This window comes from Vibrio sp. NC2 (assembly GCF_025195005.1).
Classification (GTDB): domain Bacteria; phylum Pseudomonadota; class Gammaproteobacteria; order Enterobacterales; family Vibrionaceae; genus Vibrio; species Vibrio splendidus.
Genome location: NZ_JANVFC010000025.1, coordinates 1 through 57,671, shown reverse-complemented (window position 1 = coordinate 57,671; position 57,671 = coordinate 1). Strand labels below are relative to the sequence as shown.

Annotated in this window: 41 protein-coding genes (1 of these 41 running past the window's edge); 20 read left to right on the top strand and 21 right to left on the bottom strand. The window is 44.4% G+C overall.

Annotation, left to right across the window (positions count from 1 at the left end; all coding sequences use genetic code 11):
• A protein-coding gene (locus NX845_RS21090; RefSeq protein WP_260257122.1) for a VCBS domain-containing protein crosses the window boundary here: on the top strand, positions 1-4,899 show its 3' end. It extends 8,991 nt beyond the left edge of the window; only the last 4,899 of its 13,890 coding nucleotides appear in the window; its start codon lies beyond the left edge, outside the window; the stop codon is at positions 4,897-4,899.
• Between the two features lie 95 nt (positions 4,900-4,994).
• Here the strand turns inward: NX845_RS21090 and NX845_RS21085 are convergent, their stop codons facing one another.
• From NX845_RS21085 to NX845_RS21060, 6 genes are all read right to left on the bottom strand, one after another.
• On the bottom strand, positions 4,995-6,308 hold the full coding sequence (locus NX845_RS21085; protein WP_017077554.1) for an HlyD family type I secretion periplasmic adaptor subunit: 1,314 nt from the start codon (positions 6,306-6,308) through the stop codon (positions 4,995-4,997).
• Positions 6,301-8,553: a peptidase domain-containing ABC transporter gene (locus NX845_RS21080; RefSeq protein ID WP_065681745.1), complete on the bottom strand. Its 2,253-nt coding sequence runs from the start codon at positions 8,551-8,553 to the stop codon at positions 6,301-6,303. Before NX845_RS21080 ends, NX845_RS21085 begins: the two co-directional genes overlap by 8 nt.
• Positions 8,550-10,196: an ABC transporter ATP-binding protein gene (locus tag NX845_RS21075; protein ID WP_065681744.1), complete on the bottom strand. Its 1,647-nt coding sequence runs from the start codon at positions 10,194-10,196 to the stop codon at positions 8,550-8,552. Before NX845_RS21075 ends, NX845_RS21080 begins: the two co-directional genes overlap by 4 nt.
• A gap of 208 nt (positions 10,197-10,404) precedes the next feature.
• Positions 10,405-11,010 (bottom strand): CatB-related O-acetyltransferase, encoded by a 606-nt coding sequence (locus tag NX845_RS21070; protein ID WP_260257121.1) that lies wholly within the window; start codon positions 11,008-11,010, stop codon positions 10,405-10,407.
• 418 nt (positions 11,011-11,428) lie between these two features.
• Positions 11,429-12,541: an NADH:flavin oxidoreductase gene (locus NX845_RS21065; RefSeq protein ID WP_260257120.1), complete on the bottom strand. Its 1,113-nt coding sequence runs from the start codon at positions 12,539-12,541 to the stop codon at positions 11,429-11,431.
• A gap of 303 nt (positions 12,542-12,844) precedes the next feature.
• Positions 12,845-13,480, bottom strand: coding sequence for an SDR family oxidoreductase (locus NX845_RS21060; RefSeq protein WP_260257119.1), 636 nt, complete (start codon positions 13,478-13,480; stop codon positions 12,845-12,847).
• 231 nt (positions 13,481-13,711) lie between these two features.
• On the opposite strand from NX845_RS21060, the gene NX845_RS21055 reads away from it, so the two are divergent.
• Positions 13,712-15,670: a winged helix-turn-helix domain-containing protein gene (locus NX845_RS21055; protein WP_260257118.1), complete on the top strand. Its 1,959-nt coding sequence runs from the start codon at positions 13,712-13,714 to the stop codon at positions 15,668-15,670.
• Between the two features lie 154 nt (positions 15,671-15,824).
• Here NX845_RS21055 and NX845_RS21050 read toward each other — a convergent pair whose 3' ends face one another.
• From NX845_RS21050 to NX845_RS21035, 4 genes are all read right to left on the bottom strand, one after another.
• The gene (locus NX845_RS21050; RefSeq protein WP_260257117.1) at positions 15,825-16,946 is read right to left on the bottom strand and encodes a phospholipase A; all 1,122 of its coding nucleotides are present in this window, start codon (positions 16,944-16,946) and stop codon (positions 15,825-15,827) included.
• 4 nt (positions 16,947-16,950) lie between these two features.
• Positions 16,951-17,631, bottom strand: a complete 681-nt coding sequence (locus NX845_RS21045) for a DUF3313 family protein (protein ID WP_260257116.1) — start codon at positions 17,629-17,631, stop codon at positions 16,951-16,953.
• Between the two features lie 126 nt (positions 17,632-17,757).
• On the bottom strand, positions 17,758-20,805 hold the full coding sequence (locus NX845_RS21040; RefSeq protein WP_260257115.1) for an efflux RND transporter permease subunit: 3,048 nt from the start codon (positions 20,803-20,805) through the stop codon (positions 17,758-17,760).
• Positions 20,806-20,814: 9 nt separating this feature from the next.
• Positions 20,815-22,038 (bottom strand): efflux RND transporter periplasmic adaptor subunit, encoded by a 1,224-nt coding sequence (locus NX845_RS21035; protein ID WP_017094760.1) that lies wholly within the window; start codon positions 22,036-22,038, stop codon positions 20,815-20,817.
• Positions 22,039-22,210: 172 nt separating this feature from the next.
• Here NX845_RS21035 and NX845_RS21030 point away from each other — a divergent pair, with 172 nt between their 5' ends.
• The 3 genes from NX845_RS21030 (at position 22,211) to NX845_RS21020 (ending at position 26,083) form a co-directional block, all read left to right on the top strand.
• On the top strand, positions 22,211-22,471 hold the full coding sequence (locus NX845_RS21030; RefSeq protein WP_017081481.1) for a hypothetical protein: 261 nt from the start codon (positions 22,211-22,213) through the stop codon (positions 22,469-22,471).
• Positions 22,472-22,617: 146 nt separating this feature from the next.
• Positions 22,618-24,336 (top strand): aspartate-alanine antiporter, encoded by a 1,719-nt coding sequence (aspT, locus tag NX845_RS21025; RefSeq protein WP_102495055.1) that lies wholly within the window; start codon positions 22,618-22,620, stop codon positions 24,334-24,336.
• 148 nt (positions 24,337-24,484) lie between these two features.
• Positions 24,485-26,083, top strand: coding sequence for a bifunctional aspartate transaminase/aspartate 4-decarboxylase (locus NX845_RS21020; protein ID WP_102495056.1), 1,599 nt, complete (start codon positions 24,485-24,487; stop codon positions 26,081-26,083).
• A 113-nt stretch (positions 26,084-26,196) separates the two neighbouring features.
• Here NX845_RS21020 and NX845_RS21015 read toward each other — a convergent pair whose 3' ends face one another.
• The 7 genes from NX845_RS21015 to NX845_RS20985 all read right to left on the bottom strand — a co-directional run bounded on the left by NX845_RS21015 (position 26,197) and on the right by NX845_RS20985 (position 35,488).
• Positions 26,197-26,886 carry a hypothetical protein gene (locus NX845_RS21015; RefSeq protein WP_260257114.1) on the bottom strand — a complete coding sequence of 230 codons (690 nt, stop codon included), beginning with the start codon at positions 26,884-26,886 and terminating at the stop codon, positions 26,197-26,199.
• Positions 26,886-28,061, bottom strand: a complete 1,176-nt coding sequence (locus NX845_RS21010; RefSeq protein WP_260257113.1) for an OmpP1/FadL family transporter — start codon at positions 28,059-28,061, stop codon at positions 26,886-26,888. Before NX845_RS21010 ends, NX845_RS21015 begins: the two co-directional genes overlap by 1 nt.
• Positions 28,062-28,154: 93 nt before the next feature.
• Entirely contained in the window at positions 28,155-28,967 is an 813-nt protein-coding gene (locus NX845_RS21005) for a crotonase/enoyl-CoA hydratase family protein (protein ID WP_017094755.1), read from the bottom strand.
• Between the two features lie 237 nt (positions 28,968-29,204).
• On the bottom strand, positions 29,205-31,199 hold the full coding sequence (fhuB, locus tag NX845_RS21000) for a Fe(3+)-hydroxamate ABC transporter permease FhuB (protein ID WP_260257112.1): 1,995 nt from the start codon (positions 31,197-31,199) through the stop codon (positions 29,205-29,207).
• Positions 31,199-32,152: an iron-siderophore ABC transporter substrate-binding protein gene (locus NX845_RS20995; RefSeq protein ID WP_260257111.1), complete on the bottom strand. Its 954-nt coding sequence runs from the start codon at positions 32,150-32,152 to the stop codon at positions 31,199-31,201. Before NX845_RS20995 ends, fhuB begins: the two co-directional genes overlap by 1 nt.
• A 91-nt stretch (positions 32,153-32,243) precedes the next feature.
• Positions 32,244-34,373 (bottom strand): TonB-dependent siderophore receptor, encoded by a 2,130-nt coding sequence (locus tag NX845_RS20990; RefSeq protein ID WP_102455603.1) that lies wholly within the window; start codon positions 34,371-34,373, stop codon positions 32,244-32,246.
• Positions 34,374-34,579: 206 nt separating this feature from the next.
• A complete protein-coding gene (locus tag NX845_RS20985; protein WP_102447562.1) occupies positions 34,580-35,488 on the bottom strand; it encodes an AraC family transcriptional regulator in 909 nt (302 codons plus the stop codon).
• 220 nt (positions 35,489-35,708) lie between these two features.
• Between NX845_RS20985 and NX845_RS20980 the strand changes: the two genes are divergently transcribed.
• Positions 35,709-36,470, top strand: coding sequence for a siderophore ferric iron reductase (locus tag NX845_RS20980; RefSeq protein ID WP_104215014.1), 762 nt, complete (start codon positions 35,709-35,711; stop codon positions 36,468-36,470).
• Between the two features lie 77 nt (positions 36,471-36,547).
• A complete protein-coding gene (locus tag NX845_RS20975) occupies positions 36,548-37,333 on the top strand; it encodes an ABC transporter ATP-binding protein (protein WP_017077534.1) in 786 nt (261 codons plus the stop codon).
• Positions 37,334-37,501: 168 nt separating this feature from the next.
• Here the strand turns inward: NX845_RS20975 and NX845_RS20970 are convergent, their stop codons facing one another.
• Positions 37,502-38,695 (bottom strand): multidrug effflux MFS transporter, encoded by a 1,194-nt coding sequence (locus NX845_RS20970; RefSeq protein WP_004731540.1) that lies wholly within the window; start codon positions 38,693-38,695, stop codon positions 37,502-37,504.
• A 270-nt stretch (positions 38,696-38,965) separates the two neighbouring features.
• On the opposite strand from NX845_RS20970, the gene NX845_RS20965 reads away from it, so the two are divergent.
• The 4 genes from NX845_RS20965 to NX845_RS20950 all read left to right on the top strand — a co-directional run bounded on the left by NX845_RS20965 (position 38,966) and on the right by NX845_RS20950 (position 41,940).
• On the top strand, positions 38,966-40,051 hold the full coding sequence (locus NX845_RS20965; RefSeq protein ID WP_065681736.1) for a PQQ-dependent sugar dehydrogenase: 1,086 nt from the start codon (positions 38,966-38,968) through the stop codon (positions 40,049-40,051).
• Between the two features lie 448 nt (positions 40,052-40,499).
• The gene (locus tag NX845_RS20960; RefSeq protein ID WP_004731543.1) at positions 40,500-40,709 is read left to right on the top strand and encodes a cold-shock protein; all 210 of its coding nucleotides are present in this window, start codon (positions 40,500-40,502) and stop codon (positions 40,707-40,709) included.
• 117 nt (positions 40,710-40,826) lie between these two features.
• Positions 40,827-41,366 carry a YaeQ family protein gene (locus tag NX845_RS20955; RefSeq protein ID WP_004731545.1) on the top strand — a complete coding sequence of 180 codons (540 nt, stop codon included), beginning with the start codon at positions 40,827-40,829 and terminating at the stop codon, positions 41,364-41,366.
• Positions 41,359-41,940 (top strand): hypothetical protein, encoded by a 582-nt coding sequence (locus NX845_RS20950; protein ID WP_017094746.1) that lies wholly within the window; start codon positions 41,359-41,361, stop codon positions 41,938-41,940. Before NX845_RS20955 ends, NX845_RS20950 begins: the two co-directional genes overlap by 8 nt.
• Positions 41,941-42,247: 307 nt before the next feature.
• Here the strand turns inward: NX845_RS20950 and folE are convergent, their stop codons facing one another.
• Positions 42,248-42,901, bottom strand: a complete 654-nt coding sequence (folE, locus tag NX845_RS20945) for a GTP cyclohydrolase I FolE (RefSeq protein WP_004731548.1) — start codon at positions 42,899-42,901, stop codon at positions 42,248-42,250.
• A 216-nt stretch (positions 42,902-43,117) separates the two neighbouring features.
• On the opposite strand from folE, the gene moeA reads away from it, so the two are divergent.
• The 7 genes from moeA to NX845_RS20910 all read left to right on the top strand — a co-directional run bounded on the left by moeA (position 43,118) and on the right by NX845_RS20910 (position 52,370).
• Positions 43,118-44,353 (top strand): molybdopterin molybdotransferase MoeA, encoded by a 1,236-nt coding sequence (gene moeA, locus NX845_RS20940; protein ID WP_017094745.1) that lies wholly within the window; start codon positions 43,118-43,120, stop codon positions 44,351-44,353.
• A gap of 12 nt (positions 44,354-44,365) precedes the next feature.
• Positions 44,366-45,115: a molybdopterin-synthase adenylyltransferase MoeB gene (moeB, locus tag NX845_RS20935; protein ID WP_029405930.1), complete on the top strand. Its 750-nt coding sequence runs from the start codon at positions 44,366-44,368 to the stop codon at positions 45,113-45,115.
• Between the two features lie 255 nt (positions 45,116-45,370).
• Positions 45,371-47,506, top strand: a complete 2,136-nt coding sequence (locus NX845_RS20930; RefSeq protein WP_065681729.1) for an LruC domain-containing protein — start codon at positions 45,371-45,373, stop codon at positions 47,504-47,506.
• Between the two features lie 11 nt (positions 47,507-47,517).
• A complete protein-coding gene (locus tag NX845_RS20925; RefSeq protein WP_260257110.1) occupies positions 47,518-48,153 on the top strand; it encodes a hypothetical protein in 636 nt (211 codons plus the stop codon).
• A gap of 224 nt (positions 48,154-48,377) precedes the next feature.
• A complete protein-coding gene (locus NX845_RS20920; protein WP_102576025.1) occupies positions 48,378-48,692 on the top strand; it encodes a hypothetical protein in 315 nt (104 codons plus the stop codon).
• Between the two features lie 140 nt (positions 48,693-48,832).
• Complete coding sequence (locus tag NX845_RS20915) at positions 48,833-49,681, top strand: sulfurtransferase (RefSeq protein ID WP_065605653.1); 849 nt, start codon at positions 48,833-48,835, stop codon at positions 49,679-49,681.
• Between the two features lie 394 nt (positions 49,682-50,075).
• Entirely contained in the window at positions 50,076-52,370 is a 2,295-nt protein-coding gene (locus NX845_RS20910) for a bifunctional diguanylate cyclase/phosphodiesterase (protein WP_017094740.1), read from the top strand.
• A gap of 90 nt (positions 52,371-52,460) precedes the next feature.
• On the opposite strand, the gene NX845_RS20905 is transcribed toward NX845_RS20910, so the two are convergent.
• Positions 52,461-53,831, bottom strand: coding sequence for a glycoside hydrolase family 18 protein (locus NX845_RS20905; protein ID WP_198594450.1), 1,371 nt, complete (start codon positions 53,829-53,831; stop codon positions 52,461-52,463).
• A 172-nt stretch (positions 53,832-54,003) separates the two neighbouring features.
• Complete coding sequence (locus NX845_RS20900; RefSeq protein WP_108111209.1) at positions 54,004-55,008, bottom strand: sugar-binding transcriptional regulator; 1,005 nt, start codon at positions 55,006-55,008, stop codon at positions 54,004-54,006.
• A 459-nt stretch (positions 55,009-55,467) separates the two neighbouring features.
• Here NX845_RS20900 and tal point away from each other — a divergent pair, with 459 nt between their 5' ends.
• Positions 55,468-56,418 carry a transaldolase gene (gene tal, locus NX845_RS20895; protein WP_065605659.1) on the top strand — a complete coding sequence of 317 codons (951 nt, stop codon included), beginning with the start codon at positions 55,468-55,470 and terminating at the stop codon, positions 56,416-56,418.
• A gap of 90 nt (positions 56,419-56,508) precedes the next feature.
• Positions 56,509-57,671 (top strand): transketolase (locus NX845_RS20890; protein WP_311319422.1); only part of this gene is annotated, 1,163 nt, incomplete at its 3' end.

Genomic DNA, 57,671 nt, shown 5'->3' with positions numbered 1-57,671 from the left:
AAAGAAGACCTCGCGCAAACCATCACGGCCACCGAACTCTTAGCAAACACTATAGACGTGGATAGCAACGACCTAGGCAAACTCACCGTTGCGAATCTTCACGCTGATCATGGTTCTATTCTAGATAATCAAGACGGAACATACACTTTTACCCCAACCAAAGACTATAACGGTCAGATTCATTTTAGCTATGATGTGACAGATGCGCATGGCGGAACGACTCATACAGGGGCGTCTACCACACTCACCGCTACCCCAGACGGCGCCATCATTTCAGAAGTGACAACTGACCACGTCACTGAAGATGGTTCACACAGCAGCCACAATGCAGGGGTTACAACTGAGCTCGCGAATGGAAGACTACAAGTTGTGGATCCAGATAGCGGGGAGAATAAATTCCAATACAGCCAGTTTGGTGAATCAGCAGTTCACGATCCGTTTGGTGGCATGTTACGTATTGATAGCATGGGCAATTGGGGGTACAGCGTTAATAATGCCAATTTGCAACACCTTGCTCAAGGGCAAACTGAAACCGTTATCTACCGTGTTCATAGTTATGATGGAACGGCATACGAGTTGCACATAGACGTTGTAGGCACCAATGATGCGCCAACCGTTACCCAAGTTGCGCTAAGTAACGGCACTGAAGACACGCATTATCAAATGCAAGCGAGTCAGTTTGGATTTACGGATGTTGATAGTGGCGATACGCTACATTCAGTTGCAATCACAGATCTACCACCAGCAACACAAGGTAAATTTGTGCTTGATGGACACGATGTTACAGCGGGGCAACACATCCCTACAGCTGACATCAGTAAACTTCAGTTCGTTCCTGCGCAAGATTTTAATGGCGATGTTCAGTTTAAATATACTGTTAACGATGGGCATGATGACTCACAAGAGGCTACTAACACTCTTCATATTGATGCGGTTGGTGACGCAGCAGTAATCACTGGAACTACAACTGGCGATGTCGATGAAGGGCATGGCACCTATCATGATCGGTCACCAAACTACGCACAGCCTGGGATGGCTAAATTAACCAATGACCCTTTATATACTGATGGCAAGTTAGAGATTATTGACCCAGACACTGGCGAAGCACAATTTGATACAAAAGGCGTAGGCTACTCCTACCATGGCACTTATGGTCAATTAATACTAAATGCCGATGGTAATTGGCATTATAAGGTTACCGTTGGTAGTAACCAACAAAACGTAGCCACAAAGATCGATCAATTAGGCGATGGGCAAGAATTAACAGATACGATTACCATTTATTCTAAAGATGGTACGGCTCAAGACATCGTTATTACCATTCATGGCGATAACGATAGACCTTACATCAGCTCAGAAGTGACACTTTCCATTGGTAGAGAAGACACAGCTCTTACCTTTACCAAGGCCGATTTACTTACTAATACTGTCGACGTTGATGCCAATGACACAGGTAAGCTCTCCATTGCTAATCTGCTAGTCGATCACGGCTCTGTTGTCGATAACAAAGATGGTACTTATACCTTTACTCCAACCAAAGACTACAACGGCCAAGTGCACTTCACTTATGACGTGACAGATGCTCATGGTGGAACGACTCATACAGGCGCAAACACGTCTCTTGCTGCTGTTAATGATGTCGCAACATTTACTGGTGATTCAGGCAGCATAAGAGAAGATACAAACATTCACCACAACGTGCATACCACGGGGTCAGCAACCATTCCAGATGCCCTTGTTTGTAATGGACACCTGGTTATTTCTGATGTTGACGGACAAGGTGAAGCAACACTAGATCTCAAAGGGCAATCGCAAATATCACAGGATGGAACCTATGGCCATTTCACGGTCACTAGTCGTGGTATTTGGGTATATACAGCAGACAACAATAGTACGCCTATTCAAGACTTAGATAATGGACAAACACTCACAGATAGCATTGAAGTCACATCAAAAGACGGTACCAAGCATTCCATTACCGTCACAATTAATGGGACCACCGATGATCCTGTTCTCCACAGCCTCAGTGATTCAGGTGTTCAACATAGTGGTCCAGTTGAAGGGAATCTACTTACTGGCTCTGGGACGGATCAAGGATTGAGTGGTGCAGCAACAGACACCGATTCCAACGCACATCTGGTGTTGCAAGATATTCAAATAAAGGACCCCGTGTCAGGTTATGTCGCGGTAAGGCCTGGGCAACCACATACTATGGCCGGTATCGGTACACTCGCGATCGAAGCGAATGGTCATTATACCTTCACCCCGGAAGCTGGCTTTACAGGTAAAGTGCCAAGTATGGTTTATCGTGTCGGTGATGATGGGGGTAACCCAATAGGAGATTCTTCTCAAAACTCTCTCTCTATTGAAGTCACCCCTCCTCTACAACATGCGCCAACGGTGACAGGGCAAACTGTTTCTACAAATGAAGACATCACCAGAACCTTTACCACCAGTGAATTTGGTTACAGTGATCAAGATGGCGATGCACTACAGTTCGTGACTATTAGCAGCTTACCGAGTCATGGATTATTACTTTTAAACGGTAACGCCGTAACCGCCAACCAGCAAATCAGCAAGGCTGACTTAGACGCAGGCCATTTAACTTTCACGCCGAGCAATAATGAAAACGGCGCCAACTATGCGCAATTTACATTTACTGCGAATGATGGCCATAAAAATTCGGCAAGCGCAACGATGGTAGTGGATGTCAATGCGGTCAATGATGCACCTATCGTTGGATCGAGTTTTATTAGTTCTTTAGAAGATAAACCTCATGCGTTCACCACTGCTGACTTTAAATATTCTGATATTGATGGCGATGCGCTAAACCATCTCACGATTACCAATGTCGCCCACGGCGTGTTAACCCTGAATGGCGTCACTGTGAATATTGGCGATGACGTCAGTGCCTCCGACGTTTCATCACTCATCTTCACCCCGACTCACAACTATTTTAGTTCTGGTGTCAGCGGATTGGGTGCGGTGCAATTTACCGCAAATGATGGACAGGCTGATTCAAAAGAAGGGTCAATATTCATTAACATTGCTAATGCCGCCGACCCAGCAACATTCGGAGGAGATTCCACAGGGGTTGCCAAAGAAGACACGACTCTTCAAGCATCAGGTACGTTAACATCTAGCGATCCTGATGGAACAATAGGGTTTACCGCGGTACAAGGTGGTGTTGGAATAGTAGGAAGTAAAGGTTATGGGCATGCACACATTGATAGTAATGGTAACTGGACTTACGACCTTTACAACAAGCACCCTATAGTGCAACAGCTTGGCGAAGGTCAGACAGACACTGAAACCATTACGGTTCAATCTGCAGATGGTACGCACCATGATATCTTGGTCACCATTACCGGAACCAACGACTTACCAACGGTTTCAGAGAAGCCACAAGCTGGTCATGTTGTCGGCCAGCACTCGGTGGATGAAGATTCAAACCTTAACCCTGCAGGCCAACTGATCATCAATGATGTCGATGGTGATACGACCACCGTAGCTCTAGATCCAGCTCACAGCGCCGCTTATGGTCATGTTGTGTTTGATTCGCATAGTGGCACTTGGATTTATCACCTAGATAACAACAACCCAGCCGTGAATGCCCTTAACGATAACGACACGCTGCAAGACAAGTTTACTTTGCTTGTTGATGACGGGCACGGCCAAAAAGTACCACAAGAAATTACGATGACCATCAATGGTCATACCGATCCTGTGCCTTATACCCCACCAACAATCAGTGTCACTGTCGATACGAGACATGCACAACATATTACTGCAGGTATTACCGCCAGTACGGTTCAAACCTACGCCAGCTCCCTAGGCCAGCACGTAACAACGTCGAGCGGCAACCATGAAGTAAAGGGTCACGGTCATAGCGATATCATCATCGTAAATGGTCGACTCAACGAAGAAGCTGAGCTAGAAGGTGGTAATGATATTCTTTATATCGGCGGAAGACTCACTGATAAGGAAATAGAAGGTGGGCATGGTAGCGATACCCTCATTTTAGGCGCTTACAATCGTAATAATGCTCCACGCTTACGTGACCATGGCGAGAAACTCAGTGATGGACATGAAGAGATGGAACTGGAAAGCATCGAAAATATCATTCTTGGTGACGGTACGGTGCTGAAAGGTCATTTGCCTGCAAACTTTCCTCTCGTCACGCATGATCACTATGAAGTACCAATTAGTGTTCATGCGCACCTATCTTCAAGTGATGAGTCAGTTTCAAGTATTCGACTTGCTAACCTAGAACACGGGGTAACCCTTCAAAGCAACAACCATGACATAAGAGCGAATGGTGATGGAAGTTACACCGTTCCGTCAGGTGGTAATATTGTATTGGTTTCTGATCACGCGATAAACAGTGCGCATCATTACTTCGAAACAGTGGTAACAACGTACAACTCGGTAACGGGGGTCACTGCGGTAACAACTGAAGATTTACAAGGGCATATTCAAAGCCATGTAAACCCACCACCTCCACCACCGCCGCCGGTTCAACACGATGAACCAGACTCACCTCTGACGTTTGAAGCATCTGTTACTATCGTAGAAGATAACAATGATCCAAGTGAGCAACATGCTAGTGCTACTGACTCTCAACATCACGATGTCAGCCACCATGGTGCAGCCGCTTATCTGGATGCATTGGGCATTAAACCCGATGCAACATCGACAACGGTTCACGATCAACCTGCGGATATGGATATCATACTTGCACAAGTCGACCAACCAGATGCAGCAACACATGACCAAGCGCACTTGGATATGTCAGATGCGCTGGAACACCATGATGCAAACATCAACCATAACCAAGATGATGAACACCATCATCACAACGACGTAGACGGGCTGCCGGACATTGATCCTAATAGTTAACCGATAACGAGACCAAACAGAAGGGAGCACATAATGTGCTCCCTTTTTATTATTTGCTGTGGTTATTCGTTTACTCTCAACACTCTATATAACGATTACCTTTCACCAAATGCGACACTGACATTGGTGTAGATCGGTTTCCATAAATACTGGAAAACGGACTTCTCACCGGTTGTAATATCTACCTCGCCCGTCATACCTGGCAAGATAGAAAAGCTCTCCGGATTATCACGGAAATAAGGAACATCCACCGAGACGACGACTTCATAATAGATCTCGCCACGTTCGCTTTGACTTGTGGTCGGTGAAATACTCTCAACCGCCCCTTTTAATGCCCCAAAGCGGCTGTAATCAAACGCATCAATCTTGATACGAGTCGGCTGCCCTACACTCACAAAACCAATATCTCTTGGTGACAAACGCGCTTTAAAGTCTGCTTTCCCACCAACAGGAACAATTTCAACCACTGTCCCACCCGGCTGAATAACACCTCCGTTCTGTGTACTTGGCAGGCTTTGCACCAAACCTTGTAGCGGCGACACTAACATAGTGTTGGTCAGTTTCGCTTGGCTTGAACGTACTCTGGCGTTCAGGGCTGACAAGTCAGAGACGGCTTTAGAACGATCATCGCTCACTTTAGCTTTCGCTTCCGCCAGAAGCTGTATGATTTTTTGGTCATTACTGTCAGCTTGTCTAATCAATACCGACTTCTTACCACGAGCTTCTTCGATTTTCTGTTCGATACTGGCCAATTTTTGTCGCATTTCAAGCACACGTAAACGTGAAATGTTACCCGCTTTATAACCCTTCTCCAGTATGTTCAACTCTTGCTTAGTCGCATTTAACTCTTTCTCATAACTCGGCAAGGCCTTTTCTACGCTACGAAGCTGTTCTGCAATTTGCTCGCTCTCTTTCTCAAGCACCACACGCTTTTGGAAGTAGAGGGCTTTTTGCGCGTTCAGCTGCGCTTTTTGTTGGCTGACGATCTCTGGGTAATCGACCTCAAACTCAGCAAGGTTAGGCTCACGCTGCTCAAGCAGCGCATTCATACGTTCCACACTGGCTAGAAGCGTCACTTGTTGGGACTTTAGCTCTTCAAGGGCGGTACGCTGGAAAGTGGCATCAAACTCAACAAGCGGCTGGCCTTTCTCAACCAACTGCCCTTCTTTAACGAGAATTTGCTTTAACTTACCGCCAATCGCACTTTGTAATACTTGCTTCTCGCCTTCTGGAATCACAGCACCTTTGGCTTTGGCGATTTCATCAACTTGAGTGACTACAGACCAAGTGGCAAAAGCAATAACACATAAGGCAACCGACCATGTGGCCAGTGCCAATGTACGAGCCGTATTTTGTGATTCAACAAGTTCACCGTAGCGCTTGCCCTTCTCGATAGATTGTTTAGTCATTAGCGACTCCTTGCTTAGACTCTGATTGTTCTTGTTGGGCTGTATTTTGTTGAGCAGACGCCTCTTGAGTTGACGGCTGTAGCTCTTGAGATAACGGTTGCTCAGATAACTGCGGTTCTTGAGAAGCTTGAGGCTCTGAAGGCTGTTCCTGCTTCGAAGACTGCTCCGACTCTAATGGACCGGCATAAACCACTGCACCTTCATTTAATACCACCACTTTATCGGCAAGCTTGATTAAATCCGGATCGTGGGACGTGTAAATCACCGTTGCTTTTCCTTTTTTCGATTGCACAAACTCACCAAATATACGTTTAGCATTTGGGTGAGCATCAGGCACAGGATTATCCATTAAGAACATTGGGTAGTCATAAACCAGCGCTTTCGCGTCAATGAGAATCTGCGCGACGCTCCCAGACAACATGTCAAAAAGGCTGTCCGGCTGAATACTGCTGATGGAAGTATCGAGCCCACCTGATAATGTCTCGAACCAACGCTTTCCACCGACCATTTCAATTGCAGAGATCATTTTCTGATCTTCGACTTTGTGACCGTCGTTTAGCCACTCTCGAATACTCAGCGTAAGCAAATCAGGATATGCGGCTCGAATGAAACACCAGTGGCGATAAAGCTGCGGATCGTATTGAACGAGGTTAACGCCTTCAAGCTCAACCATGCCGTTTTGGATAGGCTGCAAGCCAGACAGCACTTCAATTAATGTTGATTTACCGCTCCCAGAAGGGCCGGTAATCGCGACAATTTCACCGGCTTCAATATCAAAACTCACACCATTCAAGGCAGGGCGACTCTGTTTGGGATAGCGCAGTGTCACTTGGTCTAATTTCAAGTTAGGCGCTACCACAGGTAACGGGTGATGCTGGTAACTGAATTCACGCTCAGACGGCTGAGACAAAATACGGTTCACTTGCAGCTTGGATTGATTAAAGCTATTAAAACGCATCGCGCTGTTTGCCAACACCTGAGCTGGGCCAGTCACCTTAGATATCAACATCATTGAAGCAATCAAACCTCCGGGCGTCATCACTTGTTCAAAAATAAGTCCTATTCCTAACCCCATCACGGCGAGTGTCGACCCCACACCAATGAAATAGTAAATCGAGGTGTACCGGCTCTGGAGAACCGATTGATTAAAGGTCACTGTTGAAGCAAGAAGATTGGCCTTTTTGAAACGTTGAATCCAGTGCTCTGAGAATCCAGCACTGCGAATAAAGGCAAGCTTGGATGACAGCTCATTAGTCATGTTTTGACGATTCGTGCCTGCCACTGTCGATTGCATAGAGCGCTTGCTGCTAGAGCGTATCGAGCGTTTTGCTAGCAAGTAATAAAGGATTAAAGAGACGACTGGAACCAGTACCAACCATCCGCCTAAAACACCTATCGCAAGTACAAAAATAAGAATGAATGGTAGGTCAAACAGCGCATTTCCTAATGGCCCCGATAGCACACCTGAAATACGCTCCGACAGCATCACTTGGTTTTGCTGACTAGAAGAAGCTGTTTGCTGATTTTGAGCATAGCTATTACGAAGCAGACGCTGCACGAGGGATTGAGAAATCTCACGACTTACTCGGTTGGAAACTGAAGCAAACACTCGGCTACGTAATGTTCTCAACCAACCCATCATCACAAACAACAACGCCGCGCCAATAGCGATGCCTTGCAACTCATGCCCTGCATCACCGCCAATCACATGGTCATAAATCGACATCGTGATGAAGGGAACAGCAAGCGCAAATAAGTTAGTGATAAAGCTGACCAACAACAATTTAGGAATGATGGGACGAAACGCATGTAACCTTTCGCCAACCCAATCAGGAGAGGCCTTCTCTAATGGTGGCCCTTCGATAACGATGCAAAACTGTGGGATCTGGGTAATGTCGTCATTGGCATTAAAGGCAACAAATTGCTTGGATTCTAAATGACCAGAGACCAGCTCATGTTCACCAAGTACCAGTAAGACCAATTTATGTTCACCAACTTCATCTAGGTTGGCAACCAAGCGATAAGGCAGTGCAAGCCTGTCGAACAAGGCAAACATATCGTCGATTGATTCAATGCCATTTTCATCGACCCATTGATGTGCGAACAACTGGATATTAGCATTAACTTCCAACTGCTTAAGAACGGAAAGGCTCTCGGTTTCTAAATGATTCATCACCTCTTGTCGACCGCTGGTATCTGCACGGTTGTTCGTACCTGAAGGGTTACCAATATCTAAACGATTCATACGACGGCCTCCTGATTGCTCTCGCTGTCGACCGTAATAGCTCGACTTTCCACTGTAATGATTCGATTAGCCAATTCGCGAAGCTTCGAATGGTAGCTCACCATCAGTATCGTGCGTCCTGCCGTTACTTCTTCCTCCAACACCTTAGCTAGATTCCCAAGGGCGTCTAAATCAAGTGAAGAATCCGGCCTTTCCAACATGATTATGGGTTTATCACTTGCCAATTGAGCCGCTATATTGAGCATTTTCACGTTACCCATACTCAACAAAGAAGCACTCGTATGGCCAATTTGTGTCTCGAGCCCATCGGGTAATCGAGTAATCTCTTTGGTTAAACCCAAACGCTTTGCATAGTCACTGGCGCTTTGCGTTTTCTCAGGGTCAAAGCCACACAAGTTGTCGAGAATAGTACCCGACACCAACTGCCCTTTAACGCCACAGTAGGCCACAATATTGGTTACGGATGCGATTGAAACTGCAGCTCCGTTAATGAAGCACTCACCCGCTTTTAGATCATCAATACCTGCAATCGACGACAATAAATGACTGTTGGTGTGGCGATCCTCACTCTCTAACAATATCAACTCACCTTTATTCAGTGTGACATCTGCATGAGAGAGTTCACCGTATCTTTCAACGGTCGCTTGCTTGATTTCCAACGTCTCAAAGTCAGATAAGTGGTTCTCAACTTGCTCAGATCCTGAAAAATCAGATAGTGACAAGTCACTCAATTTTTCTATTGCCTGATTAGCACTGTGTATTGAATTAAGCTTAATTCGAACTCCCACCAAAGCACTTAAAGGTGCGACGGCTCTGCCCGATAAGATAGAACATGCCGCCAAGCCACCAGTAGTTAACTGACCATCCAACACCCATAAGCTCCCCGTAATCACGAGTAAAACTGACGTGGCTAATGCAGCAAGCTGAATACATTCTTGGGCGAAGGCGTTCTGTTCTTCTTCTCTCGCTTTAGACTGAGAGCGAACGTTATTGAGGGATTTAAACTGATTGAAGATTCGAGACTCAACAGCCTGGCGTTTGATTCCCTGAATGGTTTGGCTAAGTAGAATCAAGAAGGCTTTTCGCTCCTGCTCATCTTGGGAAGCTTCTTCACTTAAGCTTTTAACGCGAATAGAAGATAACCAAACAATTCCGAGAGTAATCAGCCAAACTGCCAAAGGTATCGCCACCAGCTCACCGCCGATGTAAGCCACCAAGCCCAAGAAGATCAAGGCAAAAGGCAAATCAATAAAGCCTGCAATCACACCACCGGAATACCAATCTTTGACTTTGGATACAGAACCAAGCCCCTCTTCCACGCCGCCAACACCAATGTGGCGGAGATGGCCTGATGAAGCCGTTGTTACTCTTTCAACCAAGGTTTGATAGGTCGCTTTCTCGGTATTGCTGGCCGCGGCTGACAAAAGCCAAGTACGCACAAACCGGATCAATGCTTCCATGGCAACAGCCAACGCTGCACCCGCCAACAACAAAGTGGCAGTACCGTAACTTTGGTTAGGTAAAATACGATCGTAAATTTGTAAAACCGTTAACGGAACGGCGAGAGAGAGAAGATTTATGAGTAAAGAAGGCAGTAGGACTTTCCCCACCACCCCTTTGTTTTTCATTGAACTTGCGGGCATACACAATCCTTATCCATGCTTATGAAATAAGATTGGTACACCATGTTGAGTATTGCAAGGTAACGGACTGATTTAACGTGTTTTTCAATATAAATATGACACAGATCTTTCTACACAAATCTATGGCTATACCCGTACCTTAAAAACGCTCCTTACAAACGCTCGTTACAAGCGCTCCTTACAAACAATTGTCGTAATCCGTTATCGCCTACTTTAACTTTGAAAAGTCTGAGTTACATAAATACGGTTTCAGCGCTTCAAATTTATCTGAGGGCCACTCGTATATTTTGAATGACATGAGTTCGTCAATAACGGACTCATCAAAGCGGTATTTGACGACTTTAGCTGGAGAACCACCGACAATGCTGTATGGAGCGACGTCTTTAGTCACCACACTATTCGCTGCAACCACAGCGCCTTCGCCAATCGTCACACCGGACATCACCATCGCTCGCATGCCTAACCACACCCCATCTTCAATGTGAGTGCCACCTTTGCCAATGTAGGCATCGTCGATGACATCCATAAATGGGTACAGCGAAAACCAATCAACTCTGTGGGTATGGTTGCCACCCATCAAAATCACGACCTCTGCGCCAATACAGACATAATCACCGATATAGAGTTCGTCGATTTCCCATCGAGGCTCCCACTGACGGCTGACTTCGTCGCCGTGTAAATAGCGCACTACCGATTGTTCAAAACCATTATCCCAGCAATCGCTGTAATAACTGTGTTGACCTTTTACATGAATATTGGGGTTGGTTACGACTTCATGCAGCAACTCGAATTTGGACCAATGCTTCTTTTGCATTTTTACCTCTGAATGATCTATTTAGTTTTATTCGTTAACTATCAAAATGTTCGACGATGCAAATCCAAGGTGCACAAACTAACGCCCTATAAACACAGGGTTCACTGGGATTAATAGTGAGTATCACGCTTAAATCATAGCAATGTCGCTAAAACTAAAGAGGCGTCAGTGGATTCGAGGTTGCTTAAGAAGAGGAAGTAGTTTCAAAGTTTGCTCAGTTTTTATCGATAACTTGGTTGGATAATTTACAGGCGTAGTGTATCTGTTTAGTCGCACCAATTTGACAGGAAGATGTGATTAATAAGGTTTCAAATATCGTTTCGTGGAATACGGCATAAACAAGAGCCTGCGCGATTACACAGGCTCAAACTTAGACTCGCTATAAATTTCGGCTCACGCTTGGAGCTGGGTTCAGCGACTACATTCGAGCAAGCTGTGCTTTTCTGTCTTTATTCACCACACAAAAGTTACCGCGCTTAGTACGACATTTGGAGCATCGTTCGCATTCAACAGGGCTTCTATCCCCTTCCTTCCAACGCTTAACTAAATGGGGTTCAGAAAGCAGCGGTCTTGAAAGCGCGAAGTACGCAATGCCCGTGTTGTTTGCGATGGCTTCAATGGCATCGAAATCCGTCAATCCACCAACCGTGATCACTGGGATATTAACGTCTTGGCTGATCGCGTGACCATACTCATGGAAGTAGCCTTCAGCTTGAATGGTAAAACCATCGTGCGACTCGCCAATCATAGTGTCTGCTTTACCATGAATATTACCTGACACGACAATGCCATCCACGCCCACTTGTTCAAGCTTTTTACAGACAATACGTGTTTCATCGAAGGTGACACCACCTTCAAAAAACTCCGAAGCTGTGAGCTTAACTAAGATAGGGAAATCATCACCCACCAGCTTGCGCGTCGCAGTATAGATCTCTAACAAAAATCTCATGCGGTTTTCTAAGCTGCCGCCGTATTCATCTTCACGTTGGTTGTAGTAAGGGCTTAAGAACTGGTTAATCAGGTAAGTGTGAGCAGCATGGATTTCAACGCCATCAAAACCTGACTTCTGTGCTCTCAGAGACGCTTGAGCAAAGGCGTCAACAATGTAGTCGATCTCGCGTTTGGTCATCGCTTTACCTAGAGTTTGAGTTCCTTTTTCTGGAACCTCACTTGGTGCGTAGATCACTCGTTCGCCAAGATCATACGTGGTTTTGGTGCCACCATAAGCCAATTGCATCACGATTTTAGAGTCGTTGTCGTGCACCAGTTGAGTCAGCTTCTGATACTCTTTAATGAATGAGTCGTTATACATACCCATCATGCCCGCATTCGGCTTTTCTTCTTCAACGATGTTCGCGTAACCCGTCACGATCAGGCCGACTTCACCTTGAGCCAACTCTTCATAGATAGCGTAAAGTTTATCTGTCATATGGCCATCTTCTGTCGCCATATTTTCCCACGTCGCACTTCTCATGAAGCGGTTCTTTAGTGTCATCTTGCCAATGTGGGTTTCTGTAAACAAAGTGCTCAAGTGTCTTCCTCTCAAAATCGTGTTACGCGAGTTACCCATCAAGCATGGGCACTGATTCAGGCGGATACTACAGAGAATAAACTAGGGAAAACTTAATCTAGATTAAGAGAGCGGCACTCTCATATGAGAAAAAGGCAGAAAGAGACAGCAAAAGTATAGAAAGGCAGGAATTAGAGAGAACAAAGGAAGCAAACAAAAGCCGCTTAGTTTAGCTAAACGACTTCAGGGATTTATAAGCTTATAGCTTTATAGATTTATAGCTTTATAGCTTGAAGGCTTTACTAAAAATCAGACTTAACAGCGTTATCCATATTGAACCGTAGGATCAACACACTGATAGATCTGCCCAATGCTCGCTTCATTGGTTAACAAGGCTTCAATAAGGCGCGCCACTTCTTGTCTGTAAATCACACCATGAACTTCGACTTGCTGGGACAGCTCACCGTTGCCAGTCTCCTCGCCGTCTAACAAGCCACCCGGACGTAAGATGGTGTAATCCAGAGAACTCGAGGTTAGCCAAGCTTCAGCCAACGACTTTTCACGAACCGCTGCGCCAAACCCTTTTCTAGATCGCTCCGACAAATACTGCCAAGAGTCACCACAACCTAGCGACGTTACCAGTACAAATCGAGCGATACCATTGGCTTCAAGCGCATCAGTAAGATGTCGGTGTCCAATGTAATCAACGGGAATGTCAGCTCTGAAGCTGCCCATACTAGAAACGACCAGTGTCGATTTAGGTAACTGAGCGACCACAGATTCAACCTGTTCTTTATCGGTAGCATCACAACGCAGTGTGGTCATACCAAGTTCAGCCAAGCGCGTGTTCTTCTCTGGGTTTCTCGCAATCGCTATCACTTGATAATCTTGTTTGTGAAAATGCTCAACAATTGCAGCACCCAGTCCACTTCCTGCTCCCCATACAACGACCGTACTCATAAAAAACCTCATAATATTCATGTTGTAGTGATACTAACCAGACAATTTAAACCGTTCCTTTATCGAGATCGACAAATGAGAATAAGTCTCAATATTATTTTTATTTTTTTGCTGGCACTCACTAATCCGCTCAAAAGCACGACCACTTATCATAATTAGACATTGGTTAATTGAATTGCCCAAACATGTCTACTAAAGTAATTTTAATACAATGACTTAGTTTCGGTGGTTATGAAAAAAGAACGCATTCAATACTCTTTCGACGTGTGGTTATTTATTCCTGATGAAGACAAACTCATCATGAATGATGAAGACGTGATCATCGACAATCGCTTGTCCAAGCTACTCAACTTTTTCTGCCAAAATCCTAAGATCGTATTCTCACGAGATGAGCTGATTAATGAAGTCTGGAATGGCTCAATCTTGACGGATCAGGTGATCACGCAAGCCATTTTTGAACTGCGCAAAATACTCAAAGCGGCTGAACGACATTCAATGGGGCACATCATCACCGTGCCCAAACGCGGTTATAAACTCGATGTTGATGTCCACAAAACCATCTTAGTACCTGCAAGTGTCACCACAAATACCGTATCAGTTACAGACATGAATCATGCACCTAATGCTTTTGGTTCCTTTCCTTCAACTCAATCAGACGCACCAGATACATCGCCAGTTTTGGATGAGGATAAAAAACAACAAGTTGAACCAAAAGCAGAATCGGTTACTGGTGAGAACCTAATAAGCGATCAAGGCTCAGAGGCCAAAACCGTACTCGAAGAATCTGAAGAGAGTTCAATCGATGCAACCTCAGAAAAACCTGCTTCACAAGAGCCTATTCAGCCTATTGATCCGCAACCTAGCGCTTCGAAACCTAGCGATCCACAACCTAGCGCTTCGAGACCTAGCGATTCGAGCTATGTCGATCCAAGCCATACCAATTCGAGTACAGCACAGTCCGTTCAACAGCCACTTGTAAATAAGACGGCTAACGACAAACAAGCGCCTATCGCAGAAAATAAACCTCAGAAAAGAACGTCTCGTGCTGTGATGTTTGGGGGCGCTATAGTTATTGCGCTTGGACTTATTTGGTGGATGTTAAAACCGACCAGCCCTACATCGGACGCCTTCGATTTGAGCAGTTTAAATACCGCCGCTAATGAATCAAACCAACCACTCGCTGACTCAAATCAATCAACGGAACAAAATCGTCTTAATCAAACAGCAGACAGTCAAAACCTAGATGCCCACAAAGCACACGAATCTGTGCACTACTTATCTTTAGAGCCTAGATACATCTACGTAAGTATCGATGACAACTTGAAGACGGATCCCTTTAAGCGTGGGATCATTCATAAATTAATGAGCTACTTGACCACCTATCGCGATTTTCGTGTCGTAGTCGATGAAACCTTGGTGCCGAATTCAGCCAACGTGGTTAGTTTCAAGAGTGAAATTGATGGTGATAGAGAATACCTTGATATCACCTACTTCAACCGAATTTCTAATTTCAGACACCTAGGTCGAGATTACCTGATTGACCCGGCGTCACTCCACACGACCATGCGTTCAATGCTCGATGATCTATTGGATTCATTTAATTTGGATATTCAAAAATCGATATTGAAGCAGCAAATCTCTGAGTTACCCAAACAAGAAGAAGCCTTAAAGCTCACCCTTGAAGCGCTCGGGCTCACCTTCATGACGTTAGACAGAACCGACACCTTGTCTAAGATCGCCCAAGCCAATGAGCTAGAACCCGACAACCACTTCGTTATGTCGAACCGTTACATGTATGAGCTTGCCGACATTTTTATAATGAGATCGAAGAATAAGAATAAGCAGGTTGAAGCGCTCAATAAGAAATTCAAAAAACAGTTACTCAATGCTCAGAACAATGCTAACTCTTATCGAGTCTATGACGCGTTAGCAGCCTACTTCCTCACTGAAGATAACCCTGACCAAGCCGAATACTATCTGAGCTTGATTCCGAGGAATGAATACAGTGTGATGTCTATGATTATCTTGGCAAAAATTGAAGAATCTCAAGGCAACCCTTCAATGGCGGAAGAGTATTACTATGAAGCGATATTAGAATCTGGCCACCCTGTGGTTTTGAAAGTCGCTCAAACACTGTTTTTCAAAAGTAACATCACCGAGATTGAATCCAAATTAGGTATCAACCAATGATTAACAGCTCTTAACTATTAACTATTAACTATAGGCTATTAGCCGTTAGCTATTAATATAGAAAACACACCGCTTACTTAGGCGGTGTGTGTTTTTCTCTCACAGAAATCAGTAATCGCTAATCGCTCAATCGTTGATAAAAAAGCGATAACCGCTATAAGGCATTAGTTAGCAGAATACCCACACCAATCCTTTCACTGTTGTAGTCATAATCAATCAAGCTTTCTCCATAGCCTTTGTAGTACTGGACATACCCTTGAAGCCGGCCATACAGAGGAAAGCTGAGTGATGTCTGTATTCCACCATACCCGGTTTGAAAGTTGTAGCGACCCAATGCTGAAACCTCAAAACCATCCCATTTGTAGGCGCCAGACAATTCATAGTGACCGAGATAGTCTTGAATATCAGGGTTGTCATCGCTACTACTCGACTCAGGAATTCGGTACCAAGGCTGGAAATAAACCGCAAAGTCATCTTCGGTATACCCTAGCCCAACATAAGCGCGGTTCCAGCTACGACTAAGCTCTGCCGTTCGTCCGTTAGATTCATGCTCTAAACCCAAACGCGAAAACCACACACCATCAGCTGACTCGATGTTCAAAGGCGTTTCGTAAAAGATCTCTGGGCGATAGTTAGTCTCTCTAAATGGTGCTGAGATATCCGAAGAGTACGCCTGCCAAAATGATTTGAGCGTAAAACCAAAATAGATTTTATCTGCTTGATTAAACACACCATCTTCGACCACTGGGATTTTTAAACTTAACTGCAGTTTGATCTCTTCATCGCTGAGGTCATCCGCTTTACCTCCGAATCGCTCATCCCCATAGGGCTGTGTATTCACGTTGGTCATATGAGTCACTGGCAAAATGTAGTTCAAACGATAAGGCGTTATAACAAACGGGTTATCTTCAGTTGTGTACTCCATCTTCAATCGCGGGACTTTAGACTCCAGTGCACTTTCGCTGATTGAGTCTAAACCATCTTCGCTGGTTTCACCCGAGAACTTATTTTCGGGTGTTTTGTTTGATGTAGCGGCTTCTTGGGATGCGCATTGCTGCTTTAACCACTCAATACTTTGTTGATTGGCTGCTTTGGCCAATGAAGACAAAATACATTGCTCATAGCTTGCTCGTTCATCAACACCGCTAGTATTGGCATACGCTGAAGCATTCACAACGAGGCCAATAGCCAGTAGAGCAAGCGTGTTTTTGTGTCCAGCTAGCCTTACACCAACCCCAAGGCGTTTACTCGCGCTGTTCTGTTTACGAGCTCGCATCACTCTACCCTTGGTCTTTATCTTGGTAAGTCACTTCAAACGCAAAGTCGACCGCTTGCTGAGTAATTTGCTCAACGTTTTTATCAAGCATCTCAATGGTGATTTCTGATTTGTCGTTCTCAAGTACGCCATTATCGTTCACGACGAAAATACGGCGACCAATGAGCTGAGATGAATCATGATCTTTCAGATCCACACTCGCCAATATACGAATAGAGCGATCACGAGTACCTGCTGCGTATTTTACAGCGCCGATAACCGAACCTACTGGGATAAACTCAGTCACACGCATGTCTTCAGGAATGTCATTGATATCATATAACTTCACGCTAATATCAAGCTCCTTGTTCTCCAAAACTACGTTCTTGTAGCCCTGTAATTTCTCAGCCAACTTCTCATCCATTTTCCTATGGATCTGTGCTTTAAATTGAGACTGAACCTCCTTTGATACATGCTGATCAACACCCGAGCTTTTCATGCTAACGGTTGTAAATTCAAATTGATTAAAGTGAAGTGACGCGCTGTCTTTCGCTATCCAAGAAACGCCTTTCCTATCATCATCAAACTGGCTATCAATAAAATAATGATTTGAGTCGACGCTCTGGATTTCTTGTTTATCTGGCATGTTGCTTGAACAGCCAGCAGTGAATAAAACGAACAATGGGAATAGGTAATGTAGTTTCATGTGAACCTCTAGTTTTCTAAATTTTGAGTGCACGAATCCCTGAGCGATAAGGCTCATAAAATGGGACTCGTGTTGATTAAACTTCTATGTGTATTGGCCGCGTAACGTTAGCAGCCAGATAACGGACTAAACTTCTTGCTCTTGCCCGCGGTGATCCGCAGCCAAGTAGGTGTATATCGTTGGCACAACGAACAGGGTGAATAATGTGCCCACCGACATACCAACCGTGATGACCAAACCAATCGAGAAACGGCTTTGAGCACCGGCTCCGCTTGCAATAAGCAGCGGTACGACACCGACAACCATCGCAGCTGTGGTCATCAATACTGGTCTCATTCGAACAGTCGCTGAACGAATAGCGGCCTCGCGTCGGCTACATTTCAATTCCTGTTGCATTTGGTTAGCAAACTCAACGATTAAAATACCGTGCTTACTGATCAAGCCTATCAAGGTCACCAGCCCCACTTCGGTGTATATGTTGAGCGTATCAATGCCCAAGTACAGTGGCATTAAGGCGCCAAAGATCGACAGTGGCACACTGGTGAGTACCACCAGCGGATCTCGCAAACTTTCGAACTGCGCTGCCAATACCAAGTAGATGATCACCAAGGCTAGGAAGAACGTCGTTACTAATGACGAGCCTTCTTGCAAGAACTGACGTAACTGGCCAGATGTATCCGTGCTGTAAGACTTAGGCAATATCTTCGCCGCGCCTTCTTCCATCACTTTATAAGCTTCACCGATGCTGATTCCCGGCATCATTTTTGCCTCAATCATGGCGCTATTAAGCTGTTGAAACTGATCCACTTTCGATGGCTGTACTGACTGGCTAATTTCAATCAATGATGCCAGCGGTACCATCTCATTGGTGTTAGAGCGTACGTGGTAGTTCTTCAAGTCATCCCAAGAGTTACGGTTCTCGTTAGGTACCTGAGTGATAACTTGGTAGCTGCGCTGATCCATCGAGAAGTAATTCACGAAGCCTTCACTGATAAAGCGAGACAACACGGTACCGATGTCTTGTGCGTTCACGTTCATCTGAGCAGCTTTATCGCGGTCGATGCGAATCTCTACCTGTGGCTTATTAAAATTCAGGTCGTTTTGCACATAGATGAACTTGCCACTCTTCTGCGCGTACTCTTTCAGTTTTTCAGCGTACTGATAGAGATCCTGATAAGAACCCGTTGGCGTTTTCAGAACCATCTGGAATGGCAAGCCTTGCGGTGTGCCTGGCAAGTCCGGTGGAGAGAAGGTGTACACCTGCAAACCCGGTAATACAGAACTCTCTTTTTCGAAACGTTGCATTACTTCTTTTGCCGTTGCGTCACGCGAATCCCAATCTTTCAATACACCCAAGCCAAAGAATGCATTGTTGTTCATGTAACCGTTATCTAGCATGGTCATTTCGACTTCATCGTTCTTGCTGATAGAGTCAATCAGAGCCGGAGTAAAGTGGCGAATGTAATCAGTATTCGCTTGTGCAGGACCTTGTCCCATCACAATCATCACGCCCTGATCTTCTTCAGGTGCCAGTTCAGATGAAGTATTCATAAACATGAACACCAGACTGATCAGTAACGTTCCTACCACTGGCCAAATATAAACACGGTTGTTCAACACATGTTCGAGCACTTTTCGGTAGCGCTCTGTTACGCCTTCAATCACTGCATCGATCTTCTTAACCAGTTCTCCGTCGAGAACCGATTTATTAAGCAGTTTTGAACACATCATCGGCGTTAGCGTTAAGGCGATGAAACCCGAAATGAGTACTGAACCCGCCAAAGTGAATGCGAACTCAGTAAACAGCTTACCGGTGAGTCCTCCCATGAAACCAATCGGCGCATACACTGCGGCCAATGTAATGGTCATCGCAATAACCGAGCCTGCAATTTCACGAGCACTGTCTATTGCAGCCTTAATTGGGCTAGTGCCATCTTCTAAGTGACGAAAGGTGTTTTCCACAACAACGATGGCATCATCAACCACCAGCGATATTGCTAATACCATGGCAAGCAGCGTCAACAGGTTAATACTGAAGCCCATGCTCAACATGAAGAACATAGAGCCAATCAATGACAAAGGAATCGTTACAAGTGGTATCAACATCGCTCGCATTGAGCCCAAAAAGGCGAAGATAACGATGACTACGATCAGTGCGGCTTCGATTAAGGTTTTCGCTACCTCATCAATTGAGGTTTCGATAAACTTAGTCGAGTCATAGATTACATCCGCTTTAATACCTTCAGGTAAGCCTGCTTGGATCTGTGGAAGCAATTCGTAAATGCCTTCAACAACGGTTAATGGGTTCGATGTTGCCGTATTGCTGATCGCCGTTGATACGGTAGTCACACCATTGAATTCAACGTCTGAGTCATAGTTTGCTGCGCCTAGTTCAACCGTCGCCACATCTTTTAAGTGCACAAGTTGCCCATCATGCGCTTTCAAAGCCATGTTCTTGAAATCGTCTACCGAACTTGAATCGGTATGAGCGTTAATATCAACTTCGATATAAGGGTTTTGCAACTTGCCCGCCGCACTCACAATGTTATTTGCACGAAGCGCGTTTTGAACATCTTCAGCCGTCAGACCATATGAAGCCAGTCGTTGAGGGTTCAGCCAGATTCGCATTGCAAAATCTTCTTGCCCCAATATGTCGACCTTTGACACCCCTTCAACAGTAGAGAAAGTCGGCTTAACCACACGGCTCACATAGTCCGAGACTTGCTCCGTCTTCAATGTGTCACTCGAAAATGAAACATATAAGATCGGAGATTGAGACGTCGATTTAAGAATGCTCGGGTCCAATACACCCGACGGCAGCTTATATTTCACTTGCTGCACGAGAGACAAAATTTCGGTCAAAGCACTATCCGACGGATACCCTAGCTTCAAATAAACCGTGATAACCGACTTACCCAGAGCACTATCCGATGTCATGTAATCAATGCCCGCTGTTTGAGCAATTTCTGCCTGCAGTGGCTGCGTCACATACCCTTGAACGCTGGATGCACTGGCACCTGGATAACTCGTTGTAATGGTAATAACGCCCGTTTCAATTTCTGGATATTGGCGCACTTGCAGTGAGGTAAAAGCTTTAAGACCTAACACCAACAGTACAAGGCTTAATACCGTAGCCAAAACTGGACGTTTGATAAATACATCAGTAAATGTCATGGGAGTTTCCTAGTTACTTTGCTTAGTACTTTTGTCAGTAATCAACGGATGTTGGTTATTAACCAGAACCCATCCACTATTCTTGAGTTGGTGTTGGTTTGAAGTCACAACAACATCCCCCTCTTTCAAGCCCGAAACCACACCAACATAACCGCCTTGTTTGGGGCCGACTTCAACAGTGCGCTGCACAACCTTGTACTCGTAAAATGGTGATGCATCGTTGCTCGAATGTTCGCTCGCCTTTTTCGTCGACGTATCCAACACAAACACGGTGTTTCCATATAAGGTGTAACTGATCGCAACAGAAGGTACCGCCACGATAGTGTCCGATTCCGATGTGATTAAGGTAGCGTCGACATACATACCCGCCTCTAAAGGCACGGCTTGGTTAGCCATGGCTCTCAATTCGATATTGTGCGTGTTGCTGTCTGAGCTCGGTTCAATGGCAGAAATCGTGCCGTGAAAGACTTCGTCGTTCGTTGCTTCTGAATAAAACTGTAAATCTTGCCCTACCTTCACATCGTGTAAATAAAGCTCTGGAATAGAGAAATCGACATATTGCTTTGATTTGTCTTCCAGCTCGACAATCGCTGTACTTGAATTAATAAAGTCACCCACATCGATATTACGAATCCCAACGCTGCCAGAAAATGGCGCTTTCACTTTCATGTAGTCGATTTGCGTAGCAATATATTCCAGCTTTGCACCTTCAGCATTAAATTGAGCTTGTAGCTTATCAACCGAGTTTTTTGAAACACTGTTATTTCTAAGGAGCAATTTATTTCTCATCAATTCGACTCTTACCAATTCAACTTTGGATAGCTGGCTCTTATAGTTGGACTTCAATAACGCATCATCCAATTTAACAAGAACATCACCTTTATTTACTTGCTGACCTGAAGTAAATAGAATCTCTTTTACTTGGCCTGACATTTGGCTCGTCACATCAATAGATTGATTAGAATGAATGTTACCAATGACTTTTAAACTTTTATCCCAAGTATCTTGATTTACCTTTTCCGTTGTTACAGATATAGCTGGCAATTTAAAATTAGCGACCTTCTCTTTGATCATTTCACCTTTTACATAATGAAAGCCAAATACAAAAGACAGTAATATAAAAAGAGCTGACCCGACAATAACGCCTTTATACTTACTCATGTGTTCACCTTGTTTTTTAAGTCTGGTCATTCTATCTATCGACACTGCCAATAAATCAAACTCATATAACATCCACCAAATCTTATATAAAATAAAAATCAAACCCTAAAAATCAGATAGTTACCATGAAAGTATCAATCAACACTCAATTTTTGTTTTATTGCTATTTTATTTGAACATGATTTATCTATTTTCTCGATCGATATAATTCTCATCGTTCCTTAAACAAATAAAAGAGTTAACTATGTCGAATCAAATTAATCACACTAAAGTCGCTATTAAAGAAAAGATGAAACGTATATATGGAGAAGATGTTACCCATAAACATAATAAAGACCATTTAGAATATAGAGAACATCAACCCTCTCATTCTGGTCAACATGGTGGCGACCCAGAAGGTCATAAGCATTTAGTCAATCACCATTCTGATGGTCATCATGATAAACATCACAAAGATAAAATGCATGACCATAAAAAATCATCGCGACTGCATCATAAAAAGTAGAAGACTGGATGAAGCCCAGATTATTAAAAATAAAGCATTAGATCAGTTCATCAACCAAATGTTGATTAATGCTTAATCAAACGTTAAACCAAATTAAAAAATGAAATAGCGAGTCAATGATGATGCTATTTCATTCAAGGATTACTATGTCATTTATTATTGAACAACTTAGAGACTATCCGTTTATAGCGCTCTTTTTATCACTCGGTCTCGGTTACTTAATCGGTAAAATTAAAATCGGTAAGTTTGAATTAGGTGGAATCGCAGGTTCACTGCTTGTCGCTGTAGCACTTGGTCAGATCGGCGGTATCGCGATCTCTAACGAAGTAAAAAGCATCTTCTTTGCTTTATTTATTTTTATGGTGGGTTACAACGGCGGTCCGCAGTTTTTCTCGTCATTCCGTCTTTCATCTCTAACACGCTTATTCGCTTCGTTTGTGATGACGTTTGTAGGATTAATCACGGTTGTGTTGCTCTCTAAATGGGCAGGACTAGATAAAGGTTTAGCGGCGGGCCTTGCGGCTGGTGGCTTAACACAATCGGCAATCATAGGTACTGCAGGTAATGCTATCGATCAGCTGAACCTAGCGCCAGATATCACCTCAACACTTAAAACAAACGTGGCTGTGGGTTACTCGATCACCTACATCTTCGGCTCTCTTGGTCCGATTCTAATGATGTCACTCATTCCAATGGTAATGGGTTGGAACATAACCAAAGAAGCGAAGAAGCTTGCGGAAAAAATGGGCGCTGGCAGCAAGCAGCTAAACGAGGGTGAATTCTCTGCATTGAACCGCGTATCTTCTCGTGCTTATCAAGTGACCGCGAACTCTATGTTTGTTGGAAAAAGTGTTGTCGAGTTAGAAGAAGCATTCGATGCCGACCTCACAATTGAAGCTATTTACCGCTCACACCAAGACACAGAATCAACGTTAGATTTGGCGAAGAACCCTATTTTAGCGGCGGGTGACAAAGTTTACCTTACTGGTCTGACTCAGGCATTTCCTAAAGTGACCTCATTGGGTATCGAACTCGGTGAATTTAGTGAAGAAAGCAATGTTGTCCAAACACAACAGAAGGTCGTACTCACGAATAAGAAACTAGCGGGTATTACGCTACGTAAGCTTCACGATGAAACGAACGCACGTATTCGTCGTGGTGTTTATATCACTCAGCTATCACGCATGGGCCATGATATTTCGACATTGCCAGAAACTGAACTGCACATTGGTGACGAAATCACCTTAGTTGGACAAAAAGAAGACATAGCTAAAGTCATCAAAAAAATTGGCTACAACAGCCCACTGCCTAGTGTTACTGACTTCGTAACAATGTCTTTCGGTATGGTGCTTGGCTATCTGATTGGCGAGATTGGTTTCACTATCGGTGGTTCTCATATCGCTCTAGGTTCAGGTTTAGGTTGTCTGGTTTCCGGCCTACTTGTGGGCTACCTAAGAATGCGTACACCTCGTTTAGGCAGTGTTAACCACGGCGCAGCCAACTTTATGCAGACATTCGGCCTTGCAGTATTTGTTGCGGTTGTTGGTATTAATGCAGGCGCTCCAGCGCTGACGGCAATCAAAGAGAATGGCATAACGCTCTTACTGCTGGGTGTGTTGGTTACTCTAATTCCTCAAGTACTGACGTTCCTATTCAACTACTACGTACTCAAAATCAAAAACCCAGTAGAAGCGCTAGCGGTTATCGCGGGTAGCCGCAGTGCAAACCCTGCATTCGCATCGCTACTAGAAAAAACACAAAACAGCACACCAGTACCGAGTTTCACGATGACTTATGCGGTTGCCAATATCTTCCTCACCTTATGGGGTCCGATCATCATCAACCTAATTACCAAAATCTCGTAATCAACATCGAATCAGCCAATTGATGATTCAACTTATTCATTAACTACTTAACACAGTAGCTAGCCAAGCAGGCTAGCTGCTCAAAGAAATTAACTCATTGATATATCCAAAAAACTTGGATCTTAAACAAATTTAAAGAGAAACGACTATGAAACGCACAGATGAAAAAAGCCTAGAAACACTAAGCCCATTCGAAGTAAAAAACACACTGATCGACCTTGCTCAGCATTCACATGAAAAAACCATGATCAACGCTGGTCGTGGTAACCCAAACTGGGTCGCGACAGCGCCACGTGAAGCCTTTTTCCAATTAGGTATGTTTGCACTAGAAGAATCAAAATCGAATTTCTCAGGGTATGAAGGCTTTGGTGGTATGGGAGTTCAACAAGATATTAGCCTGCGCTTTCTTCAGTTTTGTGAAAAATACGAAGACCAAGAAGGTGTGCAATTCCTCATTGAAGCCTTCCAGTTTATTACGGATCAATATCAGGTAGACGGTGATGCGCTTATTTATGAATGGGTTGAGGGGATTCTAGGTAACAACTACCCAGTACCTGATCGCATGCTCAAATATTCGGAACTCATTGCTCGTAAATACATTGAGCAAGAAATGGCGGGCTCGCAGCCATTACCTGCAGGAAAGTTTGACTTGTTCGCCGTTGAGGGTGGCACAGCGGCCATGGTTTACATCTTTAACACGCTAAAGAGCAACCGACTATTGAACCCTGGTGACACCATCGCGATTGGTGCGCCGATTTTCACTCCGTATATCGAAATGCCAGAGCTAGAAGATTACGCGCTCAACAAAGTAGAAATCATGGCGGATGAAGCGTCTGCGTGGCAAATTCCAGACTCTGAATTAGAAAAACTGAACGATCCAAGTGTTAAAGCTTTCTTCCTCGTTAACCCAAGCAACCCTGCTTCGGTTCGATTAAGCGATGAGACACTCTATAAGATTGCAGAGGTTGCTAACCGTCGCCCTGACCTCATCCTTCTTACTGATGATGTTTATGGCACTTTCGCTGATAACTTCACATCACTGGCAATGCTGGCTCCGAAGAACACGATTCTAGTGTATTCGTACTCTAAGTACTTTGGTGCAACAGGCTGGCGTTTAGGCGTGATTGGCGTGCACGAAGACAATAATTTCGACCGCATGATTCGAGATCTTCCAGAAGACACTCGAAGCACGTTATCTCAGCGATACCAAGGCATTGCACTTGAGCCGAGTAAGATTAAGTTCATTGACCGTTTAGTGGCAGACAGCCGTGCAGTGGCACTGAACCATACCGCCGGTCTTTCAACACCTCAGCAGATTCAAATGACAATGTTCTCGCTGCTGTCTTTGATGAAGGATGGCGAAGAGTACAAACGACTCGCAAAACAAATAGTGCGTCGTCGCTACCACACTCTAATGCAAAAGAACTTAGCCGCGCCAATCGTTGCTGAAGGCGACCAAACCGGTGCGTTCTATTACGTGGAGATTGATCTCAAAGAGATTGCTCAAACGATTCACAGCAACGATTTCTTCACATGGTTAGAAGAAACGTATGAGCCGCTTGATTTCTTGGTACGCCTTGCAGAAGAACATGGCGTGATTGTGATGCCGGGTGCGGGTTTTGATGCGCCAACGTGGTCTCTGCGTGTATCTCTCGCGAACCTAGAAGAAGCTCAATACGCAAATATCACTAAAGCGATGAACGCGGTAATGCAGAGCTATGTTGAACGTTACGAAGCGGCTTGCTAACACGACCTCAACACTAGAAAGCTCATAGAAAAGCGATAAATTCTGAGTGTAGATTCACTAAATTAGTGAGCCTACACTCAGTTCTTTTTATCTAGGACGATATATGAGAATAACTATTTGAATTCATAGGTGTAAGACGCACCAACACTGTTATTTTCACCGAAATCGTCCTCAGCAAAAATAGTGAAGAAGTTGAATGATTGAGCGTCACTCAACTTGTAGCTAGCACCGACGCCAGCCCAATACCCTGAATAATCATCAGACCCCATCGAACCACCACCGAAGCCCATGATAGACCATTCATCCGTAATCGTTTTTAAACCAAACGCACCAATGTAGCCACCGTGTGTTGAGCTCGGCATCAATACATAGTCAGAACCAACATTATCGTCATCGAAAACAGCTACTTCGCCGTCATTATAGCTGTAACCAGCCATAGGGAAGATTTGCCAACCGAATGGCTCAATATCGAAATAGCTCAGTGGTATAAACGTACCGATACTGTAGTTGTTCTTATAAGCATCGTTGTCATATTCAGAACGGCTAAAGTTGAAGTTCACGATACCCATAGGCAGCAGCCATGAACCGCCTAATCGCCACTCTTCGCCATCGGCATTGACACGAGCGTTGATCATTCGCGCTTCATCAAGCCCAATAGACCCAGAGAACTGCAAATCTTCGTTATAAGCAACGCCAGCTTTTGTCACGATTTTAGTCGGATCATCAGGGTGCTTCTCTTCAGCCAAAGCACCCATCGATCCGAGCGTTGCCGTAACAACAAGTAATAGATTACGTAATGTCATCAGAAGGTCGCACTAACGCCAACGAAGTGGATACGGCCATCGAACGAACCATCAACCATTAGACGATCCATTTCAACCGAACCCAAGTCAGCGTATTCGTAGAACACGTCGATCAAGATATCATCCCAATACGTTGAAGCACCTACTGAGTAGCGATATTGCTCGCCAACAGGGAGGTCAACCCATTGCATTGACGGATCATCTTGTGGCGAGGTCTCGTAAGAGAAGCCCGCTTTTAAACGCCAGTCTGAGTTAAGTTGGTAATCAGCACCAACCGCAAATTTCCAAACATCATCCCAGTCACGCTTGATTGGAATTCCGCCTACAGGGTCACCACCAACTGATGCACCAAAGTCTAGTACTGTCTCGTCCCACGCGCTCCAACGGTGGAGCTGAACACTTGCCAATAAATCTAACTGAGAGTTCAATGCATAACTCGCACTGACATCGATAATTTCAGGTAAAGCAATATCTGTCGATAACGAATTCAAAGCGTCAGCACCTAACTTACCGTTTACATCATTGTTGAATTCATGCTCGAGTTTAGAACGGTAGCTCGCACCTAATTTGAGTTTATCTGTCGGTGTGTACATTACGCCAAAGTTATAACCGTATGCCCAGTCAGTATCTTGCTTAGCAGTAAGCATTGACGTTGTTTGTTGAAACGCAGCCCAACTGAATTGAACACCCGCGCCCACTGACCACTGGTCATTCAGTTTATAACTCAGTGATGGATTCACTTGCATGGCAGTAAGAGTGATATCTTCCAGCAACAAGCGACCAGCCCATTCACTGCCATAATCTAGGCTTGAGCCACCCACAGCGCCAAGCGCAATACCAAGGTGTAATTTGTCTGTGACTTGATGCGCGTGGAAAGCACCAAATGAAGGCATGACTGAATGAGCTTTACCATCTTGCTTGTCGCCGTTGTCTTGATATTGCATCTCAAGATCAAACGCCATGGTATTGATAGTCGTTTTGCTTTCGCCCATATGTGACATGGTGGCAGGGTTCGTCCACATCGCAGCAGCAGAGCGAGTGTAAACACCATCACCGGCGCCGGTAGTACCAGCATTGGCGACGACAGCTTCTTGTAAAAACAAACCACTTGCGAAAGCATTTAAACTTGTAAAAATTGCGGTGGCAGCTAGCGAGTAAGTAAAAGTTTTGTTCATCAGATTGCTCATTTAGCCTTAGACATTAAATTGCTCTAAGGTTACCGCAAAGCCCCATAAACAAATGGAATATCCGTTATTCCTGTACAAACGCTATTTGAACTTTCTCGCGACGTATGAACGTGGCTTGTCTCGATGAATTTCACGTTGAGCAGCGATTGCTCTATTCTTGCCTAACCCTACCTTTATCTGATACCAGGTCTCGTAAAATACGGCCATGCCAGGGCTTGACCACCAAGTCTTGTTGTAGAGTTTCTTATTAGCAGCGACAACATCTGGCGACCGATTCGCACACTCAAGTGCCAACGCATAAGCTTCAGCGTAAGGATCTTCGGCAATCTTGGTTACCAGCCCATAGTCTTTCGCTGTTTCACAGTCGATCTCTTTAGCGGTCATCGCCATTTCTAAGGTGTGATCTTTACGCATTAACTCTCGAAATGCGATGGCGCCTCCCATGTCAGGAATCAAACCCCATTTGGCTTCCAATATCGAGAAAGTCGCGTCTGGACTGGCCATCCTAAAATCACCACCACTGGCTAATTGAAGGCCGCCTCCCCAACAACGACCATGAATCGCAAAAATGACAGGACATGGGATCTCTCGCCAACCAAGCGAAAAGCGCTGCGCAGCATTGGGTAATGTCGGTAACCATTTGAACAAGAGCTTCATCGCCCCTACTTTACTGTTCAATAACGATTTAACATCTAAACCAGAACAAAAATCTGAACCACTGCCTTTAACAATAACAGCTCGAATATCTCTGTTCTTCTTGAGCTCACTTATCATGTCATTAACGGCTTCAAACATTGCCATATCAATAGCATTGAGCTTATCGGGTCGATTCAACACAACCGTCGCAATTTGGTTTTCATCGATAGAACAAGTAATACGATCGAGGTTTGGCATGGTGGCTACCTTATAAGTGGTCAGACCTTTAGATTATACATTTTATTAACATATGCCAAACTTGCACATTAAGAAGCGAGACCTGTGTTGCTTAACACCGCTCCCTTACACAAACGACATCAACAAAAAAGCAGTGATGGATCGCTCCATTCACTGCTTCTCATTCGTAGCTTTTATTGCCAATAGCTTTGAATACCAGTAGCTTTGATAATCAAGGACTCTCAGTTTTGGGATAAGCTATGTTCTTCGAGATTTCAATAACAAGAAGATGAAGTAGCTACCACCAATAATGGAAACTAACGTCCCTGCAGCGAGTTGAGCTGGGAATACCACCACTTGCCCTAACCAGTCTGCGAATAGCATGAGTGCAGCACCAATTAAAAACGACAAGATGATCTGCTCTCGAACCAAACGAGCCCCCACCATTGCAGCGATATGCGGAGCTAACAAGCCGACAAACGCAACAGGCCCCATGGTTGTTGTCACGACCGAACATAAGATCGCAACAATACACAACAATGCCACGTAAGCGATATTGATATTCAGCCCTCTGGCACTCGCGAACTGACGTCCAGTCGCAATTAAGGTCACCCAACGGCTCAGTAACAGAGCAACACCAATACAAGCTGTGATCACGATGGCCATGATGGTTGCTGACTCGGGTTCAACACGATAGGTAGACCCTGCTAACCAAGCCAATAAAGTGTATTTCCCTTCACCCACTCGCGTTAGAGAGAATTGCACCAAAGCTTCCAATACCGCGGTCAGCGAAATACCAGTGAGGATCAAAATCGATGGCGCGAACTGATGCTTCTTGCCAAGGAACAGCAATAAACAAAGTGCAATCGCACTGCCTAAGAAAGCAATCCAAGGGCTCAATGAGTGAATCGAATATCCCATAAACAAACTGCTGAAAATCAAAGCTAGAACCGCACCCGCTGACACACCAAGAATATCTGGGCTTGCGAGCGGGTTGTAGACCAACCTTTGTAAAATCACCCCAGCCACCGCTAAGCCACCACCAGCGAATATCGCGGTTAACATTCTCGGCCAACGAATAGACCATTCAAATGCGTCTGGGATAACAAAGTAGCCCATATCAGAAGAAGGCTGTGACAATGCGCTCAACGCGAACAACCCGAAGATCATCAAGCCCAACAAGAAGTAAACCAAAGATGAAATAGACTTCGGACCTTTAGGCATTGAGAAAAACAACTGATCTTGAGCAGACATTTGCTTTCTCGCAATAATGATCAACGCAGGAGCACCAATCACTGCGGTTGCCGTCCCTGTTGGAATCATGTCCAAAGACCATTGCGCCAAGAAGATCGCCAAGCTGTCGGTGACACAAAGTAATAGCGCACCTAATACACAACTCGCGATGAGTTCAGATTTAGCCTTTAGAAAACCTAGATGCCTAGCGATGTTCGGAGCAATCAAGCCGATAAAGCTGATCACGCCCACTGAGGTAATCGACACTGAAACCAACCAAACGCCGATTGCCATTAGCACAAAGAAGGTCGTGCCAATATTGAGCCCGCGCGCCGCAGCCCCTTCAGTGCCGATGGAAAGCAAAGTCAGAACTCGTGGCGCTAAGAAGAATATGGCAAAAATCGGCAACAGCTTAGGCATCAACCAAAGCACTTGTTCCCAGCCATTTTGCCCTAGGTCGCCCGCTCCCCATACAAACAGATTCTGTGCGTACTGGTCGTTGAGTAGAATAATCGCCGTTGCAAATGCCCCTAGCAATAAGTTGACCGCCATACCCGCCAATACAATTGGCAAGCCGCTCATATTTTTGATGCCAACAATGGAAACGATAAGCCCCATCGCAAGCAGCGCACCAATTAGAGCAAACCAAACTGAATACTGAGCGACCAACATCGGCGCAACCACATTCAGAATAACCAGACCAAGCCAAGCACCTGATGATGTACCCAAAGTTAACGGCGACATCATGCGATTTTGTGTCAGTTGTTGAAACAAGCTGCCGATGGTGCCAAGTGTTGCGCCAACCAAGATTGCCATCACCAAGCGAGGTAAGTTGACATAGGCTAACGCCATCAACTCGAATGAATCATCGACCATTAAGTTGAATGTTGCGATATCACTGATCTGTGAGGCTTGCTGAAGCAACTCTCCAATAGGGCCAAATTCCGACTGCCCTAACCATAAATGAACAAGAGCAGCACAAAGCAGCGCAGCCCCCATCATAAAACCACTGGATTTCATTACTGCTCCGCTAACGTCAGCAGCGATTGCGCCATGGCTTCTGCGTTATACAAAATCGACATTGCACCGCCGTAACTCCAACTAGCCGCGACCGGGCTAAATTGACCATTGCGAACGAAAGGCATGCTCTTCCAAACCGGAGAACGGTCTAGCTTGTCTTGATATGGGAAAGGTTCAAAGTAAAGCGCAATACCGTTCTTCACGTTCTTAAGCTCGGTCATGCGTTTTTGACTGATGCCCCACTGACTTGCAGGAAGATCCATTGCGTTCTCAAAGCCTAGCTGTTCAAGTGCGTATTGTGGAATAGAGTTATCGCCATAAATGAACACCGATGTAGTACTCGCAAAACGGAAAGAAGTGACTTTCGGCTTGTCGCCCGGATAGGCTTTATCTAACTCAGCTTTTAGAACAGCGATACGCTCATCCATTGCGGCCAGCTTTTGGTTCGCTTGTTCTTCTTTACCAAGCAACTGGCCAATCTTCTTGAAGTTCTCGATAGCCGCCGCAGCATTGCTGTGTTGTTCACTGTACGTTTGGTAGTAAAGCACAGGCGCAATTTCAGAGAGTCGATCCTGAAGATCTTTCTGCGGTGAAGCGATAAGAATCACATCAGGGTTTAGCTTCTTCAAAGCAGAGAAATTAGGCTCAGTTCGAGTGCCAATGTCCGCCACGCCTTCTGGAATCGCAGGTTGAGCAACCCAATCGGTATAACCTGCAATATCAGGTACTGCTACTGGCGTAACACCGAGTTCGATAACTTGTTCTGCAATGTCCCAGTTCAGCGCCGCGACTCTAACCGGTTGAGCTTCAAGAGTTTTAACACCCTCACTGTCTTCAACTTGAAAGTTGGCCATCGCATTAAACGATAAAGCACTCGCTAAGATGGATAACGCGAGTTTTGCATTCAAGCTCTTTGCTTTAGAAAAATGGGAAGCTATTCGTTGTAAATTCATACTGTTGCCTACTTAATCTAAATTCTATATTTCTTCAAACGACAAAAGCAGCCCAGTGAAGGCTGCTTTAAAATTAATAACCCTAACCTAATTAGAATTCATAGTTGACATTGAATTCAACGGTTTGCTCTTGTCCGTACCAACAGTAGCTCTCATTCCAGCAAGTGTAATATTCTTCATTGAAGATATTGTTGGCAACAATGTTAGCTGTCGCATTCTTTAAAGAACTGTTCATCTCACCTAAGTCATAACCAAGTGACAAGTCAACTAACGTATATGATGGAACTTTGCCTTTGTTTTTATCTGACGTGTCGTTTAGTACTGTTTCACCCACATAACGTACGCCGCCACCAACTCTAAGGCCATTCATGACACCGTCACGTACAAAGTAATTAGCCCAAACATTTGCAGTATGATCTGGTACGAAAACAGGTGTCTGTCCAATGTTTGAAGCGTCTTTATCTTCAGTAATTTCCATGTCGGTATACGTATAGTTGGCCAACAAGTCTAAGTTATCAGTTACTTGAGCGCGTCCCTCTAACTCAATACCTTGCGAACGAATCTCGCCAACAGCTGTCCACGGCGAAGCTCCGTCAGGACGAACGCCCACATTTTTTTTCTTAACTTGAAACAGAGCCATGGAGCCTGACAACATGTTTTCGTATGAGTCATATTTAAGACCAAACTCTACTTGCTCTCCTGTCTCTGGATCCAAGTTATTGCCGCTAGCATCCAGCTTTGCACTAGGTTCGAAACTAGTCGCAAAATTTGCGAATGGGGATAAACCATTATCAAATTTGTATAGAGCACCTAAGCGGTACGAAAAGTTAGTATCATCGGTTTTAGTTTTACTTGGAGTGCCACCAAATACTGATACTTTTGTCGTTGTTTCGACTTTGTCAAAACGACCACCAGCAATGAACACCCAATTATCAATCAACATCTGATCTTGGAAGTAAAGACCAAGTTGACTCATTTCAATGTCGTCATTTTGATAATACACTTTTGTGAAATCGTCCGGGTTCAGCTTATCGTTATTTGGGTTATAAAGGTTAATTCCATCAACATCTGCAAAAGCGTCGTAAGCTACATCACCTTCAATGTTTCGATAATCTAAACCAAAGAGTAGATAATGATCCAATGAGCCAGTGGACACTAAACCCGATAGTTGGTTATCAACACTGATGCCCTTAGAGCTTTCATCAGTACTATATGCCGAGCGTTCCAACTCTCCAGTTGATGCATCAAAATTGCCACTGCTCGTACTTTCTTGATAGAAATCAGCCTGCATATAGCGGAAGTTTTGTAAGAAAGCCCAGTTAGAGTTGAAGTCATGATTGAATTTGTAACCAGTAATCAAGAAATCTCTTTCGATAGTGTTGTAATTAACATCACCAGCAAATGTCGACGGTGAGATTTTACCTGATTCAATCGCGGCTAATGGGAGTGTCACGTTTTGACCTAGTGCGGGATCATTCTGATAATAGAGATTGAAGTTAATAAAGGTTTTATCAGACACATACCAATCAATTGAAGGCGCAATTACATAGCGCTCTTCCTCTACACCGTCAACTTGCGTATCTTTTTTACGACCAAGAGCGACTAAACGATAAGCAACGTTGTCACTCAAAGCGCCCGTGGTATCAATTGATGCTTCAACTAGGTTATCTAAACCCGTTGCTAAACCAATTTTCGTAGATTCTTCGAACTTAGGAGCTTTCGCAATGATATTTACCATGCCTCCTGGTGGCATGCTTCCATAAAGAACAGACGTTGGACCTTTAAAGATTTCTAAACGCTCCATCGCAATTGGATCAATTTGAGGTTTTACATTCCAGCCAGGAAGAATTGGCAACATCATTCCGTCGTAATAGTTATTTGAAGACTCAAAGCCACGAATTTTAACCCAATCACTAAGAACCACTGCACCACCTTTGTTCTCAGTTGAAACACCTGGAGCATAACGAAGAGCTTGCATAACAGACTTAACACCACGTTGTTCCATCTGTTCGCTTTCGATAACGTTGAGAGTCTGTGGGGTTTCTTCTGGATCTAAAACGGTTTTCGTTGCTGTATTACGATAGGCTTTACCCATAACAGTAATAGTTTCTACATTCGAATCTGCCGAAGTAGCGGTATCTTCCGCCAATGCTTGCGCTGAGAACGCAGTCAGCAACGCTACTGCCAATGATGAATACTTAAAACGAGTGTGAGTGGTCATAATTCCCTCGGTACCAATGCTTAATATAAATAATAATAAATCTCATTTGCATTGTATGTATCTAGAGGTGGGATAATTAACAATTTGGTGCAAATTCAAAAAGAACTTGACCTATTTTTAGCAGAAAACGGTCAATTGGTGATTTAAAAGACAATTGACCCTATTGATAGGAAGGCTTTGCTAGAAGAGAGTGAGCGGGAATATGACTACGATTTAATAATAGGAACCCAGTACTCCATTTCAGCGTCAGAGGCATGTGCTTGATAGGCAAACGGGTACACTTCAAGCTCATATCCATCGACGCCACGATAACCTGAACTTGGCATCCAATTCAGCACAAACCAACTCAAGGTGTGTCGTAAATTCTCAATTGGACCACAGTGCTTCACTACAGCATAAGTTTGCTTAGGAACCGTCAGTACCTCTAATCTTTCAGAGATAATACTCGGTAATTGCGGGATTGAAATTCCTTCCTGAAGTTCTACCCCTGCCCAATAGTGAATATTCGTCCCGTCAAAGCAAGACTGAGTCAGGTCAACCACGCCAATGAACTGGAGCACGTTGTCGTCAGGGATCTCAACCTCACCTTCTAAACGTGACCATAGCTGAGGGACTTTCTGAGCGAAGTCTTGCGTGAGTGAAAACAAACCACTGATTTCTGATGTCATGCCTTTCACTAGGAAAGACTCTCTTTCATCAATGCGCACTTCCACAAAGCTTAACGCCCCTTTTTCAGAAGTACTCGCTGTTTCAGATACTTGTATCGGCTTTCTTAGCCCGACTCTTTTGCCTGCTTTTCTATACTGGCTTGGGCTTGCCCCAAACATCTGCTTAAACGAGCGGCTAAAGCTTATTTCTGAATTGAACCCGAGCCCAAGAGCAATATCTATCACGCGCTCTTTTCCATCAAGCAGGTGTTCTGCAGCTTGGCTTAACTTTAGCTCTCTCACATAGTTAGCCACAGTAAGCCCAGTCTCTGATTGAAACACTCTCTGAAGCTGCCAACGAGACCAACAGCTTTGTGTCGCAATATCTTCTAACGATAGCGAGGAGCTAAGGTTCGAATGGATATAGGTCAAAACGCGACTGATACGACTAAATGCAGGTGTGTTCATATTTAAGCTTTCATATTCTCTATAGTTGGCAGCGACATATTCGATTCACCAATACTTTTATCATTTAAAACGGCTTTTATCACTCAAAAAAAGAAGCAGTCATGTGTGTTCTATAAAATGACCAAAAGACAGAGGCACCGAGTAGATGCTCCATTTTGTATGGTTATCCTCGATTATGTCCGTTATGATAACGCTACTGATTCTCATTTAATGGTTTATGATGCTTTCCCAGCTGCACAATATTATCACTCGTCGGAGAGCCCCGTCTCTACATCAGAAAATCTTCGCTCACTCAAAACAAGTGACACCTTATTTAAGTGGAAGCTTTGGTGTTCTGCATAGCAAGAGCATTGCAATAACGAATGATGATAGCCATAAAGAAATCAAACGAGTTTACGATGGCCTTGCGCAGAGCCACCCTGAAGCAGGCAAAGCCTATTGGTTAACCCGAACGTGGGATCTGGTTTGCTGGCAACCAATCTACGTGACCTTTATATCTATCTACGGCCTTCACTCACTGCCTGATATTAAGAACATCGGCCAGTTTAGGTACAAAGAATTTGTCACAGGCTACCGTTTCTTTAATGGTGATCATCAACACGGTTCACCAGAAGAACTGATTCCACAAGCAGGCGAAGCGATTCTTGCACTCACAGAATTTTATCGTAGCCAGATTAGTGAGTGGACACGTATTCGTCCGGGGTTTACCAACCATCTACTTGCTGATCTATTACTAGGCAGCTTGATAAAACTACAGCAGCACGAGCCGAGCCTAACCAACGATTATATCACTGAACAAGCTAAGCTTTGGTTAGAAGCATGCCAGTTACCTGAAAATCATTTAGACAGCCTTAAAATAGACGCTGATTCGGAGATGCTAAAACTGATCAGAATCAGCTGCTGCTTAGTTTATAAGTGCGACTCTAGAAAGTATTGCGACGATTGCCCAAGACACCCCGACAACAAAAAAACAGCTCAATAACACCCTCTATTTTTAAAAGCCAATAAAGCTCGTTTAACTTCACTGAAGCGCTTTATTGGCGTAGGCACAGGACTGACATGTTTCAGCTTTCAAACATCAAAATTGTTCGTGATGAACGAACCATTCTCTCAATCGAAGACCTCACGATTCCGACCAACGAACTGACCGTCGTTCTTGGCCATAATGGTTCAGGTAAATCTACACTCGTTAATTTACTCTCAGGGCAAATGTCTCCGGATCATGGCAGCGTGGAACTAGACGGTGCTTCCCTCTCTTCATTCAAAAGCAAAGACTTAGCCAAGCAGATTGCGTATTTACCGCAAAAGCTTCCCGCGTCTGCTGGCTTAACAGTCGAAGAGCTGGTTCGTTTAGGACGTTTCCCATGGAGAGGCGCACTAGGTCGTTGGAATTCAGAAGACAAATCGATTATCCAACAAGCGATGGAAAGAACCGGTGTCACTGAATTCTCACAAGCTTTGGCGGATGATCTATCAGGAGGAGAACGTCAACGAGCATGGGTCTCTATGTTATTAGCTCAGCAGTCACCGGTATTGATCCTTGATGAACCGACCTCTGCATTGGATGTTCATCATCAGTTTCAGCTAATGGGCTTACTATCTGAACTCAACAAAAAAGAAGATGTTGGGGTGATCGTTATTTTGCACGATTTGAACCTAGCGCTTCGTTACGCGACGCACATTGTCGCCCTGAAAAAAGGTCAGATTGCGTTCGAAGGCAGCGCGGATAAGTTACTCGATGAAGAGGCTTTATCAGCACTGTATGAGTCCCCTATCCGACTGATCGACCATCCAGTTCCAGCCAATACTGCAGCAAGTGAGAAGGTTGCAGTCGTCTGTGAATAGTTCGGGCATTTTAGTTTAAATCTAAGCGTTAAGCTCTAAGCTCTAAGCTCTAAGCTCTAAGCTCTAAGCTCTAAGCTCTAAGCATAATAAAGTCCATTGAAATCATAAACTTCAATGGCCTTTTCGTTTTTCACTCGCTAGCTAGCTAAATAATAAATAACCAAATAACTAGCTAAGCTGGGACTCTCTCGCTTCTTGGCTACTGAAACCACGTAAAATATTAAACAGGGTAATCAGTGTGAACAACATGATGACAAGCGATAGATGCCACGCTTCACCTAGCCCTAATTGAACTAGCCCCATACTCACCATTGAAGACACCACCATCTGCCCGCCGCCAGACATCGCAGCCGCCGCGCCAGCGTTCTTCTTATAAGGCAACATCACCAAGGCCTGAGCACAAGGTAACGCAATACCATTGCCAAGAATCATCAAGAACTGGCCAAGCATTAAATACAGTGGCTCAAGTGGACAAAAGAAAAGCCACAACGCCGCAGCAACATGTAATACAGGTGTGCATAACAGAGTTTTCTTGTTACCCAACATAGGGCGAATACGGTTACATAAGCTTGTTCCGCCCAGCATGCCTAATGCAGGAATCACCGCCCACATCGCGTATTCATCTGACGTCATACCAATCTGATTTTGCATGATAAATGGCATCACTGATACGGTGGTGATCATCAAGCTAAAGTTAAGCCAGCCAATACTCGCAAAGCTCATAAAATAACGAGAAGTGAGTAACTCTTTATATTGAGAAACCATTTTCTTCGGTGAAGGGATAGCCGAAACCTGAGTGACGGTTTCCTTAAACTTGAACGCCAACACCACCCAAGCCAATGAGACATAGCCAAGTAGCGAGATAAACACCATACTCCAGCCAAAGTGGAAGTTAATAAACCCACCGATAACAGGCGCGATCAAAGGTGTTATAGAGGCAACCATCGCAATATAAGACATCGCCAAAGGTAAGTCTGCGCCGTTGAACCTATCGCGCGTCGAGGCACGAGCAAGTACAGCGCAACAGCCAGTTCCTAGGCCTTGCAGAAATCGTCCCATCACCATATTGGTAAACGAGTGGCTGAAGAAAATGATCATCAATAGTCCCAGCATGGCGATTAATAATCCGCTCAGCAGTACTTTCTTGCGCCCGAGAGCATCGGAAATAGGGCCATAAATAAACTGGGAAGGCCCAAAACCTAATAGGTACACGCTTACCAAAAGCTGGGCTTGCTCTAGTGACACATCGAAGTCTTTGGCGATCCAAGGTAGTGATGGAAACACCAGTCCCATACTGAGCTGACCGATACTGATGACCAAGCACGCAAGTAAGATCGATTTAAAATCAAACCGACGACTCATCGTTTAATACGTCCGTTCGAAGAAAAAACGTGCGTATCTAACTCACAACATAAAAACAGAGAAAATAGCGGAAACGCTGCTGGCGAGTTGTTCATAATGCTCCGACTGGATCAAATAGAGAAAGGCACAGTAAACATACGTGAGCTTGTATAATCATACAATAGGCGTTCAACTAAATATGTGAATAGTCACTTTTCAGCAACCTCAGCTTTCCGCCTATCGACCACAGGCACTAGACTAACACTAGACGCTCATAATCAAGGGACTTCAATGAACACTCATCACCGTATTTTTCCATGTGCTTTGGCGCTGCTTGCCCTTGCTCCTATAACGTCAGCCTTTGCGTGGCAGGTAGAGAAGATCACCGACGGACTCGTGATCCCTTGGGGGTTGGCTTATATCAATGATAACTCCATGCTAGTAACAGAAAAATCAGGCGTCATTAAACACATTGATTTAAAGACCGGCGATCAAAACACATTGTTCAGGCTGCCAAATGTTTGGGCGAAAGGCCAAGGTGGATTATTGGATATCGCACTCTCTCCTTTTGAAAGCGGAAGGTTCTACGTCACTTATAGTAAAGAGGTCGATGGTGAAGGTGTAACGACACTGGCTTCTGCTAATTACAGTAATAATGAAATCACTAATTGGACAGACGTGTTTGTGTCGAAATCCAGAACGGACACAGGGCGTCACTTTGGTAGCCGTATCACCTTTGAAGAGAGCCACCTGTATTTTTCAATCGGCGATCGTGGTGACAGGGACAACGGCCAAGACACCATGACTCATGCTGGCTCAATATTGCGATTAAATGCCGATGGAAGCACGCCAAGCGATAACCCATTCACTGACAACAACAAGGTACTCAATGAGATTTGGAGCTATGGCCATCGTAATCCACAAGGGTTGTTCTATGATGCCCCGACTCAAAAGCTTTGGTCGATTGAACACGGCCCGCGCGGTGGTGATGAAATCAACCTAATAAAAGCAGGCGCCAACTATGGATGGCCAGTCACATCGCACGGAAAAGAGTATTGGGGCCCAATTAGCGTTGGCGAGTCTAAAACCAAAGATGGTATTGAAGCGCCTAAAAAAGTCTACGTTCCTTCAATCGCTCCGGGGAGCTTGATTGTTTACCAAGGCGATAAATACCCAGAGTTAAAAGGAAAGCTACTGGCTGGCGCACTTAAGCTTACTCACATTAATATTGTGACAGTCAATGAACAAGGTGAGGCAATCAAGGAAGAGCGTATTTTAGAAGACTTAGGCGAAAGGATAAGAGACATCGAAACTTCACCAAGCGGCGACATCTTTTTCAGTACCGATAATGGCAACCTGTACCGCTTGAAAAAATAGTCTAGTTCTCGTTCAAGTAAAGACATTTTCCTTACAACGACAGTAATAAATATAAGCCGTTAAAAGTGGGCTCAACACCCAGTTAGCGGCTTCTAATTTGCAAAAATAAATGCGCTAAAACAGTGCATTCACTCCAAATTCGTCATCAATTTCGACCACCATTTTCACAAAAATGACAACAAATCACCATACAACTGTAACTCCATGATATTTAAGGAATGCAAAGTTTGACTACCCCCAAGTTTCTGCAACCTTTCACTATGGATTCGATTGACTATCCCCTGATTTGATTTAGACTTCATCTCGGCTAGAAAGAAAGTTCTTTGTATATAAACATTTCGTTGGATTACTAGTAACCCCGTTGTGTTGTACGCAATAGCAATAAACTTTTCCGCGCTATCAGTGCCACAATTGGCTCATAATAAAAATTTAATTTTAGGATATCATCATGTCTAACACAGTTACTGGTAAAGTAAAATGGTTCAACGAAACTAAAGGCTTCGGCTTCATCGAGCAAGAAAACGGCCCAGACGTATTCGCACATTTCTCTGCAATCACAGGCGACGGTTTCAAAACTCTTGCTGAAGGCCAACAAGTTGAGTTCACTGTATCTCAAGGTCAAAAAGGCCCTCAAGCTGACAGCATCAAAGTACTTTAATTTAGTATTTTAAAGCTTTCTAAAAATAGCCAGCCTCTGCTGGCTATTTTTTTACCCGCTATTCAGAGATTTAAGGTAATATTCCCCCTCACTATTTCTACCTAAGACACCCCCTCAATGGCTCTTAAACCGACAATCTACAAGTTTCGTATCTCTTTAACCGATATGAATCGCGACTATTACGACTCTTTTAATCTAACGGTTGCTCAACACCCTTCTGAAACAGAACAGCGCATGATGGCTCGTATCATTGCTTTCTGTATCAATGCATCTCCTGAACTTGAGTTCACTAAAGGGTTGTCTAGCATTGAAGAACCCGATTTATGGCAGAAGTCGTTAGATGACCAAATCTTAGAGTGGATTGATGTTGGTGAACCCGATCCAGAACGCGTTAAGAAAGCGACTCGCTTATCTAAGTCTGTGAGCGTGTTCAGCTTCAACACTAAATCGAATGTTTGGTGGGAACAAAACAAAGGTAAGTTCGGTTACCTGAAAGCTCAAATCGTTCGTCTAGACAACGATGGTATTGAGCAACTAGCAGCGATGACACAACGTACTATGGACCTTTCAGTAATGCTGTCGGGTAACTCTGCGTTCGTAAACAGCGACACTCAATCTGCAGAAGTAACGTGGGAAGAGCTACAGAGTAATGACTGAGATCCAAACTCAGACTGAACCTCAGCGCCAAACTAAGCTCGAAGCGTGTTTGCAGCTCGCAGGCCTCGATTCAGTAAAAGCGCTCTCAACAGGCTACGAGAAAGAGCTATCGTCATTTATTGATGAAAACCATGCTCTTTTCAAACATGCTTGTGAGAATAAGCCTGATAACTCTGCACGCCAGACGTTGCTTGGCCTGTTAACCAAAGTACATATCGATGCAAGCTATCGCTTTGAAAGCAATAAAGAAGCGAATGAGGCGATGCAAAATGTATTCGATAATACAGTGGGTACTGAGCACAGCGACAAGTTTCAAAACTCTAACGCGCAACAGTTAAAGTTAATCACTCATTTGTGGTTGTTCATTCAAGGGCGACTAGGAATGGATTACAGCCTTGCTAATGATCATGCTGCTGTAGCCGCTACGCTGCTGTCTCGCATATCGAGAAGCAGTGATGATGAGATTCGCGTAGAGTTTATGGCAAGTTTTTATGATGGTTTGAATATCTATCAAGCTGAGAACAAGCCGTCCGGTTTTGTTCACCACTTTAAGCGTTTGTTTAATCTTACTTAAGCATTCCACCAGCTGCTGTACCCAAATTTGCGCTTTATAGATTCTGTAGAGCGCATCTAATTTCCGTTCCAACCAACCCACATCGAAAATGCAGATTCCCTATTACGCTCGTTCCTCGCTTTAGGGAATGACGAAAGTGAATGAGTAGCTCATTCTTCACTCTAGGGAATGACGACATTCGCAGTTATTGCCGTTAACTTCATTACAAGCACAAAAAAGCCCCGCAGAAAGCGAGGCTTAGAATATTTATTTTCAACGAACATCAATTTACAGAGGCTAAATCGCGTTCATCAAATAACGAAACGTATTAACGCAGGCCGTGTAAGAACTCGTGGCGTGTTGCTGGGTTTGATCTGAAGATACCACCCAGTGCTGTCGTTGTTGTTTCGCTGGTTGCGTCCATTACACCACGAGATTTCACGCAGTAGTGAACGGCATCCATGGTTACAGCAACATCATCCGTTTCTAGTAGCGTTTGCAATGCTACAAGGATTTGCTGTGTCATGCGCTCTTGAACTTGAGGACGTTGAGCAAAGAAACGAACGATTCTGTTGATCTTCGAAAGACCAATGATCTTACCTTGAGGAATGTAAGCGACTGCGGTTTTACCATCAATGGTCACTAAGTGATGCTCACATGTGCTGGTGACGGTAATGTCTTTTACACGAACCATTTCACGAACACCCATCTTGTTTTCGATCACGGTGATTTTAGGGAAATTGGCGTAATCCAAACCAGAGAAAATCTCATCCACATACATTTTTGCAATACGTTGCGGTGTTTCTTCCAGACTGTCATCTGCAAGATCAAGTTCAAGGAGAGTGAGAATCTCACGCATATGGTGTTCGATTCGTTCCTTTTTCTCTTCTCGGCTAACCTGATTAGGACGCATTGGTGTCTCTAATCCGCGGCTTGCTAGCGCATCTTTAACCAACTTCGCTGATTCGCTAAGACCTGACATTGAACTTCCTCTTTTAATACCCCTTCTGGATGGCAAACAAGGATACTCGGAATTTTGAATAAATACACCCATATTTTAAGGGAGGTCATTATTTACGGGGCTTAAACTATGCTAAAGTGGCTGCAATTTCGTTGGCAAACAACCGTGATTTGATAATTATTGAGCCACCATTGCCAACCACTAAATCAAAATAATAACGACCAAAGGATTTCAATTATGGGCTGTTGCGACGCTCCGGGCTTGATGCCAATTGAAGAAGCACTAGATAAGCTGCTATCGCCAATTAAACCTATTCAAACGACCTTATCATTGCCATTAGCAGAAGCATTGGGTTACGTACTTGCTGAAGATATTCTATCCCCTATTTTCGTCCCTCCTTTTGATAACTCAGCAATGGACGGCTATGCATTGCGCTTAGCAGACTTAGAGAACGGTAAAGTTCTTCCATTAGCAGGCAAGTCTTTTGCAGGCCAACCGTTCGAAGGTGAATGGCCAGCAAACACCTGTATTCGCATTATGACAGGCGCCAAGATCCCGGAAGGTTGTGACGCCGTAATCATGCAAGAAAATACGGCCGTAACTGAGGCTGGCATTGAGATTCAACAAGACGACATCAAGCCGAACAATAACATTCGCCCTACTGGTGATGATATCAAGCAAGGCGATATCGTACTTAGCCGTGGTGAGCGTTTAACACCTCGTGACATCCCAATGATTGCTTCATTAGGTGTGAGCCACGTGACAGTGTTACATAAACCTAAAGTCGCTTTCTTCTCTACTGGCGATGAGCTAAAGCCATTAGGTCAACCGCTTGAAGACGGTCAGATCTACGACAGTAACCGTTACGGTATTAAACCATTAATCGAAGCATTTGGTTGTGAAGCTATCGACTTGGGTATCATCCCAGATTGCCCTGCAACGCTTAAAGAAACGTTCGAGAAAGCACAGCAAATAGCAGACGTGGTTGTGACTTCTGGTGGCGTGAGTGTTGGTGAGGCGGATTACACCAAAGATATTTTGGAAGAGATCGGCCAAATCGGCTTCTGGAAACTGGCAATCAAACCGGGCAAACCGTTCGCATTCGGTGAATTAGATAACGCATGGTTCTGTGGCTTACCGGGTAACCCAGTGTCGGCAATGATGACCATGTATGTTTTGGTTCAGCCTATGCTGGCTAAACTGGCTGGCCACACCGCATGGACAGCACCAGAGTCGATCCCTGCTATTACCAAATCTGCATTCAAAAAAGGCCCAGGCCGTACTGATTACCAACGTGGTATCTACTCGATTGAAAACGGTCAGTTTGTAGTAGAAACAACAGGTAACCAAAGTTCAGGCGCTTTCCGCTCAATGAGCTTAGCAAACTGTTTTGTGGTACTAGAGCGTGAACGTGGCCGTGTTGAAGTCGGTGAAACGGTTCAGATTCAACTGTTTAACTCGACGCTTTACTAACGAGGCTTGATGATGGAAATACTGTCTGATGCTGAGATGCTTCGCTACAACCGTCAAATCATTCTTAAACAGTTTGACTTTGAAGGCCAAGAGGCTCTGAAACAGAGCTCAATCTTGGTACTGGGTGCCGGCGGCTTGGGTTGTGCCTCTGCGCAATACCTTGCGACGGCGGGTATTGGTAAGCTGACACTGATCGACGATGATATTGTCGAGCTTTCAAATTTACAGCGACAAGTACTTCACACCGATGCTGATATTGGTAAGAAGAAGGTCGATTCTGCCGCTGAATCGTTACAGATACTGAACCCTCACCTGACGATTGAAACTGTTGACCACAGGCTTGATGACCAAGCACTTGGCAAGTTGATTGGAGCACATTCACTTGTTCTTGATGCCAGTGACAACGTTGAAACGCGCAATCAACTCAACCGCTTGTGTTACGCCTCTAAAACGCCACTCGTATCAGGTGCAGCGATTCGCATGGAAGGTCAGATTAGTGTGTTCACTTATCAAGACGCAGATGCACCGTGCTACCAGTGTTTAAGCGCTCTATTCGGCAACGCTGCTCTAAGCTGTGTGGAAGCTGGTGTGATGGCGCCTGTTGTTGGCATGGTGGGCGCAGCTCAAGCTTTGGAAGCTATCAAGGTTATTGCTAAGTTTGGACAACCAAAGCAAGGCAAGCTTTTAATTCTCGATGCCATGTCGCATAGCTGGCGTGAAATGAATTTAATGAAGATGCCTAATTGTTCGGTGTGTGGATAAGCTAAGTCCTATCCCCTCTTATCGAAAACCTAAGCCTTGACTAAAAGTCAGGGCTTTTTTAGAGCTCAACATCAGCTTCTCAAATCGCTTTATCAATTTGAAAGACTCTATGAGAGATTAATTTCATTTGAGTTCTCATTTTGAGAATATAATAAAAACCCCAGCACCCAAAAATATAAACAATAAAAATCAACAACTTAAAATTGGCACGTAACTTGTAAAAGTATCTAGACCTTCCATCACAAGGATGTAGATATGAGAATTACAACGTTAAGTTTGCTAATAAGTGCGCCTCTAGTCGCCAACGCAGCGCCATTCGATACCTGCCCTAGTCAGGCATACCTCTTTCAGTCGAAACCCGTTGAGGTTTGGGGTGTAAACCTAGTAACAGGTTCAACCACTCTGTTAGAAGACGATACGGGTATGAATGCCAATATCAATGGTGTTGGTTTCGACTTTCAAGACAGATATATTTATGGCTATGACACCACCAACAAACGCTTGGTGCGCTTAGGCCAAGACTTCCAAGCGGAGGTCATCAACACAAGTGGCTTACCCACCGATCACACCTTCTATGTAGGTGACGTATATGATCACGTTTACTACTTATACCGTACAGGAAAAGGGCTATTCACCGTTGACCTATCGCCTTTAGATACCGACCCAAACGCGACTGTTACGGTTAACAAAATTGTAGGCAGCCCGGCAACTGTAAAATTGACTGATTTCGCCTTTCATCCAAGTGATGGCTCTTTATATGGTATCGATAATAACTCTGGTGGCTTATACAGCTTCAACCCTACAACTGGTGCCGAAACCTACATCGGAGACACCGGCGAGTTAGGTACGTTCGGTGCTGGCTATTTTGATGTCAACGGCTACTACTACGTATCTCGAAACCAAGACGGTAAAATTTACCGTATCAATCTGTCTCCAGACAACGCGACCAATATCGCTGCTGGGATTGTTCCGGCGGTTGAATTTGTATCGAATGGTCCAGCTTCTGGTCAAAATGATGGCGCTCGTTGTGCGAACGCGCCTGTTGTAGATGAAGATTCAAACATCGACTTCGGTGACGCGCCAGATAGCTACCTGACTCTTCTCGCAAGTAATGGCCCTCGACATGAACTTGATGGCATCACATGGTTAGGTACAACACCTCCAGATGCGGATTTGGATGGTTATGTCACACCACAATCAGACGAAACCGTTGGAGTGGACGATGAATGGGCCAACGGTGGTATCGGTTTTGTAACCGCACTTGAAGCCGGGTTTGATTCAAAAGTAGTAATTGAAGCTTCAACAACTGGTTACCTTTCAGCTTGGATAGACTGGAACCAAGATGGCAGCTTCGATGGTGCTAACGAACAAGTATTTACCGACTACCAACTGGATGCGGGTGAAAACGATCTGTTCCTTAATGTTGATATCAACGCATTGACCGGTACTACATGGGCTAGATTTAGATTCAGCCAACAAACCAACCTGAGCTACTTTGGCGGTTCAACCTCTGGTGAGGTGGTCGATATTCAAGTCGATGTCCTTAACGATGGTGCCACCGCTCGTTACTTCCCAAGTGCTTCTGGCTACGCAACGCTCGCGTACGAAGATAACTGGCCATATAAAGCAGATTACGACATGAACGATGCTGTTCTTATGTATCGCATTACCGAGATCCTTAAAGATGGAAAGGTCGTTAAATCCACCATCGACGGACGCTTAGCTGCTGTCGGGGCATCGTACAGAAATGGTTTTGCTGTTCGACTTCCTAACCTAGACCCGAGCTTGGTGAGTAGTGGTAGCTCTTACATGAAACACAACGGTGTATTCACTGACCTTGACCTAGAAGATGGACGTAGCGAAGCAATCTTTGTTATCGCCAATGACCTGACAGAAAAAATCAGCACTGGCTGTACCTTCTACCGCACCAGTAATGGATGTAAAGAGGATGAGCAGTTCTCATTCCAAATTGGTATTACTTTAGCCGGTGACGGTGTAAGTACTGGCAGCTGGACCGATATGCCTTACGACCCGTTCATCTTCGCAACGCCTGGTTATTATCACGGTGAAAACCTACCTCTACATCCAGGACGCAGCTGGGAGGTTCATTTGCCGGACCAAGCTCCAACAGAAGCATTTGATACCACGAACCTCTTTGAAGCTGGATTAGGCGTCGATGACAGTAATCCATCAACAGGTAAATACTTTAAAACAGCAGAAAACCACCCTTGGGCTCTCATAGTAACTTCGGATGACGAATGGGAGTGGCCTCTAGAGTACGTCGATATTGTTACCGCTTACCCAGAGTTTAAAGAATTCGCAGAATCCGGCGGTGAAACGAACCAAACATGGTACCAATCACCTGCAGACAACCAACGTTACGAACCATAAGGAGAGACGTTATGACTATTCACACTAAACAATATCGAGACAATCATTGCGTTGATTCAAGCCGCAATCTCTCTGAGGAAGAACGTATGTCTGTACAAAGCACTTGGAACATGAAGAAGTCACTAGCCGTTATTTTAGCTACAGCTCCATTGGTATTAGCCGGCTGTGGGGGCGGTGGTGGTGGCGGCGGAAGTGCATCTACTCCATCGCCATCTACTCCATCGGCACCTGCAACCCCATCGGCACCTGCAACCCCGTCGACTCCGGTAACAGCAACACCATCGCCGTCTCCCGTGACAGGTGCGGTAGCAGCGCAAAGCTATACGATGAGTGATTTAGTGGTACCTGACGGCTTTGACTACAGCTCTGTTGACCAGTTTGATCTCGACATCGACATCAGCAGCATTTCGACAGACCGTTCTTTTGTGACCGTTTATAGCCGATTTAGTACAAGAGATGACTCAACCTTGAAGCCGGATTACTCCAGTAAAGTCATTGCAGGTCCATTAGATAATGGTGTGTTCGCCTCCAACTTTGCAGCACCGGTAAACCATGAAGCACTCTTGATAGAGATTTGGTTCTACGATGGTCAACCTCCATTACAACAAGTGGTTTCCAGCGGCGATTCTCAGATTGTCTGGCAGTAAGTCGTTAACAACAGGTAAGTCGTTTAACAGCAACTAACTTGTCGTCAGCGATGTCTATGACGAAACAGATTCAAAATTGATTCTTTGTAGGTAGAAAGTGAGCAGAAATGCTCACTTTTTTGTTTTCGCCGAAGAGCGGTTAATTCAGATTTCTTAGCCAGTAACATTCACTTTACCGCCAATCTCACTTATATTTTCAATATAACCTTCAAAGACTTACTCTCATGAAACATTTAAAAATAGGTCTATTTATATTGATGTGCGGTGTGGGGGTGCTATTGGCCCTCTCGTATTTCCCGCTAACATCTGAGACGGGACAACGCATTCAAGCCAAAGTAATTTCGAACACGCTCACTCAGTCCTTAGATGGGCACAGGCGTTATCTTACTGTTCAGACAAAAGATAATGACGTATTTCGCGTCTCTATTACTCCAACCACAGACTGCCCTATTGATTCTGTGGTCGCGCTTGATACATTAAACAATCAAATAACCGGACAAAGCAGTTATCAGTTCATCCACTGTCGAGCCGCACAGTAGCTATCGATACAACAACGGTATTCGTAAAAGCAACAGTAATCTCTCTAACAACAAGAATCGCTCTAACACTGTATTCGCTAAAACAGTAGTAATGCATAACAACAATAATCGCTAAAACAACAAGAATGGATATAACAATAATGAATCAGCCACTCATCTCACCACAACAACTTCAACAACGTTTGCTAGCAGAAGACAATATCATCCTCCTCGACGCCAGTATCGAGTTTCAAATTCCAAGCGAGTCAGAAAAGATCAAAGGACAAATGATTCCTGGGGCTATTCGTTTTGACTACGACAAAGACTTTTGTAACAAGCATACTCTGCTTCCTCACATGTTCCCGACCGAAAAACACTTCAACACACGTGCACAAGAAATTGGCATCAATCAAGACAGCACGATTGTGGTTTACGATAACGCCGGAACCTTCGCTTCGCCCCGTGCGTGGTGGATGTTTATGGCAATGGGACACAACAACGTATACATCTTAGATGGTGGTTTACCTGCGTGGATCGAAGCTGGTTACGCGACAGAGACTGACTATCGAACCGAAGTGAAAACGGGCAACTTTGAAGGCCATATTCAAGACAACTATTTTGTCAGTGCTCAGCAGATTGAAAGTTACTCAACTGATAAGAGCGCAAACATTGTAGACGCGCGTTCTCAAGCTCGCTTCGATTCAGAAGTTCCTGAACCACGTGAAGGCTTACGTAGTGGCCACATCCCAAACTCAGTTTGCTTACCGTTCGCTCAAGTATTAAATGATGGCAAATTAAGAACTCAACAAGAGTTAATTGAGATATTTTCCACCATAGAGATCACCCCTTCTCAACCTATGTTCTTTAGCTGTGGCTCTGGCGTAACAGCCTGCATCATATTATTGGCCGCTAAACTCGCTGGCTATACAGGTGAAATGGGCGTTTACGATGGCTCATGGACTGAGTGGGGCGCTAACGAGAAGCTACCTATCGCCGTAACTGAAAAGTAATTCAACTTCACTTAGTGCTACTGTTAACCTTACTGCTAGAACATACGACGTGCGCATAAGAAGCTTATTCACAATGAGAATAAAACCTCATAGAGTAAGCTTTTTACTCTGTAGCTAACGGCTACCTCCGCTTGAAGCCAGAGCTCGATTAGCGTTACTGCTATAAACGATGACCGTTTGCTAACTATAAACTGTGATTAACCATAGGTTATTCGTCATCAAAATTCTGAATACTAATATTTCGCTCAAGAATCTCTGCTCGTAGTCGTTACACTATTTAATCATTAATACTTTCATTATTGATATTTGTATCCTTCGTTGCATGAATCACGCTGACAATCCACTCGTTTGTCACTTGCTCTCTGTTTAAGTAGTAATTAACAAAAGGCATCTCATGGCTCTATTTAAGAAAAATATCTGGTCGCTGTATGTTCTGATCGTACTGCTTACCCTGATACTTTTCGCTGTGTTGGGCGTAAGCAAGTGGCAAGCAAACAGAGACGATTTCACGGAGCAACAGCACATTCAGGTAGAACTTTTTTCTAGCTCTGTTAGCTCGCTGATGACCAGCCAAGAAGCACTACTTGAAGTTGTAGGGCACCAGTTAGCCCAACAATCTGATTTTACTCGCACGGCTTCTATCCAGATTCGACCAATATTAGATAAGCTACTTGATACTCACCCCGCGATAGCCGCATTTGGGTTACTTAATCCTGAAGGCGATTACCTTGCAATTAGCTCAAACCTACAGCTGTCCGATCAGCATAATTTGCTTAACGACTCATACACCAGAGATTCATTTCTCGAGGCCATGTCTAGCGAAAAAATGGTGTTGGGACGTACCTATTTCCAAGACTCACTTAACAGCCTAGTAATTCCTCTAAGAAAGTCGATTTCAATCGATGGCAAGCATGTCGATGCGGTCATGACTGCGGGTTTGCGTTTGGACAGTACGATCGTATTTGAAAGCAACGCACACACAGGTAGCTACAACACGTTAACTTTGCTTAGAACAGACAACTATCGTCAGTTCTTTTCTAGCGACATCGAATCTCTTGACGCCTATTTGGAACCTGTTGCTAACGACCTGATGAAGCGCATTACCAAAAACTTTTTAGAACAAGTGAATGTCAGCGTCAAAGAAGCAAAAACCGGTAAAGACACGTACTCTTTCAGTATCAGTGACGACACATACCACTCGCTCGTTAGCGCTAAATACATTCCAGACTACAAGCTTTGGGTGGTCGGCCGTACGGATCTATCGCACGTCGATGGCATATTCGTAAAAGAGTTTGGCATTCTTTTTGTTGCCTTTATTTTTCTTCAATTTGGTTTCTACTTTTTAGTAAAATCGATTGCCAAAAACGAACAACGTACCCGAAGCCAACTCATCTACCAAGCGAATCATGACCCGTTAACCTCTCTACCTAACCGTTTATACATGCGTAGAAACATTAGTAAATGGATTGAAGATGAGTCAGAGCCGTTCTCACTATTGTTTATCGATATCGATAACTTCAAGTGCGTCAACGATACCCACGGACACGACTTCGGTGACAAGGTGCTCAAGCAAATCGCTTTACGTTTGATGAGATTCCGCTCTCGAGTCAGCCTATTGGTGCGTGAATCCAGTGATGAGTTTTTATTCTTAACGCCTTTATCGAATGAAGTTGAAATTAAGCGACTCGCCAAGCGAATTATTGAAGTGCTGTCTCAACCTTATGAAGTCGAAAGCGCGCAGTTCTTGTTAGGTTGTAGCATCGGCGTAGCGCGTTTTCCTGAACACGGAAAAGATTTAGATAGCCTGTTACGCTCTGCCGACATTTCGATGTACAAAGCGAAGCAGCAGCAAAACTCGTACAGTATTTTTACAACGGAGATGCAAGACGCCCACCTCTACAAAATGAAAGTAGAACAAAGGCTACGTATCGCAATCGAGAAACAAACTCTGTTCATGGTCTTCCAACCACTGGTCCGTGCTAATGAAAGTATTCACGGTGTAGAAGCACTCGTTCGCTGGATTGACGACGAGCTGGGTTTCGTTCCACCAGATGTCTTTATACCTGTGGCTGAAAACACTGGCTTAATGCAAAAGCTCGGCACTTTTATTATTGAGTCCAGCATTATGCAGATCGCCCATTTGCACCGAACAACGGAACAAAAGATCGGGCTTTCGATCAACATATCTGTTCGACAGTTTTCTCACCGATCTTTCTCTGAGCATTTATTCACAACGCTGGAGAAGTATCAACTCTCTGCAAGTTGTCTAACATTAGAGATCACTGAAAGCCTGTTCATTGAAGACGTAGACATAGTAAAACCTATTTTCGAGGCCTTACACGAAAAGAATATTAAAATATCTTTAGATGACTTCGGTACAGGCTATTCATCACTAAGCATGTTGAAAGCACTTCCTATTGATGAACTTAAGATTGACAAGAGCTTTATTGAGAATATTGCTGTCGATCAACAGTCTCTCACCATGGTTCAAAATATCATCGCGATAGGTAAGAATTTCGGCATGGTGGTATTGGCTGAAGGCGTAGAATCGAACGAGCACTTCGCAATTCTAAAGGCATGTGGATGTGACTTAATGCAAGGCTACTACTTCTCTCGCCCTATTCCTTATGATGAGCTGGCTACTCACCTAAACCAACAGGTGACCGAGTACGCGGAATGTTCTATTTAAAAACGTGAGTAAATAGACGAGCAAGATAAGGTAGGTGGATAAATACCTACCTTATATTTGGGGTGTCTTTTGATGGGTTATTTATTCATTTCACTCTTTATTCATTTCATTATGCATAACATCGATCAACTGCCCGGAAGGGTCTCCTGATAATTCCCAAGTGAAAATACCACCTAGGTCAGACTTCTTCGCCCATTCTGCTTTTGCTTTAATGGAACGCTGATCTTCAAAAGATATGAATACTTTTTTATCTGGGTTCCACAAATAAGGAGCTTGAGCTTGTTCATCATACTTGTACTCATAACCTTGTTTGCTGCTGTAGTTATTCATAAGATCCCAGAACATGAAGTAACCATTTTCACCAGTACCAAACTGAGCTCCTTGTTCAGAAACTAGATCACCTTTGGGCAGCTCTCCAGCAAAGTCTTTTGTCCCTTGCCAGCCTCGGCCATAAAAAGCCGCCCCGATGACGAGCTTCTCGCTAGGAATACCTTGCTCAATCATTTGATTAATGAAGACATCAGCTCCCATTCCCCACCAACTCCGCTCTGTGGCATGTAAGTTGGTTGTGTGACCAGTCTGAGTTCCCCAACCTCCGAGGAAGTCATACGTCATCGCAAACATGTTCGTCAAATATGGGCTAGCTGCGTTCCAATCAATTTGGGCTGCCTTAGCACCCACACCAACAGCCGTTGAAAGCTCGTAATCTCTTTGAGTCGTCTTTGATAGAGCGTCCAAGTCACTTCTAATTGTTTTTACTAGAAGTGTAAATGCTTCACGCTCTAGCGCTTTTTGCTCATCCGTTAGTTTAGTCTCTGGGTTCCAAGGCGAAGTGGTTAAACCACCGCCTCCTGGGTATTCCCAATCAAGATCAATACCATCAAAGAAGTCATATTTTTGAATCAACTCAACAGCCGTTTTTGAAAAGTGCGCAATGGCTTTAGGGTCTTTCGCCATCGCATGGAAAGGTTCAGACATCGTCCATCCACCAAATGATGGCAATATTTTGATATTTTTATTGTCGGCCTTCAGTTGAGCTAACTGGGCAAAGTGACCTTTATAGGCGACATCAACATTCACGTCTCCGAAATCGACTTCTAACGCAGCTTCTTTATCCACAATGATCGCGGTATATGGTTCTTTGTCCGCACATTGCTGCTTAATTTGTTTTTGGACAGGCTCACCAGCACCGCTATGAGGACCACACATGCTTAAGAAGGCGTAAATAATATGTGAGAGCTTGTCTGCCGGTATGTCGTCAACGGTATAAGGGTTGTCTTTATTCAGATATTGCCAATCTGCAAAATACCCAGCGACGACTTTATCATCAGCATGTGCAGTAGGCGTGAGTATACAAGCAGCGGCTATTAAGCTAAGCGCACTGATAGAATTAAATTTAAAGATAGAACTTGATTGGTCACTGTTACTAGAAATGGCTTGTGTGATAAATGACAGTTTCATAATTATCTCCTTTAGTGTGGCTTAACATTAAAGAGTGATAATTCTTTCAACCGCTGAACAAATTCACTATTCGAGTCATATCTAATAGTTATCCCCTTTATTGCACTGGTTTCATTAGAGGGAATTACCATCATTGCTCAAATAGTGAATTCAACGAAGCATGAGTATCTTACTATTTACTGCTGTTTGGTTTATTCACGCTAAGTTGTTCATCTAAGTTAAGTACCGTTAAAGCATTACTTACACTAGTCGCAATTACATCAACTACGCCAGTTCTTAACGCACCTAATAAAGCTAATGGCTTACTGTTCTCGGCAGCGATGGCGATTACATCAGCAATAGGGCGAAACTCTTCCAAGGCCAAACCAATCACACGGTCACTCATTACTGTATTTGCAGCTTTGCCGTGAACGTCGAAAAAGTCATAGCCCGCAAAGTCACCGACGACACCTTGTAGTAAACGAGACTGTACTACCTCACCCGCGGTAAACCAGCCTAGGTCGACCATATAGCTGTTTTCACTCATATCACCGATACCCACTAATGCGACATCCGCTTTACGAGCTAGATCGAGTGTTTGCTTAACAGTACTGTTTTCCATGAACGCGGATTTTTGTGCTTTGTTTTCAGCATAAGCAGGCGCGTACAAGGTTTCAGAAGATCCGCCGTACTTTTTCGCTAGTTGTCTGCATATATGGTCGGCGTTAAACATACCGCCTCTTGGGTGAATGCCGCCGATACCACATACGAATTTACAATCACGTGGGGTAATTACACCAGTATGGTGAGCAACAGACGATACGTTTCGACCTTGTCCTACTGTCACCACCATGCCGTTTTTCAGTGTACTGGTAAGATAGTTAGACACCAAACCAGCTACCTGTAACCGCTGCTTCTCTTCATTCGGTTGGTCTAATGCTACCAGCGCACGCTTAACACCAAACCTTTCGATGAGACGTTGTTCAATTTTGGCACTGAAGACAGGGTGATATTTCACGGTAATCTCTACAATCCCTTCGTCTCGGGCTTGTTTGAGCATTCGACCAACCTTTGCACGAGAGATAGAGAACTTTTTAGAGATCTCTTCTTGTGTAGCGCCATCTTGATAGTAAGCAACGGCGACTTCAGTGAGGAGATCAGTGTTTTCTTCGGAAACATCTTGGATATTCTTACTCATATACCACTCAACCAATATTTAACAATTATTTTACCTGCTGTACTTCCTAATATAGGAGAGCTCAGTAAGTGATGCACAAGCTTACACCCTGAACATATGTAACAACAAGGAACATTTGCTCAGCATCATAACCATAGTTTCATTGTTGATTAATTCACCTCACTTTGTCTGTTAAACGTTTGCTTGCATACCCCATGATTACTAGAGCGAAATATATTTGACTGAAGTCACCATACGGCACTATTTACCGTTGACTTTGGGGCTAGATCGGATAAATATGGCTACATCATTTACTCATCGAGCGAACAAATGTTCTGTGCAAATGTTCGTTCGGAGAAAAATTTAAATTAATGTAAGTTAGGCTCACTGGTACAACCATGAGGAACTTCATTAGTTCGCTTGCAAATGCCCACACCTCTCCCATTAAAGGGGTGTTCTGCGATACATAGGATGATCAAAATGAGCAATAAATTAGAGCAACTTCGTAAACTAACAACTGTTGTAGCTGACACTGGCGATATCGAAGCTATCAGCAAGTACACTCCGGAAGATGCAACAACTAACCCTTCTCTAATTCTTAAAGCCGCTCAAATTTCTGAGTACGCACCTCTAATCGATGCTTCTATCGAATACGCTAAAGCGCAAAGCGCTGATAAAGCACAACAAGTTCAAGACACTTGTGACATGCTTAACGTGAACATCGGTAAAGAAATCCTTAACGTTGTACCTGGCCGTATCTCTACTGAAGTAGATGCTCGTCTTTCTTACGACATGGAAGGCAGCGTTGCTAAAGCTCGTCAACTTATCAAAATGTACAACGATGCTGGCATCACTAACGACCGCATCCTTATCAAGTTGGCTTCTACTTGGGAAGGCATCCGTGCTGCTGAAATCCTAGAGAAAGAAGGCATCAACTGTAACCTAACGCTTCTATTCTCTTTCGCTCAAGCTCGTGCTTGTGCTGAAGCGGGTGTATTCCTAATCTCTCCTTTCGTTGGTCGCATCATGGACTGGTACAAAGCGAAAGAAGGTCGCGATTTCGAAGCTTCAGAAGATCCAGGCGTAATCTCTGTTTCAGACATCTACAACTACTACAAAGAGCACGGTTACAAGACTGTTGTTATGGGCGCAAGCTTCCGTAACATCGGTGAGATCCTTGAACTTGCTGGCTGTGACCGTCTAACTATCGCTCCTCAACTTCTAGCTGACCTAGAAGCAGCTGAAGGCGAAGTAGTAGAGAAGCTAATCGACTCTAACGGTACTAAAGAGCGTCCTGCTGCAATGACTCACGCTGAGTTCCTATGGGATCACAACCAAGACCCAATGGCTGTTGAGAAGCTAGCTGAAGGCATCCGCAACTTCGCCGTTGACCAAGGCAAACTAGAAGACATGATCGCAGCTAAGCTGTAATCACTACCGAATAAATAAGAGGAACGAATTTCGTTCCTCTTTTACATCTATCCACGAATTTTTAATTTCGAATCAATTTTGGAAGCAATTATGAACCGCAAACATCTAGCTAACGCGATCCGTGCTCTAAGCATGGACGGCGTACAACAAGCAAACTCTGGTCACCCTGGCGCACCTATGGGCATGGCTGACATCGCTGAAGTACTTTGGCGCTCTCACCTAAACCACAACCCGTCAAACCCAGAGTGGGCTGACCGCGACCGTTTTATCCTTTCTAACGGCCACGGCTCTATGCTGATTTACTCTCTGCTTCATCTAGCAGGTTACGAGCTTTCAATTGAAGACCTTAAGAACTTCCGTCAACTGCACTCTAAGACTCCAGGTCACCCAGAGTACGGCTACGCACCAGGTATCGAAACAACGACTGGTCCTCTAGGTCAAGGCATCACCAACGCTGTTGGTATGGCGATGGCTGAGAAAGCACTTGCGGCACAGTTCAACAAAGAAGGCCACGACATCGTAGACCACTACACTTATGCATTCATGGGTGATGGTTGTCTGATGGAAGGCATCTCTCACGAAGCATGTTCTCTAGCAGGTACGCTAGGTCTTGGTAAGTTGGTTGCTTTCTGGGATGACAACGGCATCTCTATCGATGGCGAAGTGGAAGGCTGGTTCTCTGACGATACTCCTAAGCGTTTCGAAGCTTACGGCTGGCATGTAATTCCAGCAGTTGATGGTCACGATGCTGACGCTATCAACGCGGCTATTGAAGCAGCTAAAGCGGACCCTCGCCCAACTCTAATCTGTACTAAAACAGTAATCGGCTTTGGTTCTCCAAACAAAGCAGGTACGCACGACTGTCACGGTGCACCATTAGGCGCTGATGAAATCGCAGCAACTCGTAAGCAACTAGGTTGGGAGCACGGTCCTTTTGAAATTCCGTCGGAAGTTTACTCAGAGTGGGATGCGAAAGAAGCAGGCGCAGCTAAGGAAGCAGCGTGGAACGAGAAACTTGCAGCTTATGAAGCAGCATACCCTGAGCTGGCAGCTGAATTCAAACGCCGCGTAAACGGTGATCTTCCTGCTGAATGGGAAGAGAAAGCATCGGCAATCATCGCTGATCTTCAAGCTAACCCAGCAAACATCGCATCACGTAAAGCATCTCAAAATGCACTAGAAGCGTTCGGTGCTATGCTACCTGAATTCATGGGCGGCTCTGCTGACCTTGCGCCTTCTAACCTGACTATGTG

Excerpts from the sequence above, each read along its gene's own strand:
- NX845_RS20950 (WP_017094746.1), top strand. The coding sequence starts at position 41,359 with ATGACTGAGATCCAAACTCAGACTGAACCTCAGCGCCAAACTAAGCTC.
- NX845_RS21085 (WP_017077554.1), bottom strand. The coding sequence starts at position 6,308 with ATGACTAAACAATCTATCGAGAAGGGCAAGCGCTACGGTGAACTTGTT.
- moeA (WP_017094745.1), top strand. The coding sequence starts at position 43,118 with ATGGGCTGTTGCGACGCTCCGGGCTTGATGCCAATTGAAGAAGCACTA.
- NX845_RS20905 (WP_198594450.1), bottom strand. The coding sequence starts at position 53,831 with ATGAAACTGTCATTTATCACACAAGCCATTTCTAGTAACAGTGACCAA.
- NX845_RS20980 (WP_104215014.1), top strand. The coding sequence starts at position 35,709 with ATGCTTTCCCAGCTGCACAATATTATCACTCGTCGGAGAGCCCCGTCT.
- NX845_RS21035 (WP_017094760.1), bottom strand. The coding sequence starts at position 22,038 with ATGTTATATGAGTTTGATTTATTGGCAGTGTCGATAGATAGAATGACC.
- NX845_RS21080 (WP_065681745.1), bottom strand. The coding sequence starts at position 8,553 with ATGAATCGTTTAGATATTGGTAACCCTTCAGGTACGAACAACCGTGCA.
- NX845_RS21015 (WP_260257114.1), bottom strand. The coding sequence starts at position 26,886 with ATGACATTACGTAATCTATTACTTGTTGTTACGGCAACGCTCGGATCG.
- NX845_RS21075 (WP_065681744.1), bottom strand. The coding sequence starts at position 10,196 with ATGCCCGCAAGTTCAATGAAAAACAAAGGGGTGGTGGGGAAAGTCCTA.
- NX845_RS20910 (WP_017094740.1), top strand. The coding sequence starts at position 50,076 with ATGGCTCTATTTAAGAAAAATATCTGGTCGCTGTATGTTCTGATCGTA.
- NX845_RS21055 (WP_260257118.1), top strand. The coding sequence starts at position 13,712 with ATGAAAAAAGAACGCATTCAATACTCTTTCGACGTGTGGTTATTTATT.
- NX845_RS21070 (WP_260257121.1), bottom strand. The coding sequence starts at position 11,010 with ATGCAAAAGAAGCATTGGTCCAAATTCGAGTTGCTGCATGAAGTCGTA.
- NX845_RS21030 (WP_017081481.1), top strand. The coding sequence starts at position 22,211 with ATGTCGAATCAAATTAATCACACTAAAGTCGCTATTAAAGAAAAGATG.
- NX845_RS21045 (WP_260257116.1), bottom strand. The coding sequence starts at position 17,631 with ATGAAACTACATTACCTATTCCCATTGTTCGTTTTATTCACTGCTGGC.
- moeB (WP_029405930.1), top strand. The coding sequence starts at position 44,366 with ATGGAAATACTGTCTGATGCTGAGATGCTTCGCTACAACCGTCAAATC.
- NX845_RS20925 (WP_260257110.1), top strand. The coding sequence starts at position 47,518 with ATGACTATTCACACTAAACAATATCGAGACAATCATTGCGTTGATTCA.
- NX845_RS21020 (WP_102495056.1), top strand. The coding sequence starts at position 24,485 with ATGAAACGCACAGATGAAAAAAGCCTAGAAACACTAAGCCCATTCGAA.
- NX845_RS20965 (WP_065681736.1), top strand. The coding sequence starts at position 38,966 with ATGAACACTCATCACCGTATTTTTCCATGTGCTTTGGCGCTGCTTGCC.
- NX845_RS21060 (WP_260257119.1), bottom strand. The coding sequence starts at position 13,480 with ATGAGTACGGTCGTTGTATGGGGAGCAGGAAGTGGACTGGGTGCTGCA.
- NX845_RS20995 (WP_260257111.1), bottom strand. The coding sequence starts at position 32,152 with ATGAATTTACAACGAATAGCTTCCCATTTTTCTAAAGCAAAGAGCTTG.
- NX845_RS20970 (WP_004731540.1), bottom strand. The coding sequence starts at position 38,695 with ATGAGTCGTCGGTTTGATTTTAAATCGATCTTACTTGCGTGCTTGGTC.
- NX845_RS21040 (WP_260257115.1), bottom strand. The coding sequence starts at position 20,805 with ATGACATTTACTGATGTATTTATCAAACGTCCAGTTTTGGCTACGGTA.
- NX845_RS20955 (WP_004731545.1), top strand. The coding sequence starts at position 40,827 with ATGGCTCTTAAACCGACAATCTACAAGTTTCGTATCTCTTTAACCGAT.
- fhuB (WP_260257112.1), bottom strand. The coding sequence starts at position 31,199 with ATGAAATCCAGTGGTTTTATGATGGGGGCTGCGCTGCTTTGTGCTGCT.
- tal (WP_065605659.1), top strand. The coding sequence starts at position 55,468 with ATGAGCAATAAATTAGAGCAACTTCGTAAACTAACAACTGTTGTAGCT.
- aspT (WP_102495055.1), top strand. The coding sequence starts at position 22,618 with ATGTCATTTATTATTGAACAACTTAGAGACTATCCGTTTATAGCGCTC.
- NX845_RS21005 (WP_017094755.1), bottom strand. The coding sequence starts at position 28,967 with ATGCCAAACCTCGATCGTATTACTTGTTCTATCGATGAAAACCAAATT.
- NX845_RS20960 (WP_004731543.1), top strand. The coding sequence starts at position 40,500 with ATGTCTAACACAGTTACTGGTAAAGTAAAATGGTTCAACGAAACTAAA.
- NX845_RS20900 (WP_108111209.1), bottom strand. The coding sequence starts at position 55,008 with ATGAGTAAGAATATCCAAGATGTTTCCGAAGAAAACACTGATCTCCTC.
- NX845_RS20915 (WP_065605653.1), top strand. The coding sequence starts at position 48,833 with ATGAATCAGCCACTCATCTCACCACAACAACTTCAACAACGTTTGCTA.
- folE (WP_004731548.1), bottom strand. The coding sequence starts at position 42,901 with ATGTCAGGTCTTAGCGAATCAGCGAAGTTGGTTAAAGATGCGCTAGCA.
- NX845_RS20975 (WP_017077534.1), top strand. The coding sequence starts at position 36,548 with ATGTTTCAGCTTTCAAACATCAAAATTGTTCGTGATGAACGAACCATT.
- NX845_RS21050 (WP_260257117.1), bottom strand. The coding sequence starts at position 16,946 with ATGCGAGCTCGTAAACAGAACAGCGCGAGTAAACGCCTTGGGGTTGGT.
- NX845_RS20990 (WP_102455603.1), bottom strand. The coding sequence starts at position 34,373 with ATGACCACTCACACTCGTTTTAAGTATTCATCATTGGCAGTAGCGTTG.
- NX845_RS21010 (WP_260257113.1), bottom strand. The coding sequence starts at position 28,061 with ATGAACAAAACTTTTACTTACTCGCTAGCTGCCACCGCAATTTTTACA.
- NX845_RS20930 (WP_065681729.1), top strand. The coding sequence starts at position 45,371 with ATGAGAATTACAACGTTAAGTTTGCTAATAAGTGCGCCTCTAGTCGCC.
- NX845_RS20985 (WP_102447562.1), bottom strand. The coding sequence starts at position 35,488 with ATGAACACACCTGCATTTAGTCGTATCAGTCGCGTTTTGACCTATATC.
- NX845_RS20920 (WP_102576025.1), top strand. The coding sequence starts at position 48,378 with ATGAAACATTTAAAAATAGGTCTATTTATATTGATGTGCGGTGTGGGG.